At 49.3% G+C, this 54,894-nt stretch carries 67 protein-coding genes, 2 tRNA genes and 2 pseudogenes (1 of these 71 only partly in view); 52 read left to right on the forward strand and 19 right to left on the reverse strand.

Annotated features, from left to right (window positions below; all coding sequences use genetic code 11):
* Positions 1–553: 553 nt before the first annotated feature.
* Positions 554–1,705 (reverse strand): methionine adenosyltransferase, encoded by a 1,152-nt coding sequence (gene metK, locus HPC37_RS03555; RefSeq protein WP_208121852.1) that lies wholly within the window; start codon positions 1,703–1,705, stop codon positions 554–556.
* Positions 1,706–1,915: 210 nt separating this feature from the next.
* On the opposite strand from metK, the gene HPC37_RS10890 reads away from it, so the two are divergent.
* The 7 genes from HPC37_RS10890 to serA all read left to right on the forward strand — a co-directional run bounded on the left by HPC37_RS10890 (position 1,916) and on the right by serA (position 8,510).
* Entirely contained in the window at positions 1,916–2,074 is a 159-nt protein-coding gene (locus tag HPC37_RS10890; RefSeq protein ID WP_235961362.1) for a hypothetical protein, read from the forward strand.
* Positions 2,071–3,843, forward strand: coding sequence for a biosynthetic arginine decarboxylase (gene speA, locus HPC37_RS03560; RefSeq protein WP_345789998.1), 1,773 nt, complete (start codon positions 2,071–2,073; stop codon positions 3,841–3,843). The genes HPC37_RS10890 and speA overlap by 4 nt, the downstream gene beginning before the upstream one ends.
* Complete coding sequence (gene speB, locus HPC37_RS03565) at positions 3,843–4,757, forward strand: agmatinase (RefSeq protein ID WP_208121853.1); 915 nt, start codon at positions 3,843–3,845, stop codon at positions 4,755–4,757. The genes speA and speB overlap by 1 nt, the downstream gene beginning before the upstream one ends.
* A gap of 3 nt (positions 4,758–4,760) precedes the next feature.
* Positions 4,761–5,366: an RdgB/HAM1 family non-canonical purine NTP pyrophosphatase gene (rdgB, locus tag HPC37_RS03570; protein ID WP_208121854.1), complete on the forward strand. Its 606-nt coding sequence runs from the start codon at positions 4,761–4,763 to the stop codon at positions 5,364–5,366.
* Positions 5,366–6,520 (forward strand): radical SAM family heme chaperone HemW, encoded by a 1,155-nt coding sequence (gene hemW / locus HPC37_RS03575; RefSeq protein ID WP_208121855.1) that lies wholly within the window; start codon positions 5,366–5,368, stop codon positions 6,518–6,520. Before rdgB ends, hemW begins: the two co-directional genes overlap by 1 nt.
* Before the next feature lie 85 nt (positions 6,521–6,605).
* The gene (gene rpiA, locus HPC37_RS03580) at positions 6,606–7,268 is read left to right on the forward strand and encodes a ribose-5-phosphate isomerase RpiA (RefSeq protein WP_208121856.1); all 663 of its coding nucleotides are present in this window, start codon (positions 6,606–6,608) and stop codon (positions 7,266–7,268) included.
* Between the two features lie 9 nt (positions 7,269–7,277).
* A complete protein-coding gene (gene serA / locus HPC37_RS03585) occupies positions 7,278–8,510 on the forward strand; it encodes a phosphoglycerate dehydrogenase (protein ID WP_208121857.1) in 1,233 nt (410 codons plus the stop codon).
* 52 nt (positions 8,511–8,562) lie between these two features.
* Here the strand turns inward: serA and uxuA are convergent, their stop codons facing one another.
* From uxuA to HPC37_RS03600, 3 genes are all read right to left on the reverse strand, one after another.
* Positions 8,563–9,750, reverse strand: coding sequence for a mannonate dehydratase (gene uxuA, locus HPC37_RS03590; protein WP_208121858.1), 1,188 nt, complete (start codon positions 9,748–9,750; stop codon positions 8,563–8,565).
* A 13-nt stretch (positions 9,751–9,763) separates the two neighbouring features.
* Entirely contained in the window at positions 9,764–10,516 is a 753-nt protein-coding gene (locus HPC37_RS03595; RefSeq protein ID WP_208121859.1) for an FCD domain-containing protein, read from the reverse strand.
* A 65-nt stretch (positions 10,517–10,581) separates the two neighbouring features.
* The gene (locus HPC37_RS03600; RefSeq protein WP_208121860.1) at positions 10,582–11,562 is read right to left on the reverse strand and encodes a TRAP transporter substrate-binding protein; all 981 of its coding nucleotides are present in this window, start codon (positions 11,560–11,562) and stop codon (positions 10,582–10,584) included.
* 215 nt (positions 11,563–11,777) lie between these two features.
* Here HPC37_RS03600 and HPC37_RS03605 point away from each other — a divergent pair, with 215 nt between their 5' ends.
* The 39 genes and pseudogenes from HPC37_RS03605 to rplQ all read left to right on the forward strand — a co-directional run bounded on the left by HPC37_RS03605 (position 11,778) and on the right by rplQ (position 34,954).
* Positions 11,778–12,272, forward strand: a complete 495-nt coding sequence (locus HPC37_RS03605; RefSeq protein ID WP_208121861.1) for a TRAP transporter small permease — start codon at positions 11,778–11,780, stop codon at positions 12,270–12,272.
* Between the two features lie 9 nt (positions 12,273–12,281).
* On the forward strand, positions 12,282–13,592 hold the full coding sequence (locus tag HPC37_RS03610; protein ID WP_208121862.1) for a TRAP transporter large permease: 1,311 nt from the start codon (positions 12,282–12,284) through the stop codon (positions 13,590–13,592).
* A 17-nt stretch (positions 13,593–13,609) separates the two neighbouring features.
* A complete protein-coding gene (locus tag HPC37_RS03615) occupies positions 13,610–15,064 on the forward strand; it encodes a mannitol dehydrogenase family protein (RefSeq protein ID WP_208121863.1) in 1,455 nt (484 codons plus the stop codon).
* Between the two features lies 1 nt (position 15,065).
* The gene (uxaC, locus tag HPC37_RS03620; RefSeq protein ID WP_208121864.1) at positions 15,066–16,469 is read left to right on the forward strand and encodes a glucuronate isomerase; all 1,404 of its coding nucleotides are present in this window, start codon (positions 15,066–15,068) and stop codon (positions 16,467–16,469) included.
* 270 nt (positions 16,470–16,739) lie between these two features.
* The gene (gene rpsJ, locus HPC37_RS03625; RefSeq protein ID WP_001181005.1) at positions 16,740–17,051 is read left to right on the forward strand and encodes a 30S ribosomal protein S10; all 312 of its coding nucleotides are present in this window, start codon (positions 16,740–16,742) and stop codon (positions 17,049–17,051) included.
* Positions 17,052–17,066: 15 nt separating this feature from the next.
* The gene (gene rplC / locus HPC37_RS03630) at positions 17,067–17,702 is read left to right on the forward strand and encodes a 50S ribosomal protein L3 (RefSeq protein ID WP_208118508.1); all 636 of its coding nucleotides are present in this window, start codon (positions 17,067–17,069) and stop codon (positions 17,700–17,702) included.
* Positions 17,703–17,717: 15 nt separating this feature from the next.
* Positions 17,718–18,323 (forward strand): 50S ribosomal protein L4, encoded by a 606-nt coding sequence (gene rplD / locus HPC37_RS03635; RefSeq protein WP_208121865.1) that lies wholly within the window; start codon positions 17,718–17,720, stop codon positions 18,321–18,323.
* The gene (rplW, locus tag HPC37_RS03640; RefSeq protein WP_208121866.1) at positions 18,320–18,625 is read left to right on the forward strand and encodes a 50S ribosomal protein L23; all 306 of its coding nucleotides are present in this window, start codon (positions 18,320–18,322) and stop codon (positions 18,623–18,625) included. Before rplD ends, rplW begins: the two co-directional genes overlap by 4 nt.
* Positions 18,626–18,643: 18 nt before the next feature.
* Positions 18,644–19,465: a 50S ribosomal protein L2 gene (gene rplB / locus HPC37_RS03645; RefSeq protein ID WP_208120998.1), complete on the forward strand. Its 822-nt coding sequence runs from the start codon at positions 18,644–18,646 to the stop codon at positions 19,463–19,465.
* Positions 19,466–19,489: 24 nt separating this feature from the next.
* The gene (rpsS, locus tag HPC37_RS03650) at positions 19,490–19,762 is read left to right on the forward strand and encodes a 30S ribosomal protein S19 (RefSeq protein WP_034615154.1); all 273 of its coding nucleotides are present in this window, start codon (positions 19,490–19,492) and stop codon (positions 19,760–19,762) included.
* 11 nt (positions 19,763–19,773) lie between these two features.
* Complete coding sequence (rplV, locus tag HPC37_RS03655; RefSeq protein WP_084257848.1) at positions 19,774–20,106, forward strand: 50S ribosomal protein L22; 333 nt, start codon at positions 19,774–19,776, stop codon at positions 20,104–20,106.
* A gap of 10 nt (positions 20,107–20,116) precedes the next feature.
* Positions 20,117–20,815, forward strand: coding sequence for a 30S ribosomal protein S3 (gene rpsC, locus HPC37_RS03660; protein ID WP_208120997.1), 699 nt, complete (start codon positions 20,117–20,119; stop codon positions 20,813–20,815).
* 13 nt (positions 20,816–20,828) lie between these two features.
* Positions 20,829–21,239: a 50S ribosomal protein L16 gene (rplP, locus tag HPC37_RS03665; RefSeq protein WP_208118503.1), complete on the forward strand. Its 411-nt coding sequence runs from the start codon at positions 20,829–20,831 to the stop codon at positions 21,237–21,239.
* Positions 21,239–21,430, forward strand: coding sequence for a 50S ribosomal protein L29 (gene rpmC, locus HPC37_RS03670; RefSeq protein ID WP_208118502.1), 192 nt, complete (start codon positions 21,239–21,241; stop codon positions 21,428–21,430). The genes rplP and rpmC overlap by 1 nt, the downstream gene beginning before the upstream one ends.
* Positions 21,430–21,684: a 30S ribosomal protein S17 gene (gene rpsQ, locus HPC37_RS03675; protein ID WP_208118501.1), complete on the forward strand. Its 255-nt coding sequence runs from the start codon at positions 21,430–21,432 to the stop codon at positions 21,682–21,684. Before rpmC ends, rpsQ begins: the two co-directional genes overlap by 1 nt.
* Before the next feature lie 168 nt (positions 21,685–21,852).
* Positions 21,853–22,170 (forward strand): hypothetical protein, encoded by a 318-nt coding sequence (locus HPC37_RS03680; RefSeq protein WP_208121867.1) that lies wholly within the window; start codon positions 21,853–21,855, stop codon positions 22,168–22,170.
* 48 nt (positions 22,171–22,218) lie between these two features.
* Positions 22,219–22,467: a hypothetical protein gene (locus HPC37_RS03685; protein ID WP_208121868.1), complete on the forward strand. Its 249-nt coding sequence runs from the start codon at positions 22,219–22,221 to the stop codon at positions 22,465–22,467.
* 20 nt (positions 22,468–22,487) lie between these two features.
* The gene (locus HPC37_RS03690) at positions 22,488–23,348 is read left to right on the forward strand and encodes a hypothetical protein (RefSeq protein WP_208121869.1); all 861 of its coding nucleotides are present in this window, start codon (positions 22,488–22,490) and stop codon (positions 23,346–23,348) included.
* A 23-nt stretch (positions 23,349–23,371) separates the two neighbouring features.
* Positions 23,372–24,061 carry a hypothetical protein gene (locus HPC37_RS03695; protein ID WP_208121870.1) on the forward strand — a complete coding sequence of 230 codons (690 nt, stop codon included), beginning with the start codon at positions 23,372–23,374 and terminating at the stop codon, positions 24,059–24,061.
* A 175-nt stretch (positions 24,062–24,236) separates the two neighbouring features.
* Positions 24,237–25,169 carry an SEL1-like repeat protein gene (locus HPC37_RS03700; protein ID WP_208121871.1) on the forward strand — a complete coding sequence of 311 codons (933 nt, stop codon included), beginning with the start codon at positions 24,237–24,239 and terminating at the stop codon, positions 25,167–25,169.
* A gap of 388 nt (positions 25,170–25,557) precedes the next feature.
* On the forward strand, positions 25,558–25,800 hold the full coding sequence (locus tag HPC37_RS03705) for a hypothetical protein (RefSeq protein ID WP_208121872.1): 243 nt from the start codon (positions 25,558–25,560) through the stop codon (positions 25,798–25,800).
* 2 nt (positions 25,801–25,802) lie between these two features.
* On the forward strand, positions 25,803–26,249 hold the full coding sequence (locus tag HPC37_RS03710; protein WP_345789999.1) for a pyruvate kinase: 447 nt from the start codon (positions 25,803–25,805) through the stop codon (positions 26,247–26,249).
* 172 nt (positions 26,250–26,421) lie between these two features.
* The gene (rplN, locus tag HPC37_RS03715) at positions 26,422–26,793 is read left to right on the forward strand and encodes a 50S ribosomal protein L14 (protein ID WP_208118499.1); all 372 of its coding nucleotides are present in this window, start codon (positions 26,422–26,424) and stop codon (positions 26,791–26,793) included.
* A 10-nt stretch (positions 26,794–26,803) separates the two neighbouring features.
* Entirely contained in the window at positions 26,804–27,127 is a 324-nt protein-coding gene (gene rplX / locus HPC37_RS03720) for a 50S ribosomal protein L24 (RefSeq protein ID WP_208118498.1), read from the forward strand.
* 14 nt (positions 27,128–27,141) lie between these two features.
* The gene (gene rplE / locus HPC37_RS03725; protein ID WP_208118497.1) at positions 27,142–27,681 is read left to right on the forward strand and encodes a 50S ribosomal protein L5; all 540 of its coding nucleotides are present in this window, start codon (positions 27,142–27,144) and stop codon (positions 27,679–27,681) included.
* Positions 27,682–27,692: 11 nt separating this feature from the next.
* On the forward strand, positions 27,693–27,998 hold the full coding sequence (gene rpsN, locus HPC37_RS03730; protein WP_208120993.1) for a 30S ribosomal protein S14: 306 nt from the start codon (positions 27,693–27,695) through the stop codon (positions 27,996–27,998).
* 37 nt (positions 27,999–28,035) lie between these two features.
* Positions 28,036–28,428 carry a 30S ribosomal protein S8 gene (rpsH, locus tag HPC37_RS03735; RefSeq protein WP_208121873.1) on the forward strand — a complete coding sequence of 131 codons (393 nt, stop codon included), beginning with the start codon at positions 28,036–28,038 and terminating at the stop codon, positions 28,426–28,428.
* A 15-nt stretch (positions 28,429–28,443) separates the two neighbouring features.
* A complete protein-coding gene (gene rplF / locus HPC37_RS03740) occupies positions 28,444–28,977 on the forward strand; it encodes a 50S ribosomal protein L6 (protein WP_208121874.1) in 534 nt (177 codons plus the stop codon).
* Between the two features lie 12 nt (positions 28,978–28,989).
* On the forward strand, positions 28,990–29,343 hold the full coding sequence (gene rplR, locus HPC37_RS03745; protein ID WP_208121875.1) for a 50S ribosomal protein L18: 354 nt from the start codon (positions 28,990–28,992) through the stop codon (positions 29,341–29,343).
* A 15-nt stretch (positions 29,344–29,358) separates the two neighbouring features.
* On the forward strand, positions 29,359–29,859 hold the full coding sequence (rpsE, locus tag HPC37_RS03750; protein ID WP_208118492.1) for a 30S ribosomal protein S5: 501 nt from the start codon (positions 29,359–29,361) through the stop codon (positions 29,857–29,859).
* Between the two features lie 6 nt (positions 29,860–29,865).
* On the forward strand, positions 29,866–30,045 hold the full coding sequence (rpmD, locus tag HPC37_RS03755) for a 50S ribosomal protein L30 (protein WP_084257858.1): 180 nt from the start codon (positions 29,866–29,868) through the stop codon (positions 30,043–30,045).
* Positions 30,046–30,049: 4 nt separating this feature from the next.
* Entirely contained in the window at positions 30,050–30,484 is a 435-nt protein-coding gene (rplO, locus tag HPC37_RS03760; RefSeq protein WP_208121876.1) for a 50S ribosomal protein L15, read from the forward strand.
* Positions 30,485–30,491: 7 nt separating this feature from the next.
* Positions 30,492–31,817, forward strand: coding sequence for a preprotein translocase subunit SecY (gene secY / locus HPC37_RS03765; RefSeq protein WP_208121877.1), 1,326 nt, complete (start codon positions 30,492–30,494; stop codon positions 31,815–31,817).
* 29 nt (positions 31,818–31,846) lie between these two features.
* On the forward strand, positions 31,847–31,960 hold the full coding sequence (gene rpmJ, locus HPC37_RS03770) for a 50S ribosomal protein L36 (protein WP_208118489.1): 114 nt from the start codon (positions 31,847–31,849) through the stop codon (positions 31,958–31,960).
* Between the two features lie 137 nt (positions 31,961–32,097).
* Complete coding sequence (gene rpsM, locus HPC37_RS03775; protein ID WP_208121878.1) at positions 32,098–32,454, forward strand: 30S ribosomal protein S13; 357 nt, start codon at positions 32,098–32,100, stop codon at positions 32,452–32,454.
* 15 nt (positions 32,455–32,469) lie between these two features.
* Complete coding sequence (gene rpsK, locus HPC37_RS03780; RefSeq protein ID WP_208118487.1) at positions 32,470–32,859, forward strand: 30S ribosomal protein S11; 390 nt, start codon at positions 32,470–32,472, stop codon at positions 32,857–32,859.
* Between the two features lie 30 nt (positions 32,860–32,889).
* Positions 32,890–33,509: pseudogene (gene rpsD / locus HPC37_RS03785) on the forward strand (30S ribosomal protein S4).
* Between the two features lie 28 nt (positions 33,510–33,537).
* Positions 33,538–34,527 carry a DNA-directed RNA polymerase subunit alpha gene (locus tag HPC37_RS03790; protein ID WP_208121879.1) on the forward strand — a complete coding sequence of 330 codons (990 nt, stop codon included), beginning with the start codon at positions 33,538–33,540 and terminating at the stop codon, positions 34,525–34,527.
* Between the two features lie 40 nt (positions 34,528–34,567).
* Positions 34,568–34,954 carry a 50S ribosomal protein L17 gene (rplQ, locus tag HPC37_RS03795; RefSeq protein ID WP_208121880.1) on the forward strand — a complete coding sequence of 129 codons (387 nt, stop codon included), beginning with the start codon at positions 34,568–34,570 and terminating at the stop codon, positions 34,952–34,954.
* 89 nt (positions 34,955–35,043) lie between these two features.
* On the opposite strand, the gene folD is transcribed toward rplQ, so the two are convergent.
* Positions 35,044–35,898 (reverse strand): bifunctional methylenetetrahydrofolate dehydrogenase/methenyltetrahydrofolate cyclohydrolase FolD, encoded by an 855-nt coding sequence (gene folD, locus HPC37_RS03800; RefSeq protein ID WP_208121881.1) that lies wholly within the window; start codon positions 35,896–35,898, stop codon positions 35,044–35,046.
* Between the two features lie 150 nt (positions 35,899–36,048).
* On the opposite strand from folD, the gene HPC37_RS03805 reads away from it, so the two are divergent.
* A tRNA-Pro gene (locus tag HPC37_RS03805) sits at positions 36,049–36,125 on the forward strand.
* A gap of 24 nt (positions 36,126–36,149) precedes the next feature.
* Positions 36,150–36,226, forward strand: a tRNA-Arg gene (locus tag HPC37_RS03810).
* Between the two features lie 67 nt (positions 36,227–36,293).
* Here the strand turns inward: HPC37_RS03810 and hemG are convergent.
* From hemG to pepQ, 3 genes are read right to left on the reverse strand one after another with little or no spacing between them, the layout of a single operon-like run.
* Positions 36,294–36,821, reverse strand: a complete 528-nt coding sequence (gene hemG / locus HPC37_RS03815) for a menaquinone-dependent protoporphyrinogen IX dehydrogenase (protein ID WP_208121882.1) — start codon at positions 36,819–36,821, stop codon at positions 36,294–36,296.
* Positions 36,818–37,423 (reverse strand): YigZ family protein, encoded by a 606-nt coding sequence (locus HPC37_RS03820; protein ID WP_208121883.1) that lies wholly within the window; start codon positions 37,421–37,423, stop codon positions 36,818–36,820. Before HPC37_RS03820 ends, hemG begins: the two co-directional genes overlap by 4 nt.
* The gene (gene pepQ, locus HPC37_RS03825; protein ID WP_208121884.1) at positions 37,423–38,751 is read right to left on the reverse strand and encodes a Xaa-Pro dipeptidase; all 1,329 of its coding nucleotides are present in this window, start codon (positions 38,749–38,751) and stop codon (positions 37,423–37,425) included. Before pepQ ends, HPC37_RS03820 begins: the two co-directional genes overlap by 1 nt.
* A gap of 70 nt (positions 38,752–38,821) precedes the next feature.
* On the opposite strand from pepQ, the gene tusA reads away from it, so the two are divergent.
* Positions 38,822–39,061, forward strand: a complete 240-nt coding sequence (tusA, locus tag HPC37_RS03830) for a sulfurtransferase TusA (protein WP_208121885.1) — start codon at positions 38,822–38,824, stop codon at positions 39,059–39,061.
* Between the two features lies 1 nt (position 39,062).
* On the opposite strand, the gene HPC37_RS03835 is transcribed toward tusA, so the two are convergent.
* The 6 genes from HPC37_RS03835 to HPC37_RS03860 form a co-directional block, all read right to left on the reverse strand.
* Positions 39,063–40,241, reverse strand: a complete 1,179-nt coding sequence (locus HPC37_RS03835; RefSeq protein ID WP_208121886.1) for a XylR family transcriptional regulator — start codon at positions 40,239–40,241, stop codon at positions 39,063–39,065.
* A 109-nt stretch (positions 40,242–40,350) separates the two neighbouring features.
* Positions 40,351–41,478, reverse strand: coding sequence for a sugar ABC transporter permease (locus HPC37_RS03840; protein ID WP_208121887.1), 1,128 nt, complete (start codon positions 41,476–41,478; stop codon positions 40,351–40,353).
* Positions 41,479–41,481: 3 nt separating this feature from the next.
* Positions 41,482–42,993 (reverse strand): xylose ABC transporter ATP-binding protein, encoded by a 1,512-nt coding sequence (locus HPC37_RS03845; protein WP_208121888.1) that lies wholly within the window; start codon positions 42,991–42,993, stop codon positions 41,482–41,484.
* 57 nt (positions 42,994–43,050) lie between these two features.
* Positions 43,051–44,049, reverse strand: a complete 999-nt coding sequence (gene xylF / locus HPC37_RS03850; protein ID WP_208121889.1) for a D-xylose ABC transporter substrate-binding protein — start codon at positions 44,047–44,049, stop codon at positions 43,051–43,053.
* Positions 44,050–44,286: 237 nt separating this feature from the next.
* Positions 44,287–45,726, reverse strand: a complete 1,440-nt coding sequence (gene nhaC, locus HPC37_RS03855) for a Na+/H+ antiporter NhaC (RefSeq protein ID WP_235961364.1) — start codon at positions 45,724–45,726, stop codon at positions 44,287–44,289.
* An 11-nt stretch (positions 45,727–45,737) separates the two neighbouring features.
* Positions 45,738–46,898 carry a MalY/PatB family protein gene (locus HPC37_RS03860; protein WP_208121890.1) on the reverse strand — a complete coding sequence of 387 codons (1,161 nt, stop codon included), beginning with the start codon at positions 46,896–46,898 and terminating at the stop codon, positions 45,738–45,740.
* 219 nt (positions 46,899–47,117) lie between these two features.
* Between HPC37_RS03860 and xylA the strand changes: the two genes are divergently transcribed.
* Positions 47,118–48,437, forward strand: coding sequence for a xylose isomerase (gene xylA / locus HPC37_RS03865; protein ID WP_208121891.1), 1,320 nt, complete (start codon positions 47,118–47,120; stop codon positions 48,435–48,437).
* Between the two features lie 40 nt (positions 48,438–48,477).
* On the forward strand, positions 48,478–49,935 hold the full coding sequence (gene xylB, locus HPC37_RS03870) for a xylulokinase (RefSeq protein WP_208121892.1): 1,458 nt from the start codon (positions 48,478–48,480) through the stop codon (positions 49,933–49,935).
* Positions 49,936–49,968: 33 nt separating this feature from the next.
* On the opposite strand, the gene HPC37_RS03875 is transcribed toward xylB, so the two are convergent.
* From HPC37_RS03875 to trmL, 5 genes and pseudogenes are all read right to left on the reverse strand, one after another.
* Entirely contained in the window at positions 49,969–51,234 is a 1,266-nt protein-coding gene (locus HPC37_RS03875; RefSeq protein WP_208121893.1) for a DUF2254 domain-containing protein, read from the reverse strand.
* 68 nt (positions 51,235–51,302) lie between these two features.
* On the reverse strand, positions 51,303–52,328 hold the full coding sequence (locus HPC37_RS03880) for an ABC transporter substrate-binding protein (protein ID WP_208121894.1): 1,026 nt from the start codon (positions 52,326–52,328) through the stop codon (positions 51,303–51,305).
* An 8-nt stretch (positions 52,329–52,336) separates the two neighbouring features.
* Complete coding sequence (locus tag HPC37_RS03885; protein ID WP_208121895.1) at positions 52,337–53,116, reverse strand: ABC transporter ATP-binding protein; 780 nt, start codon at positions 53,114–53,116, stop codon at positions 52,337–52,339.
* On the reverse strand, positions 53,113–54,099 hold the full coding sequence (locus HPC37_RS03890; RefSeq protein WP_208121896.1) for a FecCD family ABC transporter permease: 987 nt from the start codon (positions 54,097–54,099) through the stop codon (positions 53,113–53,115). Before HPC37_RS03890 ends, HPC37_RS03885 begins: the two co-directional genes overlap by 4 nt.
* A gap of 80 nt (positions 54,100–54,179) precedes the next feature.
* A pseudogene (trmL, locus tag HPC37_RS03895) lies at positions 54,180–54,655 on the reverse strand (tRNA (uridine(34)/cytosine(34)/5-carboxymethylaminomethyluridine(34)-2'-O)-methyltransferase TrmL).
* Positions 54,656–54,722: 67 nt separating this feature from the next.
* On the opposite strand from trmL, the gene mutM reads away from it, so the two are divergent.
* Positions 54,723–54,894, forward strand: the 5' portion of a protein-coding gene (gene mutM / locus HPC37_RS03900; RefSeq protein ID WP_208121897.1) for a bifunctional DNA-formamidopyrimidine glycosylase/DNA-(apurinic or apyrimidinic site) lyase. 647 nt of this gene lie beyond the right edge of the window; 172 of the gene's 819 nt are visible here — the first part of the coding sequence; the start codon lies at positions 54,723–54,725; its stop codon lies beyond the right edge, outside the window.

Genomic DNA, 54,894 nt, shown 5'->3' on the forward strand with positions numbered 1-54,894 from the left:
CTTTGCTTGTCCAAAGAAAGGAAGCAAAGAAACGACATTTGCCCCTGTCCATAAGATATTCGCTTAGCGCCAAATTGCTACGGCTCGCTCGGGATCAAACCCTCACTCGCCTAGCACTTTAGGCACACGCTCAGCATCTTATTCCGGGGCGGGTGGATGTTCAAGGCTCGTTTTTCAAAAAGGTAAAGTGCGGTCACCGCACTTTTAAAGCAACGTTGAAACCGCACTTTGATCTACAAAACACTGAATGTCGTAGTTCGATCCGCCATTTTTCGCGCGGAAATGGAGCGGTTGGATGAATTTCAAGGAAGCATTTAAGCGCCTGTATTAAATGCGACGTAGAAATTCCCAACAAGCGAGATTTCCTTAAAAATGGCAACGCCCTTTCTTTCCCCGATTTTTTTGGGCGAGCAAAGAAAGGAAGTCGCCAACGGCGAAACCGTAGCGTGATGACGGAGTCATGAAAGAAAACAAGGAAAGAAAACGCGATAACGGCGTTATAAAAGAGAACAAGAAAAAACCACCCGGAGGTGGTTTTGACCGCACGTTGATTTTATAGCCCTGCGGCTTGGCGCAGTTCTGTGGCGCGGTCGGTTTTTTCCCACGGGAATTGCTCGCGGCCGAAGTGGCCGTAGGTGGCGGTTTCGCGGTAGATAGGTTGAATCAAATCCAACATCTTAATCAACCCGTATGGGCGCAGGTCAAAGAATTCCCGCACCAATTTCACCAGCAAGTCCTCACTCACTTTCGCAGTGCCGAAGGTTTGCACCATAATCGAGGTTGGCTCTGCCACACCGATGGCGTAGGACAGCTGAATTTCACAGCGATCGGCCAAGCCTGCAGCCACAATGTTTTTCGCCACATAGCGCGCTGCGTAGGCTGCTGAGCGGTCTACTTTTGAGGGGTCTTTGCCTGAGAAGGCGCCACCACCGTGGCGTGCGGCACCGCCGTAGGTATCGACAATGATTTTGCGCCCTGTGAGGCCGCAGTCACCCATCGGCCCGCCGATCACAAAGCGCCCGGTTGGGTTGATGAAATATTTGGTGTGCGCCGACAACCACTGGCTTGGCAAAATTGGTTTGATGATGGTTTCCATCACGCCTTCATAAATATCCGCTTGGCTGACGTCTTCTGCGTGCTGGGTGGAGAGCACCACCGCGTCGATGCCTTTGATTTTATTGTCTTCATACAAAAAGGTGATTTGGCTTTTGGCATCCGGGCGCAGGAACGGTAATGTGCCGTCTTTACGCACTTTTTCTTGTTGCTCCATCAAGCGGTGGGCGTAGGTGATTGGCGCGGGCATCAGCACGTCGGTTTCGTTGGTGGCGTAGCCAAACATAATGCCTTGGTCGCCGGCGCCTTGGTCTAACGGGTCTGCACGGTCAACGCCTTGGTTGATGTCAGACGATTGCTTGCCTATGCCATTGAGCACCGCGCATGAGCGCCCATCAAAGCCCATGGCAGAGGAGGTGTAGCCAATATCGCAAATCACTTGGCGGGCGATGTGTTCGATATCCACCCACGCGGAGGTGGTGATCTCCCCGCCAACCAGCGCCATGCCAGTTTTCACGTAGGTTTCACACGCCACGCGCGCTTTTGGGTCTTGCTCGATGATGGCGTCGAGCACCGCATCAGAGATTTGGTCGGCAATTTTATCAGGATGCCCAGCAGAGACGGACTCTGAGGTGAATAAGTAGTTTGACATAGTGTTTCCTTTTGGTGTGACCGCACTTTTGTTGTCCTTTTGGGCCACACGGGTAATTAATTTGGATAGATAAACATCTAGACGGCTATAATAGCAACTTTTATTACGAATGACACGCTTTTTTATGCAAAAGTGCGGTCAATTTGGCTATACTAGAACACGTTTTTTACGCTGCGCAGGCAGCCTTGAGCGCATGGGAGAATGCTTGAGATGGCAACAGTTGAAGAAAGAAAGCTAACCTTTGAACACAACAACGACTTGGTGCGGGATGTGTATAACATTGATTATTGGGGCATTGGCTATTTTGGCGTGAACGACGACGGTGAGATGTATGTCTGCCCAAATCCGCAACAAAAGAAAAGCGGGTGACTTTCACGCAGCTGATTGCCAAAGCACAGGCCGAAAAAGGCAGCACCTTGCCGACGCTGTTTTGCTTCCCGCAGATTTTGCAGCACCGCTTGTGCTCAATTAATAACGCGTTTAAAAATGCGCGCGAGAATTTTGGCTATCAAGGCGATTACTTTTTGGTGTATCCGATCAAAGTCAACCAACATCGCCGCGTGATTGAATCGTTGATCAACTCCAAGCAAACCTTGGGGCTGGAGGCGGGCTCAAAAGCCGAACTCATGGCGGTGCTGGCGCACGCGGGCGCCACCCGCACCGTGATTGTGTGCAATGGCTATAAAGACCGTGAATACATCCGCTATGCCTTAATGGGCGAAAAACTCGGGCACAAAGTCTATTTGGTGATTGAAAAAATCTCTGAAATCCAGCTGGTGCTTGAAGAGGCGAAAAAGCTCAACGTCAAGCCACGCTTAGGCGTGCGCGCACGCTTGGTGTCGCAAGGCAAAGGCAAATGGCAATCCTCAGGCGGCGATAAATCCAAGTTCGGCCTTTCAGCCACACAAGTGCTGGAACTGGTGGCTATTTTAAAACGCCACGATCAGCTCGACAGCCTGCAATTGTTGCACTTTCACCTCGGCTCGCAGCTGGGTAATATTCGTGATGTGGCCACCGGCGTGCATGAAAGCGCGCGCTTTTATGTGGAGCTGCACAAACTCGGCGTGAACATCAACTGCTTTGATGTGGGCGGCGGCTTGGGCGTGGATTACGAAGGCAACCGCACTCAATCGGAATACTCTGTCAATTACAGCCTGTCGGAATACGCCGAAACCGTGGTGTGGGGCATTGGGCAGGCGTGTGAAGAGCACGGCTTGCCGCACCCGACCATCATCACCGAATCGGGCCGTGGGGTGACAGCGCACCACGCGGTGCTGATTTCCAACGTGATTGGGGTGGAGCGCTTTAAAGATCAAATCCTCTCGCCACCGGCGGAAGACGCGCCGCGCGTGCTGCACAGCATGTGGGAGACTTGGTGCGATGTGTTTGAGTCCCGCGAGAAGCGCTCGCTGCGCAGCTGGGTGCACGAGAGCCAATTTGACTTAAGCGATGTGCACAACCAATACAACGTTGGCATTCTCAACCTCGAGCAGCGCGCGTGGGCGGAGCAGCTTTATCTCAACATTTGCCATGAAATCGGCAATATGTTTGATGAAAAACACCGCTTCCACCGCGGCGTGATCGACGAGCTGCAGGAGCGCTTTGCTGATAAGCTTTATGTCAATTTTTCACTGTTTCAATCCCTGCCGGATGCGTGGGGGATTGACCAATTGTTTCCCGTCTGCCCGCTGACCAACCTCAACCAGCCAACCGAGCGTCGCGCGCTGGTGCTGGATATCACCTGCGACAGTGACGGTATGATCAAAAGCTACATTGACGGCGACGGCATTGCCAACACTATGCCGCTGCCGTATTACGAAGAGGACGAGCCGCCATTGCTGGGCTTTTTCATGGTCGGCGCTTATCAAGAAATTTTGGGCAATATGCACAACTTGTTTGGCGACACCAGCACCATCGACGTGTTGCTCGACGACAACGGCGAGATTATGATCTCCGATTTTGACGAGGGCAACACGGTGGCGGATATGCTGGAGTATGTTTACCTCAACCCGCAAAAATTGATTAACGACTACCGTGAGCAAATCGAGCAATCCAACCTCTCCGCCGCCGAGGGCTTGAAGTTTTTGCAAGAGTTGGAAAGCGGCCTCAACGGCTACACCTACTTGGAGGAAGAGTAATGAACACCTTAAACCACGCTGAAGACATTTCTCTGGTGTCGAACAATTTTGGCTTTTTGCGCCTGCCGCTTAATTTCTCGCCTTATGAGGGCAATGCCGATTGGGTCATCACCGGCGTGCCGTTTGACCAAGCCACTTCAGGGCGCGCGGGCACTCGCTCAGGCGCGGAGGCCATTCGCCGTGCGTCGGTGAATTTGGCGTGGGAGCATTGCCGCTTCCCGTGGGATTTCGACGTGCGCGAGCGCTTGAAGATTGAAGACTGCGGCGATTTGGTTTATGCCTTTGGCGACAACGCCGATTTTGTGCAAAAGCTCGAACAGCACGCCAGCCAACTGTTAACGTGCGGTAAAAAATGCTTAACTTTCGGCGGCGACCACTTCATCACCTTGCCGCTGCTGCGTGCCCACGCCAAGCACTTTGGCAAGCTGGCGTTGCTCCATTTTGACGCGCACACCGACACCTACGACAACGGCAGTGATTACGACCACGGTACGATGTTCTACCATGCGCCGAAAGAGGGCTTGATTGATGCCGCACGCTCGATTCAAATTGGCATCCGCACCGAGTTTGACCGCACTTTGCCGTTCACCGTGCTCGATGCGCCAACAGCGAATGACATGAGCGCGGCGGAGATTGTGGCCAAAATCAAACAAACTGTGGGGGACATGCCCGTTTATCTCACGTTTGATATCGACTGCCTTGACCCGGCCTACGCTCCTGGCACGGGCACGCCGGTGATTGGCGGCATGACGCCGGATAAAATCTTGAAAATTTTGCGCCAATTGCAAGGTGTGAACATTGTTGGCATGGACATTGTAGAAGTTTCGCCTGCCTTTGATCAATCGCAAATCACAGCATTAGCGGGCGCCACGCTGGCGCTGGAGATGCTCTATTTGCAAGCCAGCCAAGGATAACCGATGAGCAAACAAAAAGTGGTGCTCGCCACCGGCAACGCGGGCAAAGTGCGGGAAATGGCCAGCGCGATTGGCGCGCTCGGTTTTGAGGTGGTGTCACAAACCGCACTTGGGATTGAAAGTGCGGTGGAAGATGGCCTCACCTTTGTCGAAAATGCGCTGAAAAAGGCCCGCCATGCCGCCGCCCAAAGTGGCCTGCCGGCGATTGCCGATGATTCAGGCTTGGTGGTGGCTGCACTCAATGGTGCGCCAGGGCTCTATTCCGCCCGTTACGCGGGGGAAGAGGCCAGCGACAGCGACAACTGCGCCAAATTATTGCAAGCGTTGCGTGATGTCCCCGACGGCCAGCGGCAGGCGAAGTTTGTCAGCGTGATTGTCTTTTTACGCCACGCTGAAGACCCAAACCCGATTATCGCCCAAGGTGAGTGTGTCGGTGAAATCGCGCGCGCGCTGCAAGGCGACAACGGCTTTGGCTACGATCCGCTGTTTTTCTACCCATCGAAAAACCGCACTTTTGCTCAGTTGTCGTTAGATGAAAAACACGCGCTCTCCCACCGCGGCAAGGCGCTCGACAGCCTGAAAAGCCAGCTCACAGGTGTGGGCGCGTAATGCCAATAGAGCGCAGCCCTGTGAGTTTGCCGCCGCTGAGTTTGTACGTCCACATCCCGTGGTGTGTGCAAAAGTGCCCTTATTGCGATTTCAACTCCCACGGCCTGCGCGGCGAGATTCCTGAAGCGGCTTACATCGACCACTTGCTGCAGGATTTGCACGCCGACAGGCACTATGCGCAAAACCGCACTTTGCAATCCATCTTTATCGGCGGCGGCACGCCGAGCTTGTTCTCCGCTGAAGGCATTGCGCGGCTGCTTGACGGCATTCGCGCGCAGGTGCCTTTTGCCCCCGATATTGAAATCACCCTGGAGGCCAACCCCGGCACCGCCGAGGCGGAGCGCTTCAACGGCTATGCGCGCGCGGGCGTGACGCGCCTGTCGATGGGCATTCAAAGTTTTGATGACGACAAGCTCAAACGCTTGGGGCGCATTCACAACGCGCAAGAGGCCATTGCGGCGGTGGCGATGGCCAAACGCTGCGGCGTGCGCAGTTTCAACCTCGATTTAATGCACGGCCTGCCCAATCAAACCCCTGAGCAAGCACTTGATGATTTGCGCCAAGCAATTGCCCTCGCGCCACCGCACTTGTCGTGGTATCAACTCACCATCGAGCCCAACACCCAGTTTGCCTCGCGCGCGCCCACGCTGCCCGATGACGACGACTTGTGGGCGATTTTTGAGCAAGGGCATCAGCTGCTCACCGCCCACGGCTATCAGCAATACGAAACCTCGGCCTATGCCAAACCGCACTTTCAATGCCAGCATAACCTCAATTATTGGCGTTTTGGTGATTATTTAGCCATCGGCTGCGGCGCCCACGGCAAAATCACCTTTCCTGACGGTGAAATCATTCGCTTTAGCAAAACCAAGCACCCGAAAGGCTATTTGCAGGGCAATTATCTTTATCAACAAAGTGCGGTCGCGCGCGCTGACCGCACGTTTGAATTTTTTATGAACCGCTTTCGCCTGCTTGAGCCGTGCCCAAAGACCGAGTTTGAGCAGTTCACGGGCATTTCTGCAGGCGAGATTACGCCTTTGATGGCGCAGGCGCAAGCCCAAGGCTATATCACGATAAGCGAGCACCACTGGCAGCTGACACGCCACGGCGCACTGTTTTTAAACGAGCTGCTGGCCTTGTTTTTAACCGAATGATGAAAATTTTAGCACTTGAATGTTAATCTAATTTGATTGAACAATCCCGCAAAGAGGGTAAGATAACACAAGAAGGAGAGCGCAGATGAATCAGCAAGAAATGAAAATTCAAGCCGCCAAAGCGGCCATTGAGTTTGTGCCCAATGGCGGCATTGTCGGCGTGGGCAGTGGCTCGACCGTCAACTGTTTTATTGATGAGCTGGGCAAAATCGCCAACCAAATTGAAGGCGCGGTGGCCGCCTCAAAAGCCTCTGAAACGCGGCTGCGTGCGCTTGGCATTGAGGTGTTTGACGCTAACCAAGTCACCAGCCTTGACGTGTATATCGACGGTGCGGACGAAATTAATCCACAAAACATGATGATCAAAGGCGGTGGCGCGGCACTCACGCGTGAAAAAATCGTGGCGGCGCTGGCCAAGCGGTTTGTCTGCATTGTGGATCAAAGCAAGCAAGTGGATGTGCTCGGTTCAACCTTCCCGCTGCCGGTGGAGGTCATCCCGATGGCGCGCTCTTATGTGGCTCGCCAAATCGTCGCCCTCGGCGGCGCGCCGGAATACCGCGAAGGTGTGGTGACCGACAACGGCAATGTGATTTTGGATGTGCATAATTTCAAAATTATGCAACCGATGGAAATGGAAAAAACATTAAATAACCTCGCTGGCGTGGTGACAAACGGCATTTTTGCGCTGCGTGGCGCGGATGTGGTGATTGTTGGCACACCTGACGGGGCAAAAGTCATTACAGACTAAGGATACATCATGAGCGCGAAAGTCTCACTCGACAAAGATAAAATCAAAGTTTTGTTGCTAGAAGGGGTACACCAAAGTGCGGTTGACTGCCTGCACGAGGCGGGTTACACCAACATTGAATATCACAAAAAGGCGCTTGATGACGCCGATTTGATTGAAGCGATTAAAGATGCGCACTTTGTGGGCATCCGCTCGCGCACCCATTTGACCGCGGAAGTGCTTGCGCACGCCAAAAAATTGATCGCCGTAGGCTGCTTTTGCATCGGCACCAACCAGGTGGATTTAGCCGCCGCCAAAGCGCGCGGCATTCCTGTGTTCAACGCGCCTTTTTCCAACACCCGCTCGGTGGCAGAATTGGTGCTGGGGGAAATTTTATTGCTGATGCGCAACGTGCCCAAAGCCAACGCCGAAGTGCACCGCGGCGTGTGGAACAAATCAGCCACGGGCTGCCATGAAGTGCGCGGCAAAAAGCTCGGCATCATCGGCTACGGCCACATCGGCTCGCAGTTGAGTGTGCTGGCGGAATCGGTCGGGATGCAGGTGTTTTTCTACGATATCGAAAACAAACTGCCGCTGGGCAACGCGCAACAAATGGGCAGCATGACCGCACTTTTAAATCACTGCGACATCATCTCGCTGCACGTGCCTGAAAACGAAAGCACCAAAAATTTGATTGACGCGCAACGTCTCAGTGAAATGAAGCCAGGTGCGATTTTGGTCAATGCCGCCCGTGGCACCGTGGTGGACATCGACGCCTTAACCCAAGCCTTGGAGGCGAAAAAACTCTTTGGTGCGGCCATCGACGTGTTCCCAACAGAGCCGGCCTCGATTAATGACCCGTTTGAATCACCACTGCGCGCGTTTGATAACGTGATTTTGACCCCACACATCGGCGGCTCAACCTCTGAAGCGCAGGAAAATATCGGCGCTGAGGTGGCGAACAAATTGGTGAAATATTCCGACAACGGCTCAACCCTTTCTGCGGTCAACTTCCCTGAAGTGTCGTTGCCAACTCATAACCAAGCGAAACGGTTGATGCACATTCACCACAACCGCCCAGGTGTGCTGAACAAAATCAACCAAATTTTCACCCACGCGAATGTCAACATCGCCTCGCAATACCTGCAAACCGACCCTGCAATCGGCTATGTGGTGATTGATGTGGAAACCGACAACAGCCGCGACATTTTGCAACAACTGCGTGCCATTGACGGCACCATCAAAGCCCGCGTCTTGTTTTAATGTGCTAACGATAAAAAACACGCCAGCTGGCGGGTTTTTGTTGACCGCACTTTTATTTTTGATCAAAAAAGACTTTTTTCAAGCCCAGCTCCAGTCCGCGGAATTCGGCGAGGCCTTTGAGGCGGCCGATGGCTGAGTAGCCCGGATTGGTCTTTTTGTGCAGGTCGTCGAGCATTTGGTGGCCGTGGTCAGGGCGCATTGGGATAAGGCGTGTTTGACCATCACCCAAACGGCGGTACTCTTCATCAAGCAGCGCTTTAACCACGTTGAACATATCCACATCGCCTTGCAAGTGCGCCGCTTCATGGAATGACAGCGGGTTTTCTTCACGGCAGGTGGAGCGCAAATGCGCAAAATAGATGCGATCGGCAAAGCGCTTGGTCATTTCCACCAAATCGTTGTCGGAGCGCACGCCGTAGGAGCCAGTGCACATGGTGAACCCATTGGCCGGCAGCGGCTGGGTGTCAACATACCACTGCATATCCTCAATGGTGGAGACAATGCGCGGCAGGCCTAGAATTGGGCGTGGCGGGTCGTCGGGGTGCACTGCCATTTTGATACCCATTTCTTGCGCAACAGGGATAATTTCATTTAAAAAATGCGCCAAGTGCTCGCGGAATTTGTCAGGCGAAATATCTTTGTAGCGGTCAAGCTGGGCTTGAAACTCGGCCAAGGTGTAGCCCTCTTCCGCACCAGGGAGGCCTGCGATAATATTGCGGGTGAGCTGGTCAATATCGGCTTGGCTCATGTTGTCAAAATAAGTTTTGGCTTGCGCCAGCTCTTGCTCAGTGTAGCTTTCTTCGGCACCTGGGCGTTTTAAAATATGCACTTCAAAAGCGGCAAACGCAATTTGGTCAAAACGCAACGCGCGCGAGCCATCGGGCAACTCATAGGCCAAATCAGTGCGTGTCCAATCCAGCACTGGCATAAAGTTGTAGCACACGGTGTCGATACCGCACTTGGCCAAATTGCGCAGGGTTTGTTTGTAATTTTCAATCCAAGTTTGATAGTTGCCTGTTTGGGTTTTAATCTCCTCGTGCACCGGCACACTTTCCACCACCGACCAGGTGAGACCCGCGTCTTCCACTGCTTTTTTGCGCTTTTCAATTTCCTCCACGCGCCACACCTCACCGTTTTTAATATGATGAAGTGCGGTCACAATGCCCGTTGCCCCCGCTTGGCGAATATCGCTTAAGCTCACTGGATCACTGGGGCCATACCAACGCCATGTTTGTTCCATAATCTTTCTCCAATCAAATCCCCACCGCAACGGGGTTTATATTAAATAAATAACCATCAAAATTTGGGTCGTCGATGTCTGATAGCTCAAACAGTTTTTGTTTCACATTTTCAATGTGTTGCCACATCGCCCTTTTGGCGGCGACAGGGTCTTTGCGCTGAATGGCATTGATGATATTTTGGTGGTCTGCCAGCCACAGCACACGATAGTTTTGGTTGGGAATGTGCGAGTGTAGCGCCTTCCACATATGGCTGTCGGTGCGATAGCGCCAAAGGTTTTTCTGCAGCCGAATCAATGCTTCATTTTGCGTGATTTCCGCAATCGCGATATGAAAATCTTTATCAGCAATGTAGTCTTCATCACCATGCTCAAGGGTGGCGTGTTCGCGCGTTAAAATCGCTTTGAGCTTGGCAATATCCGAGCGATTAGCCTGAATGGCGGCAAACTCAGCAATGCTGCTTTCAAGCAATTGGCGAGCTTGCAACAGCTCAAATGGGCCGATGTCGCCCGCGTAATGGCTTGCGTGTGACGTTTGGCTTGGCAGCGCAACAACATAGCTGCCAGAGCCTTTACGAATTTCAATCAAGCCTTCTAGCTCAAGCATAATCATGGCCTCACGGATCACCGTGCGGCTGACATTCAATTCATCGGCAAAATCGCGCTCAGGCGGCAGGCGATCGCCAATGGCGTAAAGCCCTGAAGCCAGTTTTTGCTTAAGCATTTCACCGATTTTTTTATAAGAGCGAAACTCCTGTTTAGCTGTCATGGGTCAACCTTATGGTAACAAAGGGTTAGAATTGGTCTAACCAAATGTTACCATATTTTGCACCGTTATTTCACTGCGCGAATTTGTTCAACCAATTTAAATAGCTCAGGATTATTTTTCTCAAGCTCGGTGTACATTGGCGCAACAGCCTCTTTGAACGGTGCTTTGTCAACTTCGATGAATTCCACACCTTGTTTGACCGCACTTTCGCGTTGTTTATTTTCGGATTCCACCCACAACTCACTCATTTTTTCGGTCGCTTCTTTGGCCGCTTGTTTCACCGCTTGTTGGTCTTTTTCAGGCAGGCTGTCCCACACTTTGGTGGAGATCACCAACACATCGGGCACCATGGTGTGTTCATCTTGGCTAAAGAACTTGGCCACTTCGCTGTGACGGCTTAAGGTGTATGACGGAATGTTATTTTCAGCCGCGTCCACCACGCCTTGTTGAAGTGCGGTATAAAGTTCGCCATAGGCCAACGGAGTTGGGTTGCCGCCGAGCTCTTTCACCATGTTCACGGCGGTTGGGCTTGGTTGCACCCGCACTTTTAAGCCGTTTAAATCTTGTGGGGTTTTAATCGGTTTTTTGGCGTAAAAACTGCGTGCGCCGGCATCCAAATAGGCAATGCCGATAAAGCCGCTGTCGCGTGAGGCTTGTAGGATTTTTTCACCAATCTCACTTTTCATCACGTTGTGATATTGCTCTTTGCTGTTGAAGAGATATGGCAGGTTATACACGCCATAATCTTTCGCGAAGGCTTCTAATTCGGCAGCGTTGGATTTTGCCAAGCCAAGCACGCCTTTTTGTACCAATTCGAGCGATTCACGTTGTGAACCCAATTGTGCATCTGGGTAAACGCGGATTTTTAAATCACCCCCACTGAGCTCAGCGGTGCGTTTGGCAAAGAAATCCAATGCGGCATGCACAGGGTGAGAGCGGTTTTGATTATGACTGAGTTTTAAAGTGACACTGGCATAGACACTGCTGGCGGCAAAAGTCAACGCAAAACCCGCAAGCATGGTTTTCATCAAGTTAGAACGTTTCATACAATCCCCTTTTTTGGTTGTGAATATAAAATTGGTATGCCGATATTGCGGTTATTTTGCTTCGCACGCAAATAAATTCTGTCATTATTGTGACCATCGTCACATAAAAAATATAAATTGGCATTCCAATTTAAAAAGTGTGATCTGTGTCTATTTTCTAAATGCCCCCTTGCTCCTACAATGACGACGTGTTTCTCAACTTGAGTGGAAAAACTATGGATAGAGCTGTCAATTTTATGAACCGCTGCATGATGGTGTTTTCTGTCACGCTGTCGGTATTACTGGTGTTTTGCGTCGTCTGGCAGGTGATCTCGCGTTATGTTTTAGGGGCGCCGAGTATTGTCACAGACGAGCTGGCACGTTTTTTATTTATGTGGGTGGGGCTGATTGGCGCCGCGCACGCCACGGGGTTGAAGCAGCATTTGGCCATTGATTTATTGCTGATGAAAACCGAGGGCAGAAAGAAAGTTTTGTTAGAGTTGCTGATTTTATCCCTGATGATCTTTTTTGCGGCCTATATTCTCATTTATGGCGGTGGCGAACTGGCGTGGGATACCCATGTCAGCGGGCAAATTTCCCCTTCTTTGGCCATTGACATGGGCTTGGTTTATCTCTGCTTGCCAATATCTGGCCTGATTATGCTGTTTTATCTCACGATTGATTTTGTGCAAAAAATACGATCACTGACAACAATTGGTCAACCAATTTAAGGTGCTGTTATGGAATGGACGATTATTTTAACCCTTTTCGGCAGCTTTGCTGTTATGTTGGCACTGTCCGTGCCGATCTCTTTTGCTATCGCGATTGCGACATTGATTACCATTTCAATGAGCATGCCAAGCGACATGGCAATTACCGTTATCACCCAAAAGCTGGCCTCAGGGCTGGATAACTTTGCCTTGCTGGCGATTCCGTTTTTTATTTTAGCTGGCAACATCATGAACCGCGGCGGCATCGCGCGGCGGTTAATTGCACTGGCCAAAGTGCTTGGTGCCAAATTGCCAGGCTCGCTGTTTCACTGCAACGTGTTGGCGAACATGATGTTTGGCTCCATTTCAGGCTCTGCCGTGGCCTCCGCGGCGGCGATGGGTGGCATTATGTCCCCACTGCAAAAGAAAGACGGCTATGACCCTGAGATCTCTGCAGCGGTCAACATCACTTCCTGCCCAACGGGGCTTTTGATTCCGCCAAGCAACACCTTGATTGTGTATTCTTTAGTTTCAGGCGGCACCTCCATTTCAGCGCTATTCTTAGCCGGCTACGTTCCTGGCATCTTGATGGGGCTGGGCATTATGCTGGTGGCGGGTTTTATCGCAAAACGCCGCAATTACCCTGTTGAGGCACTGCCGCCGTGCAAAGAGGTGTTGTGGAAGTTTTTAGACGCCATGCCATCACTGTTGTTGATTGTGATTGTGATCGGCGGGATTATTGCAGGCATCTTCACCGCCACCGAGGCCTCAGCCATTGCGGTGGTTTACACCTTTATTTTGGCGGTGGTGATTTATCGTGAGGTCAAACTCAAAGAGCTGCCTGTGATTATCATGAACTCAGGCATCACCACAGCCATTGTTTTGCTGCTGATTGGCACCTCATCAGGCATGTCATGGGCGATGGCGAATGCGGATATTCCGTTTTTGATTCAAGACGCATTGAACTACATTTCCGACAGCCCAATTGTGATCATGGCGGTGATTGTTGGCATTTTGCTTGTGATTGGTACATTTATGGACATGACGCCGGCGGTGTTGATCTTCACCCCGATTTTCTTGCCGATCGCCAGCGATATTGGGGTTGACCCTGTTCATTTCGGGATTATTATGACATTTAGTCTGTGTATCGGTATTTGCACGCCGCCGGTGGGCAGCGCCTTGTTTGTCGGCTGCTCGGTGGGCGGCGTGAGCATTGACAAAGTGCTTAAACCGCTGATTCCATTTTTTATCGTGATGATTTTAACCTTGCTTTTGGTCACCTTTATCCCAGATTTGAGTTTGATTTTACCAAAAGTGCTACTTGATTATATGCCGTTGTAATGGCTTAAGGACAGATTATGAATAAGATTGAAGACATTGGGTATCCTAAATCGCAGTTGAAGAGCCGGATTTTGCATCTCGGTTTTGGGGCGTTTCACCGTGCGCATCAGGCGTTGATTGCCGATGAAGTGGCGCGCAAATCCGACAGTGATTGGGGCTATTGTGAGGTGAATCTCGTCGGTGGCGAGCAGTTGATTGCGGATTTGAAAGCGCAAGAGCTGCAATACAGCGTGCTGGAAAAAGGCCAAGACACGAATACGTTAAAGCGCATTAATGCAGTTTGCCAGGCGCTCCACCCCGAACTCGACGGGCAAAGTGCGGTGCTAGAAAAAATGGCCGACCCTGAGATTGCGATTGTGTCGATGACCATCACCGAAAAAGGCTACTGCATTGACCCGAGCACCGGCAAGTTGGATTTGAATAACTCGTATGTGAAACAGGATTTGGCGAACATCGAGCAGCCGCAATCGGCGCTCGGTTATATTGTGCGTGCGTTGATGCTGCGCCGTGAGCGTGGGATCGCGCCGTTTACGGTGATGTCGTGCGATAACGTGATGGAAAACGGCGCCAAAGCCAAAAGTGCGGTTGTGCAACTGGCGGCAAAAATCGACCCTGCGCTTTCCCAATGGATTGAGCAAAATGTGCCGTTCCCGTGCACCATGGTTGACCGCATTGTGCCGGCGGCAACCCCTGAAACACTCGAGCAAATTGCCACAATTTTGGGCCATGAAGACCCATGCGGCATCGCGTGTGAAGACTTCCTGCAATGGGTGGTGGAAGACCATTTTGTCGACAATCAACGCCCGCAGTGGGAGCTCGCTGGCGCCCAATTGGTGGATGACGTGCGCCCATTTGAGCAGATGAAATTGCGCATGCTTAACGGCGCCCATTCGTTTTTGGCCTATCTTGGCTACCTCGGCGGCTACGCACACATTTCAGACACCATGCAAGATGACAACTATCGCGCGGCGGCGCTGAAGTTAATGCTTAAAGAGCAGGCGCCGACTCTAAGCATGCCTGAGGGCACCGATTTAGACAGCTATGCGCATTTGCTGATTGCACGCTTCACCAACCCGAGTTTGAAGCACCAAACCTACCAAATTGCCACCGACGGCAGCCAAAAATTGCCACCGCGGATGCTGGAATCGATCAGCTATCATTTATCTAAAGGCTCTGATTTCTCACTATTAGCATTAGGCGTGGCGGGCTGGTGTCGCTATGTGGCGGGCGTGAATGAGCAAGGCGAGGCCTTTGAGGTGCATGACCCAATGGCGGCGCAATTTGCTGAAATTTATCAAAAGTGCGGTCTTGGCGAGGGGATGGTCGATGAATTGCTGAATTTATCCGCGATATTCCCAGGGGCATTGCAGCGCGAACCGCACTTTGTTAATGCGGTGAAAGCGGCCTACGCCATGCTGCTCGAGCGTGGCGCGAAGGCGACAGTGGCCCATTACCTGACACAAGGAGAATAACATGAAAGCGTTTATGGATGACGATTTTTTGCTCTCAAGTGCGGTGGCAAAAACCCTGTATCACGACTATGCCGCGCCGATGCCGATTTTTGACTACCACTGCCACCTTGACCCCAAATTGATCGCGCAAGATCATCAATTTGCCGACATGGCCGAGATATGGCTGGCCGGCGATCACTACAAATGGCGCGCCATGCGCACCGCGGGCATTGATGAGCAGTGCATCACCGGCAGCGCGAGCGCCTATGACAAATATTTGGCGTTTGCCAAAACGGTGCCGCTGTGCATCGGCAACCCGATTTATCACTGGACGCACCTTGAGCTCAAGCGTCCGTTTGGCATCACGAATACGCTGTTCAACCCCGACACCGCGCCGACAATTTGGCAGGAGTGCAACGCTATGCTGCAAACGCCAGAATTCAGCGCGCGCGGCATTATGCAACAGATGAACGTGGCACTGGTGGGCACCACCGATGACCCGATCGACAGCCTTGAGCATCACCAAGTGCTGGCGCAAGACCGCACTTTTGCCATTGATGTGGTGCCAAGCTGGCGGCCAGACAAAGCGGTGAAAATTGAGCTGCCGAATTTTGCTGACTACCTCACCGCCCTGGGCGAGGCGGCGGATGTGGTCATTCGCACTTTCGCTGACCTCAAAAAAGCGCTGCTAATTCGCCTTGAGCACTTTGAAAAGTGCGGTTGTAAATCTGCCGACCACGGCATGGAAATTGTCCGTTTTGCCCCTGTGCCAGAGGAAAGCGTGCTCGATCGCATTCTCACCCAGCGCTTAAATGGCGAGGCGCTGAGCGAGCTTGAAATTGCGCAATACCAAACCGCACTTTATGTTTTTTTAGGGCGCGAGTATCACAAGCGCAACTGGGTGCTGCAAATGCATATCGGCGCACTGCGCAACAACAACACGCGGATGTATAAGTTGCTGGGGCCTGACAGCGGCTTTGATTCCATTGGCGACCGCACTTTTGCTGAAAATCTCTCAAGCTTGCTCGACAGCCTTGACCAAACTAATCAGCTGCCGCGCACCATTTTGTATTGCCTCAACCCACGCGACAACGAAATGATCGCTTCCATGATCGGCAACTTCCAAGATGGCAGCTGTGCCGGCAAAATCCAATTTGGCTCGGGCTGGTGGTTCAACGACCAAAAAGACGGCATGCAGCGCCAACTCCAGCAGCTCTCGCAACTGGGCTTGCTGAGCCAATTTGTCGGCATGTTGACCGACTCGCGCAGCTTCCTCTCTTACACTCGCCATGAATACTTCCGCCGCATTCTCTGCGAGCTGATCGGCAGCTGGGTGGTCAACGGCGAAGCTCCGAACGACATCGCGCTGCTGGGCAACATGGTGCAAAATATCTGCTTTAACAACGCGAAAGGGTATTTTAAATAAGCGGCATAGGCAAAGTGCGGTGCGACCGCACTTTGCTTTTTGTGATAAAAGCCTTGCAATCAAGGCGAGGGTTGAGTATAATCCCCAAACTTCTTCGTGAAGTCATTTGGTGTAATCATTTACCAAATGGGTAAAGCGCAGGCTTTATCAACAATGTTCCCGATTGTGGAACTAAATATGGCTTAATCGCACTTCATTTTGCATTTTAAGAGGCGAAACTGAGGTGTCGGTTTTTTTATTATCTTATTTTTAAAGTGGAGCTCTGGTCTCATGCAGAACCAAAGAATCCGTATCCGTTTGAAAGCGTTTGATCATCGCCTGATCGATCAATCCACTGCGGAAATCGTAGAAACAGCAAAGCGCACAGGTGCTCAAGTACGTGGTCCAATTCCATTGCCGACCCGCAAAGAGCGTTTCACTGTATTGATTTCACCACACGTTAATAAAGACGCGCGTGATCAATACGAAATTCGCACGCACAAACGTTTGGTTGATATTGTTGAACCAACCGAAAAAACAGTTGATGCGCTTATGCGTTTGGATCTGGCTGCCGGTGTTGACGTGCAGATCAGCCTAGGTTAATAAGAGGTTATTACAATGATTGGTTTAATCGGTCGTAAAGTTGGTATGACCCGCATCTTCACTGAAGCCGGCGTGTCTATTCCAGTTACTGTCATCGAAATCGAAGCCAACCGTGTGACTCAAGTGAAAACCCTTGAAACAGATGGCTACTGCGCAGTCCAAGTTACTACTGGTGCTAAAAAAGCATCGCGTGTGACTAAACCTGAAGCAGGTCATTTCGTTAAAGCAGGTGTTGAAGCTGGCCGCGGTTTATGGGAATTCCGTACCAACGGTGATGAAGAATTCACTCTTGGTCAAGAAATTAATGTTGATGTCTTCGCAGACGTTAAAAAAGTTGATGTTACAGGTACGTCAAAAGGTAAAGGTTTTGCAGGTGCTGTGAAACGTTGGAACTTCCGTACTCAAGACGCAACGCATGGTAACTCTTTGTCTCACCGTGCTCCTGGTTCAATTGGTCAAAACCAAACACCAGGCCGTGTATTTAAAGGCAAAAAGATGGCCGGTCACTTAGGTGCTGAGCGTGTAACCGTTCAATCACTGGAAGTGGTTCGTGTCGATACCGAACGTAAATTGCTATTAGTGAAAGGTGCTGTCCCAGGTGCCACTGGTGGTGATTTAATTGTTAAACCCGCTGTTAAAGCAAAAGCATAAGTCTAGGAGATAGGAATGGAATTAGTGACTAAAGATGCACAAAGTGCATTGACTGTTTCTGAAACTACCTTCGGACGTGAGTTTAACGAAGCGTTGGTTCACCAAGTTGTTGTTGCTTATGCAGCAGGTGCTCGCCAAGGTACTCGTGCACAAAAAACTCGTGCTGAAGTAGCAGGTTCAGGTAAAAAACCATGGCGTCAAAAAGGTACAGGTCGTGCGCGTTCTGGTAACGTGAAAAGCCCTATCTGGCGTTCTGGTGGTGTGACTTTTGCGGCTAAGCCACAAGATCACAGCCAAAAAGTGAACAAAAAAATGTATCGTGGTGCAATCAAAAGCATTTTGTCTGAATTAGTTCGTCAAGACCGTTTGGTTGTGGTGGAAAAATTCGAAGTTGATGCGCCAAAAACGAAAGTTTTAGTTCAAAAATTAAAAGAGATGGCACTGGAAGATGTGCTGATCATCACAGCAGAATTAGACGAAAATCTATTCTTAGCGGCGCGTAACCTCTACAAAGTAGACGTTCGTGATGCGCAAACAATCGATCCGGTGAGCTTGATTGCTTTTGAAAAAGTGGTTGTCACTGTTGATGCTGTGAAGCAAATTGAGGAGATGTTGGCATGATTCTAGAAGAACGTTTGCTAAAAGTGCTCAAAGCACCACATGTCTCTGAAAAGGCTACTAACAATGCTGAGCAGTCAAACACTATCGTTTTCAAAGTAGCGAAAGATGCCAACAAAGTTGAAATCGCTGCTGCAGTTGAAAAACTGTTTGAAGTGAAAGTGGACTCTGTACGTACCGTTGTGGTGAAAGGTAAAACTAAACGCCATGGTGCTCGTATGGGTCGTCGTAGTGACTGGAAAAAAGCATATGTCACTTTACAAGAAGGTCAAGAATTAGATTTTCTTGACGGTGCCGCAGAGTAATCAGAGGAGTAGAAAATAATGGCTATCGTTAAATGTAAGCCGACCTCCGCTGGTCGTCGTCACGTAGTTAAAGTGGTTAACCCTGAGCTACACAAGGGTAAACCTTATGCGCCACTGTTGGATACTAAATCTAAAACAGGTGGTCGTAACAATTTTGGACGTATTACAACCCGTCACATCGGTGGTGGTCACAAACAACACTATCGTATTATTGACTTCAAACGCAATAAATTAGATGTGCCAGGCACTGTTGAGCGTCTTGAATATGATCCAAATCGCAGCGCAAACATCGCATTGGTGCTTTATAAAGACGGTGAACGTCGTTATATCCTTGCACCAAAAGGTCTTAGCGCAGGCGATCAAGTACAAGCAGGTTCACATGCGCCAATCAAAGTTGGTAATTCATTACCAATGCGTAATATCCCTGTTGGTACCACTGTACATAACGTTGAATTAAAACCTGGTAAAGGTGGTCAAATCGCTCGTTCTGCGGGTGCTTATGTACAAATTATTGCACGTGAAGGTAACTATGTCACATTGCGTCTTCGTTCAGGCGAAATGCGTAAAGTGTTATCTGAATGTCATGCAACTATCGGTGAAGTTGGTAACTCCGAGCATATGCTTCGTGTGTTAGGTAAAGCAGGTGCTAACCGCTGGAGAGGCGTTCGCCCAACAGTGCGTGGTACTGCAATGAACCCGGTAGATCACCCGCACGGTGGTGGTGAAGGTCGTAACTTTGGTAAACACCCAGTCACACCTTGGGGCGTTCAAACCAAAGGTAAGAAAACACGCCACAACAAACGTACTGATAAATATATCGTACGTCGCCGTGGTAAATAATTATTTAAATTAAGAGGATAAACCATGCCACGTTCTCTCAAGAAGGGTCCTTTTATTGACCTACACTTGCTGAAGAAGGTAGAGAAAGCGGTGGAAAGCGGGGATAAAAAACCAATTAAAACTTGGTCCCGTCGTTCAATGATCATTCCATCAATGATCGGATTGACCATCGCCGTCCATAATGGTCGTCAGCACGTTCCTGTTTTTGTGTCCGATGAAATGATCGGTCACAAATTGGGTGAATTTGCCCCGACTCGTACATACCGCGGCCACGCCGCAGATAAGAAAGCTAAGTAAGGAAGTAAAAGATGGAAACTATTGCAAAACATCGTTTCGCTCGCACTTCAGCTCAGAAAGCTCGCTTAGTTGCGGATCTTATTCGCGGTAAAAACGTTGCGCAAGCGCTTGAAATTTTGACTTACACCAACAAAAAAGCAGCTGCTTTGGTGAAAAAAGTTTTAGAATCAGCCATTGCCAACGCCGAGCATAATGACGGTGCAGATATCGATGATCTTAAAGTTGCTAAAATCTTCGTTGACGAAGGTCCTAGCATGAAACGTGTAATGCCACGTGCTAAAGGTCGCGCAGATCGTATTTTAAAACGTACAAGCCACATCACTGTGGTTGTGTCTGATAAGTAGGAGAATAGCAATGGGTCAAAAAGTACATCCTAATGGTATTCGCCTCGGTATTGTTAAACCTTGGACATCAACCTGGTTTGCGAATACACAAGATTTCGCCGACAACCTTGAAAGCGATTTCAAAGTACGTAAATTCTTGAACAAAGAATTAGCGAATGCCTCTGTTTCTCGCATTGACATCGAGCGTCCGGCTAAGAGTATTCGTGTAACTATTCACACAGCTCGTCCGGGTATCGTTATCGGTAAAAAAGGCGAAGATGTTGAAAAACTTCGTAACAAGTTAGCAGAAATCACTGGTGTTCCTGCGCAAATCAACATCACAGAAGTGAAAAAACCTGAACTTGATGCAAAATTAGTTGCAGAAAGCATTGCTTCACAATTAGAACGCCGTGTAATGTTCCGTCGCGCCATGAAACGTGCGGTACAAAGCGCAATGCGTTTAGGTGCTCAAGGCATCAAAGTGGAAGTAAGCGGTCGTTTAGGTGGTGCAGAAATTGCACGTTCTGAATGGTATCGTGAAGGTCGCGTGCCTTTGCATACATTACGTGCAGACATCGATTATAACACTGCTGAAGCAAACACAACTTACGGCGTTATCGGCGTAAAAGTGTGGATCTTCAAAGGTGAGATTCTTGGTGGAATGGCTGCAGTTATGCAATCTGAACAGCCTGAAGCGCAACCTAAAAAAGCGCGTAAAGGCCGTAAATAAGGAGATTGAATAAATGTTGCAACCAAAACGTACAAAATTCCGTAAAGTTCACAAAGGTCGTAACCGTGGATTAGCGGCAGGTACTGAAGTGAGTTTCGGTACTTATGGTTTAAAAGCAGTTGGCCGTGGCCGTTTAACTGCGCGTCAAATTGAGGCCGCTCGTCGTGCCATGACACGTGCTGTTAAACGTCAAGGTAAAATCTGGATTCGTATTTTCCCAGATAAACCAATTACTGAAAAACCATTGGAAGTCCGTATGGGTAAAGGTAAAGGTAACGTTGAGTACTGGGTAGCCTTGATCCAACCGGGTAAAGTACTATATGAAATGGATGGTGTGTCTGAAGAGATTGCACGTGAAGCGTTCGCATTAGCGGCGGCTAAACTGCCAATCAAGACAACCTTCGTAACTAAGACGGTGATGTAATGAAAGCTCAAGAACTACAAACTAAAAGTGTTGAAGAGCTGAATGCTGAATTGGTTAACTTGTTAGGTGAGCAATTCAAGTTGCGTATGCAAGCAGCCACCGGTCAGCTTCAACAAACCCATCAGTTGAAACAAGTGCGCCGTAATATCGCACGAATCAAAACTGTCTTAACACAAAAGGCGGGTGAGTAATGACTGATAAAATTCGTTCAGTACAAGGTCGTGTAATCAGTGACAAGATGGACAAATCTTTCACTATCGCAATTGAGCGCATGGTTAAACATCCACTCTATGGAAAGTTTATCCGTCGCACAACGAAACTACACGTTCACGATGAAAACAACGAAGCTAAAGCAGGCGATTGGGTAGAAATTCGCGAATGTCGCCCAATTTCTAAAACCAAATCTTGGACTTTAGTTCGTGTTGTAGAAAAAGCGATTATCTAATCCTTTTCTACCAACGTAACACAAAACCGCACTTTTAAAGTGCGGTTTTTTTATGTCTTTGACCGCACTTTTATTTTTATTGGCATCAAAACGCGAGCAGTATACTGCTCCTTAGTTGTTATTGACATAACAACTAAGGTCTTACTGAAAAAAATTATAGGTGTCAATATGTTAAAGATTACACTTCCTTCAGATTGGGTTTGTGATGGCAGAGTTCTTAAACCTAAATATCATGCAACATCCGAAAATACATGGGAATTTGATGGGCGTTATTTAAAACCTAAATATCATGCGACACCTGAAAACACGTGGGAATTTGATGGCCGTTACCTAAAACCCAAATACCATGCTACGCCATCTAACACTTGGGAGAAAGTAGGGACTGTCATTAAGCCAAGATATAATGCGACATCGCAAAATTCTTATGACATGAATGGACAGCCTATTTTGGTCGCATTTGGGCAATTAGTGTTGAGTTTGTGGTAGTGATAAAGCTATGCAATTTGCATAGCTTTTTTGTGAGAGAATAAAGAAATGAAACAAGAAAATAAATGGTTATATGGTATTGCCATTTGTACTATTGCTTTTTTAATTGTGTCAGTTATGTTTAAAACACTAGAGGCGGAGACACTGCCTATTCAGATAACGGGCACGTTATTTGGTGTTGTAGTGACGGCTATTATTACCGTATTTTTGCTCAATGGGCAATCGGCTAGCGAAGAGAAACGTGATAAAAGTTTATTAGTGTTTGAGAAAAACAAGAGGTTTATCATAACTTTTTGAATAATCTCAAGCAAATTATTATGGATGGTGAAATTACTATCGCCACTAAACAAGGTAATGCCGAAAAAACCATTGATGAGCTCAAAGATCTTTTATTTGAACTGGGTTATGTTCAGTTACATACTTCAGAAAAAAACACACATGCGATTTTTAAAAAAGTTACCGAAATTATCCAAGTATTGAACGATTTTGAGCAAGAGGGCGCCAATAAACAAAAAGTATTACCGCAATTTTATACTCGAATTGCAACTGAACTATTTGATATTGTTGCCATTTTAAAAGAAGATCTTTACAGTCAGTCTAGTAAGCCCATTGCTGCGCAAACCATCACGGAGTTGCTCGAAAGCTGCGATCTCTTTGTCGATACAAAAGAGGTTGACAGCCGTGAATTACAAAATTATTTCTGGAATGGATTGCAAGCTCAGTTGATGGAACGCGGATATGCGTTTGAGAAGAAAGACTTTTCATTTGATGTTAATCAGTATTATGCGCGTTCACGCAATCGCCATCGTTACTACGGTATACAATTCCCGATTTATCATTTGGAAAGTGGCATACCTGTATTATTCAGAATTGAGCTAGAGAATGAATTTTATTATGGCGTATTACGTCACGTTGAGAATGAGGAAAATGCGCTCATCGAAGATGCGATTTCGACGGTCAAGGCGTTTCAATCTTCACCAGCTTGGTTCGCATGGAAGTGGTTTGATCATAATAAACTTGATTTCTGGACGCTGGAATCCCCGGCGTTTGCACTGTTAAAAAACCCTCGTAAGCGCGATCGTTTAATCAAAGACATTGCGGCAGAACTGGATATGTATATTCAACAGATTCAGGCGAGCTTGCACCATAGGGAGGAATCAGAAAAAAAGCCTTCATAACGCCCAATACGATGCAGGATTTCTTGATTGGCTATTCTGGTTATAACGGTGGTGATATTGGCTCAAAACAAAATCCCGCTATTTGGTGCTGTGGCATTGAATGGGGTGGCGGGATGAGCACGCAAGAGTTGCAATCGTATATCGAGAGCAAAGAATGGCAGACGATTGGTGGGTTTGAAGAAGAAAGGGAAAATTGTACGCAACCTTACGATAGAGTGGTGTGTAAAATACTGTGTGTAATAGCAGGTGGAGAGGTCGAAAACTATGATGCGTTTGCACGCACTCATCGGGTTTGGATGAAAGGGGCAAAAACAGGTTATTTGAAAATGAATCTGTTCCCGCTCAGCTTTCAAGACACAGATCCCGCACATTGGCACAATGGTTTGACCGCACTTTTAGGGTTTCAGAATAAGGATGAATACCTCAATTGGTGTCGAGAATATCGCTTCCCAAGAATAAAATCGGATGTCTTGCGCTATCAACCCAAATTAATATTGTGTTTTGCTAAAAGTTATCACGCGGATTTTGATCGTGCATTCTCAGATAACAATCTGCCGTTTACAGAGCTTGAAATTGAACAGCTGTCTGTCCGCTGGAAACGCAATGATAATGGCACGGTGATTGTTGTTCTGCCTTTTCCGAATCGACCACGCGGCTTACAGCGCAATTGCGCTATACAAGCAATTGGTGAGTTTATTCGTACACTTATTTAGTGTTTCGTAACACAAAACCGCACTTTTAAAGTGCGGTTTTTTATGTCATGCCTTTGCGTGATATTTTCAAAATCACCGCCTTATGTTAAGCTGATGTTAATTTTTCTTTCTGTTGAACCATCGACGTGTCCCTGCGTTTGGGGCTATTCAAATGATGCCGAGAGGATAAAACACCATGAAAAAAGTTAAAGCACGATTAGCCGTTTTTTTCGCTACTGTTCTCGTCGCCCTGTCATCAATGGCGCACGCCCAGCCGCTGGCGGATTTCAACACCACGTTCAAGCAAGCCGAGCAAGGAGATGTCAACGCGCAATTTGAACTTGGCTTGATGTATTTCCACGGCAGTGGCGTTAAACAAGATTACGCGCAAGCGTTCAAATGGTTCAAAAAAGTGGCAGACAAAGGCTACACCGCAGCGCAATTTAACCTCGGCGTGATGTATGACAAAGGGCTTGGCGTAAAAGAAAACCTAGCTGAAGCCGTGAAATGGTACACCCAAGCCGCCGAGCAAGGCGATGAGTCCGCACAATATAATCTTGGGAGTTTGTATCGCGAAGGCCGTGGCGTGCAACAAGATTATCAAAAAGCGTTGGAATGGACGCAAAAAGCCGCTGACCAAGGTGTAGCCGTGGCACAATTTAACCTTGGCATGATGTATGATATGGGCCTAGGCGTGCAACAAAATTTTGCCCAAGCAGCGAAGTGGTATGCCAAAGCGGCCGAGCTAGGTGAAGCCGGCGCACAGCACAATCTTGGAGTGGCCTACTCACAGGGGCGCGGGCTTAAACAAGATTATGTCCAAGCGTTCAAGTGGTATCAAAAAGCGGCGCAACAAGGCGAGGCAGTTTCACAACTCAATCTTGGTGTGGCCTACGCACTCGGTCGTGGTGTGAAACAAGACTACAACCAATCTCTGTTTTGGTATCAAAAAGCCGCCGCCCAAGGCAATGGCGACGCGCTTTTCAATCTCGGTGTGGCCTATGAAAATGGCGAAGGCGTCAGTAGAAATCTCTCTCAAGCCAAAGCCTACTACGGGCAGGCGTGCGACACAGGCAAACAACACGGCTGTGATCGCTACCGCATGCTCAACGAACGCGGCGTGCAATAGCCGATAAAACCTCCAGCAAAAACCGCACTTTTAAAGTGCGGTTTTTTATGCCCTTGACCGCACTTTACCTTGATACCGCCCTTGACAAAAGTGTGCTGTAGCTCACACTTCATCATCTCGATATAAATTCACAATCTATCTCTATCTCATTAATATCCATATGATTTCTAAAAAATTCAAGGAGTATACTCCTTGTTGTTTACTCTTTACAGAGTAAACAAACATCTATTGCTAAATTAATTGTGAGTTATAGGAAAATTTTATATGAAAAACAAATGGTAAAACATCTTATTGGTATTGTAATGCTGGCAACAGCATCAATGGCTGTTAGTGCTGACATGACAAAAGATGAAATTAAAAAAATTATAGTTTAGATGATTATAAAAAAATGCACATATACAATGAATTTCCTTTATTACCAAATGCAGTTGAGCACTATAACCATCTTGTAGCATTAACTTTAAAAGAGGATAGAGGAAATTTAATGTATAGAGGCATACTAACTACGGTAGTACCATGCTTTGATGCTAAGCGTAATGAAAAACTTTTAACGAATAAGCAAATACGTGAAGCACAAAAAGTATGTGACTACACCATTGAAGATGTTTTTAGAATGGCGATTGAGGGATAATAGTGCTTAAGTTATGGCATATGCAAATGCATGGAGGCGAGGAGCGTAACTTTTCTAATTATGTGCCCGCCTTATTAGAACATAAGCGGTTTATTGGCTTGGGCGAGTGGAAAGATCCCTGTGGTCAGATTCGGAAATTTTGTGATGATATGCAAATTAACGATATTGTAGCGATAAAAAATGGCAAACAATTAATTGCATTAGTCCAAGTTATAGGGAAAGCTTACGAAGAACGCAATGATACATCTATGGCTAAATGGCTTGTTTATCGTCGTCCTATTCGTATATTAGATTGGGCAGATAAATCTAGAAAACTGCCAACTGGACGAATGCCTTTGCAGGCTTGCGTAGGTGATGATAAAGAAACTTCGAAAGTTATCGCAGCATGGTACGATGAGGTTAAGCGTGTTTTGGCTGATCTAGATATTCCACTCACAGATAGTCAATAATAAGTTTTTAGCGTATACAAAAGTGCGGTCAGCTTGCTCGACCGCACTTTTCATTTTAAACGCACAAAGCCCTTGCCAGGCGGGCGGGTTCTGTGGTACACTCCAGCCCCTACTGTATATAAGGGTAGGTTCGTCCCGAAAGGGTGTTTTTTTATTTTAACGGAGCACTAATATGATCCAAGAACAGACTATGCTGGATGTTGCTGATAATTCAGGGGCTCGTAGCGTAATGTGTATCAAGGTTCTAGGTGGATCGCACCGTCGTTACGCTGCTATTGGCGATATCATCAAAATTACTGTGAAAGAAGCAATTCCTCGCGGTAAAGTAAAAAAAGGTGATGTTTTAAAAGCAGTTGTGGTGCGCACCAAGAAGGGTGTTCGTCGCCCAGATGGATCAGTCATTCGCTTCGATGGTAATGCTTGCGTGGTGTTAAACAACAACACTGAGCAACCAATCGGAACACGTATCTTCGGACCTGTGACTCGTGAACTTCGTTCTGAGAAGTTTATGAAGATCATTTCTTTGGCTCCAGAAGTAGTGTAAGGAGAAGACAATGGCTGCAAAAATCCGTCAAAACGATGAAGTAATTATGATTACCGGAAGCGCTGAAAAGGGCAAAGGTAAACGTGGTAAAGTATCGAAAGTATTGCCTAACGGTAAAGTGATCGTTGAAGGTTTAAACATGGTTTCTAAACATGAGAAACCAGTTCCAGCTTTAGGTAAAGCTGGTGGTATTGTGAAAAAAGAAGCGGCGATTGACGTTTCTAACGTTGCAATCTATAACCCGTCAACTAACAAAGCTGACCGTGTAGGTTTCCGATTTGAAGATGGCAAAAAAGTGCGGTTTTTCAAATCTACTGGTGAAACAATTAAATAATATGGAGTATAGCGATGGCGAAACTGCATGATTATTACAGAGATCAAGTAGTTAACGAATTGAAAGATAAATTCGGCTACAAATCTGTCATGCAAGTCCCACGAGTCGAAAAGATTACCCTGAACATGGGTGTGGGTGAAGCGTTGACCGACAAAAAATTGTTAGATAATGCGGTTGCAGATCTAGCAGCAATCAGCGGTCAAAAACCTCTAATCACTAAAGCACGCAAATCTGTTGCAGGCTTTAAGATTCGTCAGGGATATCCAATCGGCTGTAAAGTGACCCTACGCGGTGAGCGTATGTGGGAATTTTTAGAGCGATTGATTCATATTGCTGTTCCACGTGTGCGTGACTTCCGTGGCTTAAGCCCGAAATCATTCGACGGCCGTGGAAACTACAGCATGGGTGTGCGCGAGCAAATCATCTTCCCTGAAATCGATTATGATAAAGTGGATCGTGTTCGTGGTTTGGATATTACTATCACAACCAGCGCGAAAACAGATGAAGAAGGTCAAGCACTCTTGGCTGCCTTTAACTTCCCATTCCGTAAATAAGGCAGGTTACAATGGCAAAAGTATCAATGAAACAGCGTGATCTTAAACGCGCTAAATTAGCTGAAAAATTCTATGCAAAACGTCAAGAGTTGAAAAAAATCATCTCTGATGTGAATGCTTCTGACGAAGAACGTTGGGATGCTGTGTTGAAGCTCCAAGCTTTACCACGCGATTCTAGCCCTTCTCGTCAGCGTAACCGTTGCCGTATTACTGGACGTCCGCATGGTGTATTGCGTAAGTTCGGTTTAAGCCGTATTAAAGTCCGTGAAGCCGCAATGCGCGGTGAAATCCCGGGCCTTAAGAAAGCAAGCTGGTAATAACCACTTTAAATTGGAATCATGGGAGTAAAGACACATGAGCATGCAAGATCCAATCGCAGATATGTTGACTCGTATTCGTAACGGTCAAGCTGCGAACAAAATCGCGGTCAACATGCCTTCATCCAAGCTAAAAGTGGCAATTGCCAATGTGCTTGCAGAAGAAGGCTATATTGAAAGCGTTAAAGTTTCTGACGGGGTTAAACCTGAGTTGGAAATTACATTGAAATATTTTGAAGGCAAAGGTGTTGTAGAACGTATCCAACGCATCAGCCGCCCTGGTCTGCGTATTTATAAACGCAAAGACGAGTTACCAAGTGTAATGGGTGGATTAGGTATTGCTGTTGTTTCTACATCACAAGGTGTGATGACTGATCGCGCGGCACGCAAAGCGGGCTTGGGCGGTGAGATCATCTGCTACGTAGCGTAATAGAGAGGTAGGAAGATGTCTCGAGTTGCAAAAGCACCCGTTAATATTCCTGCCGGCGTTGAGGTTAAGCTCAATGGTCAGCTATTAACGGTAAAAGGAAAGAATGGCGAGCTATCTCGCGAAATTCACAATGAAGTTGAAGTTAAACAAGAAGAAGGTGCGCTGACTTTTGCGCCGCGTAACAACGGTAAAGTCGCTAACGCACAATCTGGTACAGCACGAGCTCTTGTTAACGCAATGGTTATCGGTGTTACTGAAGGCTTCACTAAGAAGTTGAAATTGGTGGGTGTTGGTTACAGAGCCCAAGTAAAAGGCAACGCGCTTGCTTTGAACTTAGGTTTTTCACACCCGGTTGAGCACGCATTGCCAGCAGGTATCAAAGCGGAATGCCCATCTCAAACTGAAATCGTGTTGAGTGGTGCAGACAAACAGCTTATCGGCCAAGTGGCAGCAGATATTCGTGCTTATCGCCGTCCTGAGCCTTACAAAGGCAAAGGGGTACGTTATGACGATGAAGTTGTGCGTACCAAAGAGGCTAAGAAAAAATAATAAGGTAACACTATGGATAAGAAATTGGCTCGTATCCGTCGTGCAACCCGCGCACGTCATATGTTGAGAGAGCAAGGCGCAACCCGTTTAGTGGTTCACCGTACCCCTCGTCATATCTATGCGCAGGTTATTGCACCTAACGGTTCAGAAGTGCTTGCCGCTGCTTCAACTGTTGAGAAAGTAATTGGTGAGCAAGTGAAATATACCGGAAATAAAGATGCTGCCGCTGCTGTGGGCAAAGCAATTGCTGAGCGCGCTAAAGCGAAAGGCATCGAAAAAGTGTCTTTTGACCGTTCTGGTTTTAAATATCATGGCCGTGTTCAAGCATTGGCCGACGCTGCTCGTGAAGCTGGTCTACAGTTCTAATAGAGGTAATTTTAGATGGCAAACATCGAAAAACAAGCTGGTGAACTGCAAGAGAAGCTTATCGCGGTAAACCGTGTATCAAAAACTGTGAAAGGTGGTCGTATCTTTAGTTTTGCTGCGTTAACCGTAGTAGGCGATGGAAATGGTCGCGTAGGTTTTGGTTATGGTAAAGCCCGTGAAGTTCCGGCAGCGATCCAAAAAGCGATGGAAAAAGCCCGTCGTAATATGGTAAATGTAGCGATTACTGATGGTACATTACAACACCCAGTTAAAGGTGTGCACACAGGTTCTCGTGTGTTTATGCAACCAGCAAGTGAAGGTACGGGTATCATCGCCGGTGGTGCGATGCGTGCGGTACTCGAAGTTGCAGGCGTACGTAACGTATTGTCTAAAGCTTACGGTTCAACCAACCCAATTAACGTTGTCCGTGCAACGATTGATGCATTGGCAAATATGAAATCACCAGAAATGGTTGCTGCGAAACGCGGTAAAACCGTTGATGAAATCTTGGGGTAATTGATCATGGCAAAAACTATTAAAGTAACACAAACTCGTAGCTCAATCGGCCGTTTGCCGAAACACAAAGCTACGCTTCGTGGCCTTGGTCTTCGCCGTATCAATCACACTGTGGAGTTAATTGATACTCCTGCAGTTCGTGGCATGATCAACCAAGTTTCATACATGGTTAAAGTAGAGGAGTAAGAGAATGCGTTTAAATACTCTATCTCCGGCTGAAGGATCAAAGCAAAGTGCTAAACGTGTCGGCCGTGGTATCGGTTCTGGTTTAGGCAAAACTGCAGGTCGTGGTCACAAAGGACAAAAATCCCGTAACAACGGTGGTGGCGTTCGTCGTGGCTTCGAAGGTGGTCAAATGCCTTTATACCGTCGTTTACCGAAATTCGGTTTCACCTCACGCAAAGCACAAGTAACAACAGAAATTCGTTTAGACGATCTTGCGAAAGTCGACGGTGAAGTAACATTAGAATCGCTCAAAGCGGCTAATATTATTTCTAACCACATCGAATCTGTTAAAGTGATTTTAGCTGGTGAAGTGAAAAGTGCGGTTGTTGTTCGTGGTCTGCGCGCTACTAAAGGTGCAAAAGCTGCGATTGAAGCCGCTGGCGGTTCAGTTGAGGAATAAGTAGTCAATGGCAAAGCAACCAGGTTATCAAGCAAGAAGTACCCAAGGTGGTACAGGTGAACTTAAAAGAAGATTATGGTTCCTTCTCGGAGCTTTAATCGTATTTCGAATTGGTTCATTTATTCCGGTTCCTGGTATTGATGCAGCCGTATTAGCTCAATTGATCAATCAACAACAAGGTACCATCATTGACATGTTCAACATGTTCTCTGGTGGTGCTTTGAGCCGAGCTTCTGTTTTTGCGCTCGGTATTATGCCGTACATCTCGGCATCAATCATTATCCAGTTGCTTACAGCTGTTCATCCAGCGTTAGCAGAACTTAAAAAAGAAGGCGAGTCTGGCCGTCGTAAAATCAGCAAATACACCCGTTATTCAACGCTTGTATTAGCCACGATTCAAGCGATTGGTATCTCAACAGGCCTGCCAAATATGATTCCAGGTCTAGTCCCTAACTTAGGCATTGGTTTTTATGTTACTGCGGTGGTGAGCCTTGTAACAGGAACCATGTTCTTGATGTGGCTAGGTGAACAAATCACCGAGCGTGGCATTGGAAACGGAATCTCTTTGATAATTTTTGCAGGTATCGTTGCCGGCCTACCCGCTGCTATTGGGCACACCATTGAGCAAGCGCGCCAAGGTCAGATGAATGTACTGGTGTTGTTGTTGATTGCGGTTGTTGTATTTGCAGTCACCTATTTTGTTGTTTTTGTAGAACGTGGACAAAGAAGAATTGTGGTCAACTATGCCAAGCGCCAACAAGGCCGTCATATGTTAGCCGCACAAAGTTCGCATCTGCCACTGAAAGTGAACATGGCTGGGGTAATCCCGGCGATCTTCGCCTCCAGTATTATTCTCTTTCCAGCCACCGTAACACAGTGGTTTGGTCATGGAACAAATATTGAGTGGTTGTCGAATTTATCATTGCTATTGCGCCCAGGTGAGCCTTTATATTTAGTGCTCTACGCGGTGGCGATTATCTTCTTTAGCTTTTTCTACACTGCAATGCAATACAACCCAAGAGATACTGCGGACAATCTGAAAAGATCAGGTGCATTTATTCCGGGGATTCGTCCGGGTGAACAAACAGCACGCTATATTGATAAAATTATGACTCGCCTAACCTTAATTGGTGCGTTATATATCACCTTTGTTTGTTTAGTGCCTTATATCATGACTTCCGCATGGAATGTACAATTCTATTTCGGTGGTACTTCACTACTTATCGTGGTAGTTGTAATTATGGATTTCATCGCTCAGGTTCAAAGTCACCTCATGTCGACCCAATATGAATCTGCGCTGAAGAAAGCAAATCTTAAAGGTTATGGGCAATAATTGCTCATCTAAGAGATAAGGGAAAAGCAATGAAAGTTCGTGCTTCCGTAAAGAAAATGTGTCGTAACTGCAAAATTATCAAACGTAACGGTATCGTGCGTGTGATCTGCAGCGAACCTCGACACAAACAACGTCAAGGTTAATTTTATTTTCCTTGCAAAATGCGAGCTGAGCGTTTATACTGCTCAGCTCATTTCGACCAGATATGCTGTTTGAGTATCCTGAAACGGGCTTTTCAAGATCAGCATATCAATTAACTTTTATACAATAGGAGTGCATAGTGGCCCGTATTGCAGGCATTAACATTCCTGATCATAAACACGCTGTAATTGCATTAACATCCATTTACGGCATCGGTAAAACTCGCGCTAAAGCAATTTGTGAAGCGGCGAGCATTGCTGAAGATGTTAAGATCAAGGAACTGTCTGAAGAGCAGATTGATAAACTGCGTGACGAAGTTGGTAAATTTACCGTTGAAGGTGATTTGCGTCGTGAAGTAACCTTAAACATCAAACGTCTTTTAGACTTAGGATGTTACCGTGGTTTACGTCATCGTCGTAGTTTGCCAGTACATGGTCAACGTACTAAGACTAACGCGCGTACCCGTAAGGGTCCTCGCAAGCCGATCAAGAAATAGTCGGGGTAAATGATAATGGCTAAAACACCAATTCGTACACGTAAACGTGTAAAAAAACAAGTCGTTGATGGCGTGGCTCATATTCACGCATCTTTCAATAACACAATCGTTACCATTACAGATCGTCAAGGCAACGCGCTCGCTTGGGCAACAGCAGGTGGTTCTGGTTTCCGTGGTTCACGCAAATCAACTCCGTTTGCCGCACAAGTTGCAGCAGAACGTTGTGCCGAAATGGTTAAAGAATTCGGTCTGAAAAATTTGGAAGTTATGGTAAAAGGACCAGGTCCTGGTCGTGAGTCTACAATTCGTGCGTTGAATGCTGCGGGTTTCCGCATCACCAACATCACTGACGTGACTCCGATTCCTCATAACGGTTGTCGTCCACCGAAAAAACGTCGCGTTTAACCGTCGTTTAAGGATTGTTGGAGAAAGAAAATGGCAAGATATTTGGGTCCTAAGCTCAAGCTTAGCCGTCGTGAAGGTACTGATTTATTCCTTAAATCAGGTGTCCGCGCGATTGAGTCAAAATGTAAACTTGATACCGCACCAGGTCAACACGGCGCCCGTCGTGGTCGTTTGTCTGACTATGGTACGCAATTACGTGAAAAACAAAAGTTCGCCGTATGTATGGCATCTTAGAACGTCAATTCCGTAATTACTACAAAGAAGCAAACCGTCTGAAAGGTAATACCGGTGAAAACCTATTAACATTACTTGAAGGCCGTTTAGATAATGTTGTTTATCGCATGGGATTTGCCGCAACACGTGCAGAAGCACGTCAGCTGGTGAGCCACAAAGCGATCGTTGTTAATGGTCGTGTGGTTAACATTCCATCATTCCAAGTTTCTGTTGAAGATGTGATTAGCGTGCGTGAAAAAGCGAAAAAACAAGCACGTATCAAAGCATCATTAGAATTAGCAGAGCAAAGAGAAAAACCAACATGGTTAGAAGTTGATGCTGCTAAAATGGAAGGCGTGTACAAACGTATTCCAGAACGTACTGATTTATCAGCAGACATTAACGAACATCTGATCGTTGAGCTTTATTCTAAATAATAGAGCTTGAGAGCAAAGAGAGGATAAAATGCAGGGTTCTGTGACAGACTTTTTAAAGCCACATTTAGTTGACATCGAGCAAATCAGCCCGACGCACGCTAAAGTGACCTTAGAACCGTTAGAACGTGGTTTCGGCCACACATTGGGTAATGCTCTACGTCGAATCTTACTTTCATCTATGCCAGGTTGTGGTGTAACTGAAGTGGAAATCGATGGTGTTTTACACGAATACAGCAGCAAAGAAGGCGTACAAGAAGACATCCTTGAAGTGCTTCTTAACCTCAAAGGACTAGCGGTTAAAGTGCAGAATAAAGATGAAGTTTTTCTGACACTGAGCAAATCTGGAATTGGACCTGTTGTTGCTGGTGACATCACCCATGATGGCGATGTTGAGATCGTAAATCCTGATCATGTTATTTGCCATTTAACAGATGCCAACGCCTCTGTTAATATGCGCATTCGTGTGCAACGTGGGCGCGGTTACGTGCCTGCCTCTGCACGCAAACATAATCAAGAAGAAGACCGTCCAATCGGCCGCTTGTTGGTTGACGCGTGCTACAGCCCAGTAGATCGCATCGCCTACAACGTGGAAGCTGCTCGTGTTGAACAGCGCACTGACTTAGACAAGCTAGTGATCGAAATGGAAACCAACGGTACTATCGATCCTGAAGAGGCTATCCGTCGCGCTGCCACCATTTTGGCAGAGCAACTTGATGCATTCGTTGATTTGCGTGATATTCGTCAACCTGAAATCAAAGAAGAAAAACCAGAGTTCGACCCTGTTCTTCTGCGTCCAGTGGACGATTTAGAGTTGACAGTTCGTTCTGCTAACTGTTTGAAAGCAGAAACAATTCACTATATCGGCGATTTAGTCCAACGCACTGAAGTTGAGCTATTAAAAACACCTAATCTTGGTAAGAAATCCCTTACAGAGATCAAAGATGTGTTAGCACAACGTGGGCTATCTCTCGGTATGCGCCTTGAAAATTGGCCGCCAGCAAGTATTGCTGAAGACTAATTTTGGTATTGGTTAAGACTTTTCGAAAGAAGGATAACGTATGCGCCATCGTAAGAGTGGTCGTCAACTAAACCGTAACAGCAGTCATCGCCAAGCGATGTTCCGTAATATGGCAAGTTCATTAGTTCGTCATGAAATTATCAAGACAACTTTGCCTAAAGCTAAAGAATTACGTCGTGTAGTTGAGCCGTTAATTACTTTAGCGAAAGCAGACAGCGTTGCAAACCGCCGTTTAGCTTTTGCTCGTACTCGTGACAACGAAATCGTTGCGAAATTATTTAATGAATTAGGTCCACGTTTTTCTAACCGTGCAGGTGGTTACACCCGCATCTTAAAATGTGGTTTCCGTGCAGGTGACAACGCCCCAATGGCTTACATTGAGCTCGTTGACCGCCCAGAAGTCGCTGAAGAAGCCGCTGCGGAATAATAATTCAATTGATATAAAAAAGCCCACCTCGGTGGGCTTTTATTTTTGATAGGCTACGTAAAACCGCACTTTAAAGTGCGGTTTTTAGCCTAGTTATCGTGATAATGCTCACAGGCATAAAGCGTGTTGCTCATGAGCATTGCGACTGTCATTGGGCCGACGCCACCCGGGACGGGGGTGATGTGGCTGGCGTGGGCTTTGGCGGCGTCGAAGTCGACATCACCGACGAGGCCCTGTTCTGTGCGGTTGATGCCAACGTCAATCACCACGGCGCCAGGTTTTATCCACTCACCTGGGATAAAGTGCGGTTTGCCCACGGCGACGACTAAAATCTCTGCTTGTTTGACTAACTCTGGCAGGTTTTTCGTGAAGCGGTGGGCGACGGTGACGGTGCAGCCAGCGAGCAGGAGCTCCAACGCCATCGGGCGGCCGACGATATTGGAGGCGCCCACCACCACGGCGTGTTGGCCGTGCAGGTCGATATTCAAGGTTTTCAACAGCGTGATGATGCCATAAGGCGTGCAGGCGCGCAGCAGTGGGATGCGCTGGCACAAGCGGCCGACGTTGTAAGGATGGAAACCGTCTACGTCTTTGTCTGGGCGAATGCGCTCGATCACCTTGGTGCTGTCGATGTGGCGTGGCAGTGGCAATTGCACTAAAATACCGTCGATGCTGCCATCGTCATTGAGCTCATCAATCAGCGCCAGCAGCGTGGCCTCGTCAGTGTCTTGTGGCAAATCATAGGATTTTGAATAAATCCCCAGCTCATCACAAGTGCGGCGTTTGCTGCCCACATACACCTGCGAGGCGGGGTCGGCGCCGACTAAAATCACCGCCAAGCCTGGCGCGCGTTTGCCTTGGGCTGTGCGTTGTTGAATTTTTTCAGCGATATCGTGTTTGATTTGTTTGGCAACCGCGCTGCCAGAGATGATTTCAGCGGTCATGGCCTTCCTCTTTATGCAATCGTTTTGCGTATTTTGTCAGAAAAGTGCGGTTTTGATAAGCCTAAAAGCATTAAATTTAATCACTCGAGCGAAAAAAAGCAAAAAGCGGTTGACGAAAATTTCAAGCCTTTTATAATAGCACTCCTACGTCGGCGAGTAGCGCAGCTTGGTAGCGCAACTGGTTTGGGACCAGTGGGTCGTAGGTTCAAATCCTATCTCGCCGACCATTTCTCTGATATCCAACGTGCAAGGCGCCCTTAGCTCAGCTGGATAGAGCAACGGCCTTCTAAGCCGTAGGTCACTGGTTCGAATCCAGTAGGGCGTGCCAATTATCTCCTCTCTTTTTTATTTCCTATTTTCATATAGCATCACGCCATTGGTAATGCTTTTGCAGCTTATAATTTTTCGCTAAACGCCTGCGCAAAATCGCGTACGCTGTCCCAGTCGGTGTATTCCACCTCTTTGCGGGTGTCGGTTTCGCCGCCAGTTAGGCGCATGATCAGCTGAATCATCACGCGGTCAAAAGTGCGGTAGCGCGGGTAGTAGAGGGCGCCGGCAAATACGGCAGCCAAGTGCGGTTGCCAGTCGATGCGAGCGAGGAATTTGCGGGTGTAAACGTTGGTTTCAGGCGTGTTTTTATCCGCTTTGCGTGCGGTGAGATTGACGCTGAAAAACGCGCTCGGGATGCGATTGAGCAGTTCATAATGGCGATTCACAAATTTGGCCAAAGTGCGGTCAAAATGGCCGTAGCGGATAGATGCGCCGATGATCACGCCGTCGTACCGGCGCAGGTCGCAATCAATCGCCTCGGCCAGTGGCATAAGCTTGGTTTGGTGACCCGCACTGTGCAAGTGCTCGGCGAGGGTGTTGGCGATTTTTAACGTTTGCCCGTCACGGGTTGTATAGATCAGTAAAATTGTCATAGGTTCTCCAGTTGCAAACTGCCACGGCTGCGGTCGGTTAATTGCTGTGCAAACGCATCGGCAGTGAGCGGGTCAAGTAGCAATTCAAACTGCACGTAGGCGCCAAAGGTTTGGCTATCAATCAACGCATCAAATTGTTTAATCAGCTGCTGCACCAGTGGCATTTGGTCGTATTGGCAGCGCAGTTGCGCGCGTTGGCGCAGAATTTTCTCTTCAGTGGTCAGCAGGCTCAACGCTTGTTGCACGCCACTGCCATAGGCGCGCACCAGCCCGCCGGTGCCAAGCAACACGCCGCCGAAATAACGTACCACCACGGCACTAATTTCCCCTACGTTGGCGCCTTGTAGCGCGCTGAGCATCGGCTTGCCCGCCGTGCCTGAGGGCTCACCGTCGTCTGAAAAGCCAAATTGTTGGCTATCGCTCGGGCTGCCCGCCACGGCCGCCCAGCACCAGTGGCGTGCGTTGGGGTGCAGCGCTTTAATCTCCGCCCAAAAGGCGCGCGCCTGCTCAAGCCCATCGGTGTGGGCGAGATAGGTGATAAAGCGGCTTTTTTTGATCTCTTCACTGAACTCAACACGCTCAGCGGGGATGGCATAGCGCATTAACAGCCCTCAGCGAAGCGCGCGAAGGTCTCGGCGGTGATGTTTTCAGCCCCGTGCTCGGTGATAATCACGTTATCTTCCGTGCGGATGCCGCCATAGGGCAAGAAGCGGTCGATTTTCTCCCAATTGAATTGTTTGCTGAGGGCACTTTCACGCCACGGTTGGAGCAGCATTGGGATAAAATAAATGCCAGGCTCAACGGTGAGCACCATATTGCGTTCTAAATTGCGGGTGCAGCGCAGGCTTGGGTAAATCTCTGGAGGCGCTTTGTGGGTGCCGCGTGGCGTTTGCTGAAAGCCGGCTACATCATGCACCTGCAGCCCCAAAAAGTGCCCCAAGCCGTGCGGGAAAAACGCGCGCGTGATGCCTTGCTCGAAAATATCAACACTCGGCAAGCGCACCAAGTCAAAATCGTGCAGCAATTCAGCGACCATTTGGTGCATTTGAGTGTGGTAATACAAATAGTTATAGCCGCTGCGCAACTCACTGATAATCTTAAGCTTATTGTTATCCATCACGGCAATCAGCTCTGCAAATTCATCGCTTGGGTCCGCGCTATAAGTGCGGCTGATGTCGCTGGCATAGCCTTGGTAGGTCGCACCTGCATCAATCATCATGCTCAACCGCACTTTGGCGCGCTGCAGATCAAGCTCGGTGTAGTGCAGCACGGCGGCGTGCTCGTTGACGGCAATAATATTGCCATAAGGCACGTTGTCGTCGCGCTGGCCACTGGCGTGAAGATAGGCCAGATTAATCTCAAATTCGCTTTTGCCTTGCATAAAGGCCTCGCGCGCGGCAATGTGCCCCCGCACCGCAGGCGCTTGCGCACGGCGCATGCATTCTAGCTCAAACTCCGTTTTGATGCTGCGCTGATAATGCAGCAGGTTTAACGCCTTTTGCAAATTGATGTGAGTGAACCCTAACGTGCTAGCGAGCGCCGTGTTCTCGCCCAAATAGAGCGCGTTTTGGCCACAAATCAGGTGCGGGATGTCATCAAGGCGGCGCACCACTGTCCAGTCAAATTCTGCGCACCAAAATGCCTCAGGCAGCGGCGCCACGCTGTGCCAATAATCCTCTGGCTGATAAAAGTACAAGTGCGGTTTATCTTGACCGTTGAGTGATACCCAACATTCGGGCGTACTGAGCGGCACCACATAGCGAAACAGTGGATTGACCTTGAACGCCACGGGGTGATCGTCTAAAAAGTAGTGCTGCAAACTGCCTGAATGCAGCCACACGCGCTCCACTCGACAGGTGTCGCACAGCTGGGAAAACAGCTGTTGCACCGCGCTGATGTGGCGTTTGAAAAGTGCGGTTAAATCAGGCATAAGCAAACCTCAATAGCAAAAAGTGACATTTCGCGCTATTATAGCGCAAAATCGATGAAAATGATGAGTTATGTGCCAATTTAGCGAAGATACCACCCTCGACACCCAAGGCCTGCGCTGCCCAGAACCCGTGATGCTGGTGCGCAAAACGATTCGCAGCATGCAGCCAGGCGAGGTGCTGTTGGTGATTGCCGACGACCCGGCCACCACGCGCGATATGCCCAGTTTTTGCCAATTTATGGACCACACCTTGTTGCGCGCCGAGTGTGACAGCAAGCCCTACCGTTACTGGATTAAAAAGGGCGGTTGAGTCAAAAGCTGTCGTGCGCGCGGGCGCGGAAATTGTTGGGCGTGGTGTGGTAAATTTTCTTGAAAACAGAATAAAAGTACTGAATTGACGGGTAGCCGCACATTTCAGCAATCTCATTAATGCTGATGTCGGTGGCGCTGAGCAGGTGACAGGCGCGCTGGATTTTTTCGTCATGAATGACTTGGTGAACGGTTTTGCCAAGGGTGTCTTTAAAACGGCCTTCAAGGTTGGATCGCGAGGTTTTGACATAATCAAGCACCTGTTCAACCTTGATGCCCAAGCAGGCGTTGAGGCGGATGTAGTGCATCGCTTTCATCACCAGCGGGTCACGAATCGAGCGGTAGTCGGTCGAGTTGCGCTCGGCCACCCGCAGCGGCGGGACAATCACACGTTGGCTGTGAATCGGCAAATTCAAAAGCCGCTTGTGCAGCAATTTTGCCGCTTGATAGCCCATCCGCTTGGTGCCCTGCACCACAGAGCTTAGCGAAATGCGCGAGAAATATTGAATCAACTCCTCATTATCAATCCCGATGATGCACAGCTCCTCTGGCACAGAAATCTGCAAATGCTCGCAGGTTTGCAACAAATGGCGTGCGCGCGCGTCTGTCACGGCAATGATGCCAGTGTGTTTGGGCAGTGATAAAATCCAGTGATTGAGCTCTTGTTGCGAATTTTGCCACTTGTCGTGCTTGGTTTCATGGCCGAGATAAATTTCAGGGGTAAACTGGTTGGCCGCCATCAGCTGCTCAAAGGCGTAACGCCGCTCGGCAGACCAATGTTTAGGCTGCGCACTCGGCGTGCCATAAAAGGCAAAATGGCACAAGCCTTTGTCGCGCAGGTGCGTAAAGGCCATCTCCACCAAGGCAAAGTTGTCGGTGGCCACGTAGGGAATCTCGCTCGGGTAGTCCTCATCGCGGTGATAAGAGCCGCCCACCGCCACAATCGGCAGCGCGGTGTGAGAGAGCTTGTCGACTAAATCGGGGTCATCAAAATCGGCGATGATGCCGTCAATATTATCGAGATTGAGCTGGCAGTCGTGGTGGAGGAAGTCGTCTTTTAAAAACACATCCCACGAGCATTGCGAGGCTTGCATATATTCCCCAATGCCCTCCATCACCTCACGGTCATAGACTTTGTTGGCATTAAATAGCAGCGCAATACGATAAAACCCGCTCGTCATGTTCACCTCGTAAGCTCAATGTCTTGCTTAAATATAAAGTAAAATGACGGCTTTTCAAAGTCTAAAAACACAAAGTGCGGTCAGCTGACCGCACTTTTGCCTTGAAAATTTAGGCCTTTTTCTTGCTGATGGAATCGACCCACACGGCGAGCAGTAAGATGCCGCCTTTGACGATGTATTGCCAGAAGGTTGGCACGTCGAGCATGCTCATGCCGTTATCGAGTGAGGCGATGATTAGGGCACCAATAATCACGCCCCACACGCTGCCCACACCGCCGGCGAGACTCGCACCACCAATAACACAAGCGGCGATGGCGTCAAGCTCCGCATTTTGCCCCGCCGATGGGGAGCCGGCGCCAAGGCGTGCGCTCAACACGAGACCTGCAATGGCGACCATTACGCCGTTGATGGCGAAAATGGCGAGTTTGATTTTTTCGACTTTGATCCCAGAGAGGCGAGCGGCGTCAATATTGCCGCCGATGGCGTAGATGTAGCGCCCAAAGGCGGTTTTGCGGGAAATAAAATAACCGATGACCGCCAGCACTGCCAGCAGTAACACTGGGATTGGGATGCCGCGGTAGTCGTTTAGCAGATAAATTGCGCCCAAGAGCACAATTGCCAGCACCGCACTTTTGCCGATAAACACGCCCGCAGCGGGGTTAGGCAGTGCCAGTTTTTGCCGTGCTAGGCGTTGTTTTTGCCCCCACACCACAAAGGCCGCCACGGCAATGGCACCGAGGATAAAGCCCAGCTCGGAGCCAAGATAGCCCTGCCCGATTTGTGTCATCGCGCTTGAGGTTGGCGACACCGTGGTGCCGTTGGTCATGCCGATTAACATGCCACGAAATGCCAACAAACCTGCGAGGGTGACGATAAACGACGGCACGCGTTGATAGGCCACCCACCAGCCGTTCCACACCCCGAACAAAAAGCCCAAGGCCAAGGTGGCGATGATGGTCGCCGGCAACGGCCAGCCCCACCACACATTGGTGATGGCTGCAAAGCCGCCTAATAACCCCATCAATGAGCCCACGGAGAGGTCAATCTCCGCGCTGATGATCACAAACAGCATGCCGATGGCCAAAATGCCAGTGATGGAGGTTTGTCGCAAGAGGTTGGAAATATTGCGCGCACTTAAGTAGGCGCCATCGGTGGCGGCGGAGAAAAACAGCATAATCACCACAATAGCGATCAGCATAATATACACTTGCAAATTAATTGCTTTGAGCTTTTTCATGTCCTACTCCTTAAGTGCGGTTTCCATCACCTGCTCTTGGGTGAGATTGTCGTTGATCAAATCCCCTTTGATTTTGCCTTGGTGCATCACCAATACACGATCGCTGATGCCGAGCACCTCAGGCAACTCGCTGGAGATGACAATAATCCCCACGCCTTGTTTAGCAAGATGATTGATTAATTTATAAATTTCGTATTTCGCGCCCACATCAATGCCGCGGGTTGGTTCGTCTAAAATTAAAATTTGTGGGTTGAGCAACAAGGCTTTGGCCAAAATGGCTTTTTGCTGATTGCCGCCCGAAAGCCGGCCGATGGCCAAATCAGGCGAGGAGGTTTTCACTTTCAGTTCTGCGATGGAATGATTGATCACCTGCTCCTCTTGGCCCTCATTAATCACACCGTGGCGGCAAAAGTGCGGTAGGGCTGAGAGCGTGATATTTTTGTTCACGCCCATAATCGGAATGATGCCATGACGTTTGCGATCTTCTGGCACCATGAAAATGTTGTTGCGAATGGCCGCCGCGCAGTCTTTGTGTTTGACTTTTTGCCCATGCAGATAAAAATCCCCTTGGAATTTGCCTAAATACGCGCCAAACAAGCACTGCACCACCTCAGTTCGCCCAGAACCCACCAAGCCTGCAATGCCGAGAATTTCGCCCTTATGCAGAGCAAATGAGGCGTTGTCGACCCGTTTGATGTGGGTGTTGATAGGATGCCATGCACTTAAGTTGTCCACCCGCAAGATTTCCTCGCCGATGGTGTGGGGCTCGTGCGGATAGAGCGAGGTGATTTCACGCCCCACCATCATGGTGATGATGTCGTCTTCGCTCATCTCGCAGGCCAGCCGCGTGCCGATATGCTGCCCGTCACGAATCACGCAAATATGATCGGAAATGGCTTTGACTTCATTGAGTTTATGAGAGATATAAATGCAGGCGATATTGTGATCGCGCAGGTTTTTGATCAACGCCAGCAACACCGCGGTTTCTTTTTCTGTCAGTGAGGCGGTGGGCTCGTCTAAAATCAGCAAGCGCACGTTTTTATTCAGCGCTTTGGCAATCTCCACCAATTGCTGTTGCCCCAAGCCGAGCTCGCCGACAAGGGTGTTTGGGTCTAAATCCAGCTGCACTTTAGCGAGCATTTTTTGGCAGCGCTGATACATCTCGTTTTCATCGGTGATGCCCAGCTGAGTAATCTCGTTGCCCAAAAAAATGTTATCCATAATCGACATGGTTTTCACCAGCGCCAGCTCTTGGTGAATAATTGCAATGCCGCGCACTTCGGTGTCTTTGATGGTTTTGGATTTCAACTGCTCGCCAGCAAAGGTGATATCACCTTCGTAATCGCCATAGGGATAAATGCCGCACAGTACCTTCATCAAGGTAGATTTGCCCGAGCCATTTTCACCACACAGTGACAGCACTTCACCGGCGGCGAGGGAAATAGACACATCATCAAGGGCTTTAACATCACCGAAGCGTTTGGTGATGTGCTGCATGTTTAATAAAGTCTCCATAGTTGCTCCTTGCATGACCGCACTTTGAATAAAAAGGGGGCAATAGCCCCCTGCGTTTTATTTATAAATGCTGTCTTTGCTGTGGAAGCCGTCTTTGACGATGGTGTCATCAATGTTGTCTTTGGTCACCACAACTGGCTCAAGCAAATAGGCTGGCACCTCTTTGAAGCCGTTGTTAAGCTCAGCATTGTGCTCAATCGGTTCGTTTTTAGCCAGTTTCACGGAGATTTCCGCGGCTTTGTCTGCCAATTTGGTGATCGGTTTATACACGGTCATGGTTTGGGTGCCGTCTACAATGCGTTTGATCGCCGCTAAATCGGCATCTTGGCCAGAGATGGCAACTTTGCCAGACAACCCTTGCGCACTGAGTGCTTGAATCGCACCGCCAGCGGTGGCGTCATTGGAGGCCACCACGGCATCAATTTTATTGTTGTTGGCGGTCAGGGCGTTTTCCATGATTTGCAGGGCTTTTTCAGGCAGCCAAGAATCCACCCATTGGTCGCCAACCACTTTCACATCGCCTTTGTCGATGGCTGGCTGCAACACGGTCATTTGGCCTTTGCGGAAGAGCTTGGCGTTGTTATCCACAGGCGAGCCACCCATTAAGAAATAATTGCCTTTTGGTTTGGCGTTTAAAAGTGCGGTCGCTTGCATTTCACCGACTTTTTCATTATCAAACGAAACATAAAAATCCAAATCGGCGTTGTTGATCAAGCGGTCATAAGCCAGCACTTTGATGCCTTCGCGTTTGGCTTCTGCAATCACGTTGCCCAGCACATCGCCGTTGTGCGGGATAATCACCAGCACGTCCACGCCGCGGTTAATCATATTTTCAATTTGAGAGATTTGTGCAGCATCATCGCCATTAGCGGATTGCACAAACACTTTCGCGCCAAGGTCTTCAGCCTTTTTGCTGAAAATTGAACTGTCTTTTTGCCACCGCTCAAGGCGTAAATCGTCAATCGACATACCAATGGTTAAGGCTTTCGCCCCCGCAATGCCGCTGGCCAGGCCAAATGCTAATGCGGCGGATAATAAAGAATATTTCAGTTTCATAGAACACCTCTCATGGTTATTAATGACAGTGATAACAAATGACAATGACACTATTTTCTATTTGCAAATGAAAAACAATTCAGATATTTTATTTTGATATTACGTTTTATGTTTTTCGTGATTAACCTCACACTCTTTTTTAATTTAATTTTAAAAAATAAACGCAACTTGGAAATATTAACAAAAGAAAAAGCCTTTTTATCCGTGGATAAAAAGGCTTTTTTAGTGATTTAATTGCTAGGCTTGCGCCATCATCGCTTTTTGTTGTTCGGCGTTGATGCGGGTGATGCCGATGCCGGTGGCAGCCCAAATCATGGCGAAGATCACTGCAATCCAGCTGACAATCGCCCACGGCACGTATTCCAAGGTTGGCACGCCTAAGGTGCCGGCCATGTAGGCGCCGGCGGCTGTCCATGGCAGCAGTGGCTCAAACAGTGAGCCTGAGTCTTCTACCGTACGGCCGAGCACTTTCGGGTGAATGCCGCGCTCGATGTAGGCTTCGCGCAACATTTCAGCGGGCATAATGATGGAGATTTGGCCGTTACAGGTCACGGCAATCATGGTGATACCGCACAAAATGGTGGTGAACACCAGCGAGAAGGTGGAGCGGACCAGTTTCAGCATGCTTTGCAACAGCACGTCTAAGGCGTTGCTGATGGAAATCGCCCCAACGAAAGAGAGCGCACAAAAACAGATTAACAAGGTGCTCATCATCGAGTTCATGCCGCCGCGGTTGAGCAAGCGGCTGATGTCGGAGGTGACTTGCAAATTATCGTTGTGAATCATCGACACATTAAAGCCGTTGAGCGCACTTTCAATCACATCATGCACCGAAAACGACTGGAAGATGATGGCTAAAATAATGGCAACCAAGGCGGAGAAGAGCATCACAGGGATGGTCGGTTTTTTGGTGATCGAGCCCCACAAAATAATCACAACGGGGATGAGCAAGAACAAATTGAAGTTGTAGATGGTTTCTAGGTTGCTGATCATCAACTGCACTTTTTCAGGGGTGGCGACCTCGCTGACATCAATGCTCAGGCCGTAGGCGATATACACCACCACCGCAACCAAATACGACGGCACGGTTGTCCACCACAGGTTATAAATATGCTCGTACAAGTTCACCCCAGTGGCAGCTGAGGCGAGGTTGGTGGTGTCTGACAGTGGTGAGAGTTTATCCCCAAAGTACGCACCTGAAATAATCGCGCCGGCGGTGGCGGCTAAATTGGCATCCAACCCCACGGCCACGCCCATAAACGCCACGCCAACGGTGCCGGCGCTGCCCCATGAGGTGCCAGTGCAGACAGAGACCACCGAGGTGAGTAAAAGTGCGGTGATGTAGAGGTATTTCGGGTCAATAACTTTTAGCCCGTAGTAGATCATCAGCGGGATGGTGCCACTGGCCAGCCATGCGCCAATCAGCAGCCCCACGCAAATCAAAATCAGCAGCGCGGGCATGGTTTTGGCAATTTTGTTGGCGATGGATTTTAAAATATCATCATAGCTGTAGCCCACGCGCAACGCCAACACACCCGCGAGCACGGTGGAGACAATCAAAATTGGCTCAGGTGGCAAATCAAAAAAGGCATACCCCAGCCCAATTAAAATGAGCATAGAGAGAATGGGCATCAACGCCTCGGTCAGCGTTGGCATTCGCGGTGTGTTGTCGGTCATATCTCGCTCCTTTATGCGATCAAAGCGGCTTTTATTTGAGAAAGCACGCGCTCAAGTTCTGCCCTTGGCAGGGCCAAGTTCATTCTGAAAAAGTGCTTACAATCGTGCCCAAAATCATCCCCCCAGGAAAATTCCACCCGCGCTTTTTCACGCATGAGGGTTTTAAACTCGCGCAAGCTCAAGCCCATGGCAGAAAAATCCACCCAGCATAAATAGGTGCCTTGGCCGTGGCTGATGTGCAGTTGCGGCAGGTGTTGTTGAAAATAGCGGGCAACCAAAGTGCGGTTTTCGGCGATGTAATCCACCAAGGCATCCACCCACGCATCGCACTCCTGATAGGCACGATAGAGTGCCTGCACGCTGAAATAACTCGGGTTGTGAAAGCCCAATTGTTTTAATACCGCTTCCAACCGCACTTTTATCGCCTCGTTTTCAATCACCACGTTGGCGATTTCAAGGCCGGCTAAATTAAAGGTTTTGGCCGGGCTGGTGCAAACCATACTGTGGGCGGCGGCGTATTCACTGACCCGGGCATACACCTGATGGCGCGCGCCAAAGCAAAAATCGGCGTGCACTTCATCGCTGATGACAAACACGTCGTATTGCTCTGCCAGCTGGGCGATGCGCGCAAGTTGCTCGGCTGTCCACACCAGCCCTGTTGGGTTGTGCGGTGAGATGAGAATAAAGGTGTTGACTTGCGCAAAGCAGCGCTCAAGGGCGGCATCATCGATGTGATAGCTGTGGTTAGCATACACTAACGGGCATTCCACCACGCGGCGTTGGTTGAGCGTGATGGTGTTGAAAATTGGCGAGTAAGACGGCGTGAAAATCCCCACGGCGTCGTCAGGCGCAGTTAAAAAGCGCAAATAGAGCGACACAGCCTGGATAATACGCGGGCAAAACACAATCTGGCTTGACCGCACTTTGTAGTTGTAGCGCCGTGCCAGCCAGTTGGCCACCACGGTGAAATAATCGTCACCTAGCTCCGTGTAGCCATAAATGCCGTTGTTGGCTTGCGCCACAGCCGCCACTACCGCCGGCGGCGCGGCAAAGTCCATATCCGCTACCGACAGCGGCGTGATATCCGCGCCAAATCGCGCCAGTGCGCTGTCCCATTTGGCACTGAAGGTGTTGTGGCGTGGGATAATCGTATCAAAGTGCGGTTTGTGCATAATCTGTCCTTAACAGGGTTGTGAATAAATAGTCGATAATTCTGACCCCGTCGTCAATTTATAAAATTTACTATTTCCATTATGATATTTCTTTTTTGTGATCACGCTCATAAAAAACAATAATCGAAATATGAAAATAAAATAACGTAATTGAGAACGGCGCGGTTTAATTTTATCTTAAAACTGGATTTAATTTTTCACTGATAAAAGGAACATTGTATGGCTGAATTTTTTGAAAAAATTGACCGCGTGAAATACGAAGGCGTGAATACCACCAATCCTTTTGCGTATCGCTATTATGATGCCGACAAAGTGGTGCTGGGCAAAACCATGGCCGAGCATTTGCGCATGGCGGTGTGCTACTGGCACACTTTTTGCTGGAACGGCACCGATATGTTTGGCGCCGGCTCCTTGCAACGCCCATGGCAAAAAGAGCCAACCGCACTTGAGGCCGCCAAGCAAAAAGCCGACATCGCGTTTGAATTCATCTCAAAATTGGGCCTGCCGTTTTACTGCTTCCATGATATCGACATCGCGCCTGAAGGCAACTCGTTTAAAGACTATGTCCACAATTTTAATACCATTGTCGACATTTTAGGTGAAAAACAAGCCGAGACAGGCATCAAGCTGCTGTGGGGCACTGCCAACTGCTTTAGCAACCCGCGTTATATGTCGGGCGCGGCGAGCAACCCAAACCCAGAGGTGTTTGCCTGTGCGGCCACGCAGGTGGCCAACGCGATGGGCGCGACCAAAAAACTTGGCGGCGCTAACTATGTGCTATGGGGCGGGCGTGAAGGCTATGAAACGCTGCTCAACACCGATTTAAAACGCGAGCGTGAGCAACTCGGGCGCTTTATGCAGCTGGTGGTAGAGCACAAATACAAAATTGGCTTTGACGGCACTTTGTTGATTGAGCCAAAACCGCAAGAGCCAACCAAGCACCAATACGACTACGACGTGGCGACTGTCTACGGCTTTTTGAAACAATTTGGATTGGAAGACGAAATTAAAGTCAACATTGAGGCCAACCACGCCACCCTCGCCGGCCACACCTTCCAGCATGAAATTGCCACCGCGACCGCACTTGGCATTTTTGGCTCGATTGACGCCAACCGCGGCGATGCGCAATCAGGCTGGGATACCGACCAATTCCCAAACAGTGTGGAAGAAAACGCACTGGCACTGTATGAAATCTTAAAAGCGGGCGGTTTTACCACCGGTGGCTTTAACTTTGACGCCAAAATCCGCCGCCAAAGCACCTGCCGTTACGATCTCTTCCATGCCCACATCGGTGGTGTGGACGTGTTAGCGCACGCGTTGTTGGTAGCGGCGAAAATGATCGAAGACGATCAACTGCAAGCACTGAAAGACGAGCGCTACAACGGCTGGAACGGTGAGCTTGGCCAAGCGATTTTAAACGGCGAGCGCAGCTTACAAGAGTTAGCCAACTGGGTTGAGCAAAACGACCTCAATCCGCAGCCGGTTTCTGGCCGCCAAGAGCGGTTGGAAAACATTGTCAACAGCTATATCTACAAATAACCCAAGGGCGCTTGCGCCCTTTTTGGCCTGAGGAGGGAGTATGTATATCGGGATTGACCTTGGCACCTCGGGGGTGAAAGCGGTTTTGCTCGATGAGAACCAACGCATCGTTGCCTCCAGCAGCGCGCCGTTGCGTGTCTCGCGCCCACAGCCACTGCACTCGGAGCAAAACCCGCAAGAGTGGTGGCAGGCGGTGAATGATTGCATGGCAAAGCTTGCCTGCCAGCAGGATTTGCACCGCGTGCAAGCCATTGGCTTGACCGGCCAAATGCACGGCGCGGTGATGCTCGATGGCAACAACCAAGTGCTGCACCCAGCGATTTTGTGGAACGACGGTCGCAGCTTTGACGAGTGCCAAGCACTGGAAAGTGCGGTTAGCCACTCGCGCGAGATCACAGGCAACTTGATGATGCCAGGGTTCACCGCGCCCAAAATTGCCTGGATGGCCAAGCATCAGCCTGAGATTTTCGCCCGCATTGCCAAAGTGCTGCTGCCGAAAGATTACCTGCGCTTTTTGATGACAGGCGAGTTTGCCAGTGATATGTCAGACGCCGCGGGCACCATGTGGCTCAACGTGGGCGAGCGCGACTGGAGTGAGGCCATGCTCTCGGCCTGCCAATTAACCAAGGCGCATATGCCTGCATTGTTTGAAGGCAACCAAATCACCGGCACCTTGCGCCCAGCGCTGGCGGAACAATGGCAGATGAACAGCGTGCCCGTGGTGGCCGGCGGCGGTGACAATGCCGCGGGTGCCATCGGCGTGGGGCTGCACAAAACGGGGCAGGCGATGCTCTCCCTTGGCACCTCGGGGGTTTATTTTATCGTCAGCGATCACTATCTCAGCAACCCTGAAAGTGCGGTTCACAGCTTTTGCCACGCGCTGCCTCACCGCTGGCATTTGATGTCGGTGATGCTCAGTGCCGCCTCGGCGATTGACTGGGCGAAGGGCGCATTGGGCATTGATGACATTGAGCACTTTTTCGCCTTAGCCGAGCAAAGTGACAACGCCGACGGCGTGCTATTTTTACCGTACCTTTCAGGCGAGCGCACTCCGCATAATGACCCTTATGCCAAAGGCGCTTTTTGGGGCATGACCCACAACACCAGCCAAGGTGATTTGGCCCGCGCGGTGGTGGAGGGCGTGAGCTTTGCCCTGGCTGATGGCATTGATGCGGTGCACGCCAGCGGTATTCAGGCCGACACCATCACCTTGATTGGTGGCGGCAGCAAGAGCCATTTTTGGCGCCAATTGCTCAGTGATGTCAGTGGCTACACCTTTGAATATCGCACTGGCGGCGACGTGGGGCCGGCGCTGGGGGCGGCGAAGTTGGCACAAATGGCCTGCCACCCAGATAAGCCAATTGAGCAACTGTGCCCACCGCTGCCATTGGAACACACCTACACCCCGCAAAGTGCGGTCAACGCGCGCTATCAAGCCCAGCGTGCGCGCTTTAGGCTGTTGTATCAAAAGCTTAAAGGGATGGAAACTCTAGCCTAAAATAAAACCGCACTTTAAACGTGCGGTTTGTGTTTAAGCGCAGCGGATGCTTTGGTTGAACAGCTTGTCGTGAATTTGTTGCACTTGCTCGATTTCGCTGTCGAGGTTGAGGCCGTGTTTGGCGTAATCAAGGTCGATTTGCGCCTGCAGCCGCGCGGCGTGGCGCATGCGCGTTTCTTTGGCGTGCATTGAGATGGTGTGCAAGATTTTTTGCATGCGGATATGCACCTCCATAATGCTGGCACCATCGCGCGAAATCGGGCTAAAGGGCTGAGAGATCAAATCCGTTTCATCGAGTTTCACGATGCTCAACTTGTCGTATTCCAGCTCTTCTTCCTCAGTTTTGGCATCAAGCAGCAAGCGCATTAACACCGTGAGCACTTTGATTGCGGTGCCGGGGTCGTTGACCGCAGGGGAGAGCGCACGCTGCGCCACTTCACTGAGTACAATCATGCCAAATTTCGGGTCTTGCGCATAGCTGCGGTCGTCTTCCACCACAAAAGCCGAGCAGAGGCTCTCTTGCGCCTCGTCGATTTTTTTGCTGACATAGGCCATCGCCATGCCGTTGAAAACCAACGCGCCTGGGCGCACGGCGATGTCAATTTCGCACTCGTGCTTGCTGGCAAAGGTTTGCAATTTGCCCATGTTGATGTGGGTTAAATAGCCGCTAAACCCCGCGTAAATGGCGTGTTTGTACCGCACTTTGTCAATGCCTTTGGCGCCCATGTTGGGGCGTTTGCGGTAGTTGATCAACGTCTGCTCGGTGGCCAGCTCAATTTTATCGAGCGTGTTGTTCAACCGCCCAAGTTGCGAGAGGGTTTTCACCCAGTTGATTAGGGTGTAAATCAAATACAACAGCACCCCGATTGTCCCGACAAACAGCACAAAGCGCCCCGGCTGGCCATAATAGCCAATGCCAAGTGCGGTTTTGGCGATCACGGCATAGACAAAGGCAGAGATAAAACTGGCAATCGCCACGCGGGTGTTGTCGTCGCCCATCACCAATTCCGTGGCGCGCGGGGTGGCACCGTTGGAGGCCGAGGCAAACGCCGAGACCATGATAGACAATGAAAAGGTGCTCACCGCCAACATACTCGAGGCGATGATGCCAAGCAGTGAATCGAGGGTGTCGGTTTCAATGTTAATGCTGAAATTGTCAGGGAAAAACCGATTTGCCCCCGCGGCGGCAAACGCAAACACCACCGCCACCATAGCGCCGAGCACCGGCGTGACCCACAACGCGTTGCTCGGCTTTTTGAGCCATAACAGCGCATCAAAGAAAGTATCTTTTAACGTCATAACTTACTCATGTTAATGTGTTTGCGCCATTATAAAAGGTTTTGGCTCAAGATCCAGCCCACATCGCGTTATTCTTTGCTTGGGTGCTGGCCGGCCAACATGCGGTCAAGCATATTGTCTGTCAGCTCAAAGTGGAAGAACTGCTGATAAAACGCTTTGGTTTTGGCGCGCACATCCAGCTCTTCAAACACGCTTGGGTGGAGCACTTTGGCCGCCCACAACACTTGCAGCGCCTCTTCGGTGCTGTAGCGATCCCACGGGAAGACACCCAACGGGTTGGCATACACACGGCCGTTTTTCACCGCGTTAATGCTTTTCCACACCTCATCGCTCATCACTTTGGCCACGCCTTCGCCTTTCGGGTCGTTGCCCACGATGATCACATCCGGGTTGACGCGTACGATCTCTTCCATGGTGACATCCGCCATGTTGGCTTGATCCGGCAGGGCGTTTTTGCCGCCAGCGGTGGTGATCCAATCGCCAATCATCGATTTGCCGCCGTCAACGCGCAGCAAGTTGTTGCCTGCCACAATATGCAGCACGGTTGGGCGGTCTTTGTCACTAATCGTGCTGACTTTGTCGCTCACATACTGAATGTTGTCATCGAGCACTTTGATGTACTCTTTCGCCACTTTTTGCGCTTTTTCACCCAGCACGTCGGCGGTAATTTGCACGCTTTTGCGCAGCCCGTCAAAGTCTTGGAACATTACTAACACCGCTGGGATGCCGGCTTGTTTGACTTGTTCGGCCATCGGTTGGCTGGAGGTGAGCACCACTTGCGGCTGCACGCTCAACAGGGATTCCAACTGCACGTCTTTGCCGTTGGTCAGCGCCGGCACTTTGGCAATCGGCGGATAGACTAAATTAAACCACGGGTTGGCTTGGATAAAATTGGTGGTGGCCACCAGGGTGTTTTGCCCACCTAAGGTGAGCACCACTTGGTTGTTGGCATGCCACAAATCGGCCACGCGTTCAATGGTGTCTGGCAGCTCGACTTTGTTGCCTTTCATGTCTTCCACCACTTTCGCTTGCAGCGAAAACGGCAAGCAGGCCAGTGCGAGGGTGAGCGGCAGTGCCCATTTACGTAAATTCATATTGACTCCTAAAGTTGTTGAATGGCGCAGATTTTGCGCCCGAGTTCCGCCACCTCAAGAATGTGCAGTGGCGTTTGATAAAGCGCGCTTAAGCGTGCTTGTGTGAGCATCTGCTCACATGGCCCGCAGGTCAGTTGCCCGCGGTCTAAAATCGCCACCTCGCTTTGCAGCAAAATGGCAAATTCCGGGTTGTGGGTGGTGATCACCACCGCATAGCCCTCATCAGAGAGCTGTTTAATCAATTGCAAGGTTTTGTACACATTGCCGTAATCGAGCGCCGAGGTCGGCTCGTCAAACAGCAATAATTTAGGCTCTTGCACCAAGGCTTTGGCGATGTTGACCAGCTGCTTTTCACCGCCGCTTAAGTGAACATAAACCGCACTTTGCAAATGGCCAATACCCAGGCGCTCAAGGGCTTGTTGGGCCAGGGCAAAATCTTGCTCGCTGGGCTTGGCAAACACGCCCAAATAGGGCGCGCGGCCGAGCACGACATAGTCAATCACGCGGTATTCATACGTGTGAGCGGAAAGCTGGGTGACATAGGCGACATTTTGCGCAATGGTTTGCGCTGAAAGAGCGCTCAGCAGCTCGCCGTTTAACCGCACTTTGCCTTTATTCGGGGTCAAAATGCCCGTCATGCAGTTGAGCAAAGTGGATTTGCCCGCGCCATTGCGCCCGAGCAACGTGAGCATTTGCCCCTGCGCGATAGACAAGTTGATGTTATCCAAAATGGTGCGCTCACCCAGTTGGTAGTGAATGCCTTCGAGGTTCAGTAAGGGTGTCGTCATCGCAGCACCTGTTGTTTAATCAGCACCCAGGCAAAAAACGGCGCGCCGATAAAGCCTGTTAAAATGCCCAGCGGGATTTCTTGCACATAGAGATTGCGCGCGAGCGTGTCGACAAACAGCAAAAAGCACGCCCCCAGCAGCACCGCGCTGGGCAGCACGCGCATATTGTTATCACCCACCATCAGGCGCGCGAGATGCGGGATAATCAGCCCCAGCCAGCCAATGGTGCCACACAAGCACACCGATGAGGCGGTCAGCAGCGTGGCGCACAGCACCATCACATTGCGCTCAACGCGCACATTCACGCCACTCAGTTGCGCCTCATGGCTGCCAAGCGAGAGCAAATTAATCCGCCAGCGCATCGCCAGCAGCAGCGCAAGGGTGACAAGCATAATCGGCGCGAGCACCGCCAGGTTGTGATAATTCGATTTGCTCAAGCTGCCCAACTGCCAATAGACAATATCCGCCAGCTGCGTTTCAGGGTCGGCGAGGTATTTCAAAAGGCCGAGGCCGGCGAGCATAAAGCCCGAAACAATAATGCCGGCAAGCACCAGCACAATGGTGGCGTCACGCTGCACCCAGCGCGGGATTTGCATCGTCAGCGCCACGGCAATCACGCCACCGACAAAGGCGAGCGCTTGAATGTGCAAAATCGACAGCCCAAGCAAAATCGCGATGCTCGCGCCCACACACGCGCCGCTGGATACACCCAGCAAATCAGGCGAGACCAGTGGGTTGCGAAACACGCCTTGAAAGGCCGCCCCCGCCAGCGCCAACGCGCCGCCGACTAAGATGGCTGCAAGAATGCGCGGCAAGCGCAAGTTGTAGATGATATTGCTCGCCACCGTGTTCGCGCTCGGCTCGCTGAGCGCCTGCCACAGTGCAGTGGGGCTCAAGCTATAGCGCCCGATGCAAAGTGCGGTGATGGCAAGCACAATCAGCAACATGAGCAAAAAGAGATTGAAAAGGCGTGGATTTGTCATAACACTCGTTGTTTAGCGGTTTACATAACGTTGTATCAAAAAAACGCGCGCAGCACAACCGTGAGCCCCGCACGTTTAGGCTAGATGTTCGGATTGACGGCACCGGCAAAGCCAAGCTGGCGCCAGGCTTCATAAACGGTGACGGCTACCGAGTTGGACAAATTCATGCTGCGGCTGTTGGCCACCATCGGCAGGCGGATTTTCTCACTCATCGGCAGGGTGTCTAAAATCGCTTTTGGGATGCCGCGTGTTTCTGGCCCAAACATCAAAAAATCGCCCAATTGAAACCGCACTTCGGTGTGATTTGGCCCGCCTTTGGTGGTAAGCGCAAACAGCCGCTGCGGCTTGGCTTCGCGCAAAAAGGCTTGATAAGAGGGGTATTTGTGAATTTCGGCAAATTCGTGATAATCCAGCCCTGAGCGGCGCAGTTTTTTGCGTCCCAATCAAACCCAAGCGGCTCAATCAGGTGTAGCCGAAAGCCACAATTGGCGCACAAGCGGATGATATTGCCCGTATTTTGCGGGATTTCGGGCTCATATAACACAATATCTAACATCATTTTTTCCAATCATTTCAAATTGGCCCTATAATACAACGAAGCCCAATGGAAACAAAACGAGATTATGCCTGAATTACCCGAAGTTGAAACCACCCGCCGCGGCATCGCCCCCTATGTTGAAGGCCAAGTGATTGAATCCATTAGCGTTCGCCAGCCAAAGTTGCGCTACCCCGTAAGCGATGAGCTGACCGCACTTTGCCATGTGCGCGTGCGCAAAATTACGCGGCGGGCAAAAT

The organism is Spirabiliibacterium mucosae (assembly GCF_014884965.1).
GTDB lineage: Bacteria > Pseudomonadota > Gammaproteobacteria > Enterobacterales > Pasteurellaceae > Spirabiliibacterium > Spirabiliibacterium mucosae.

Coding starts and splice junctions, on each gene's coding strand:
- metK (WP_208121852.1), bottom strand. CDS start 1,705: ATGTCAAACTACTTATTCACCTCAGAGTCCGTCTCTGCTGGGCATCCT.
- HPC37_RS10890 (WP_235961362.1), top strand. CDS start 1,916: ATGGCAACAGTTGAAGAAAGAAAGCTAACCTTTGAACACAACAACGAC.
- speB (WP_208121853.1), top strand. CDS start 3,843: ATGAACACCTTAAACCACGCTGAAGACATTTCTCTGGTGTCGAACAAT.
- rdgB (WP_208121854.1), top strand. CDS start 4,761: ATGAGCAAACAAAAAGTGGTGCTCGCCACCGGCAACGCGGGCAAAGTG.
- hemW (WP_208121855.1), top strand. CDS start 5,366: ATGCCAATAGAGCGCAGCCCTGTGAGTTTGCCGCCGCTGAGTTTGTAC.
- rpiA (WP_208121856.1), top strand. CDS start 6,606: ATGAATCAGCAAGAAATGAAAATTCAAGCCGCCAAAGCGGCCATTGAG.
- serA (WP_208121857.1), top strand. CDS start 7,278: ATGAGCGCGAAAGTCTCACTCGACAAAGATAAAATCAAAGTTTTGTTG.
- uxuA (WP_208121858.1), bottom strand. CDS start 9,750: ATGGAACAAACATGGCGTTGGTATGGCCCCAGTGATCCAGTGAGCTTA.
- HPC37_RS03595 (WP_208121859.1), bottom strand. CDS start 10,516: ATGACAGCTAAACAGGAGTTTCGCTCTTATAAAAAAATCGGTGAAATG.
- HPC37_RS03600 (WP_208121860.1), bottom strand. CDS start 11,562: ATGAAACGTTCTAACTTGATGAAAACCATGCTTGCGGGTTTTGCGTTG.
- HPC37_RS03605 (WP_208121861.1), top strand. CDS start 11,778: ATGGATAGAGCTGTCAATTTTATGAACCGCTGCATGATGGTGTTTTCT.
- HPC37_RS03610 (WP_208121862.1), top strand. CDS start 12,282: ATGGAATGGACGATTATTTTAACCCTTTTCGGCAGCTTTGCTGTTATG.
- HPC37_RS03615 (WP_208121863.1), top strand. CDS start 13,610: ATGAATAAGATTGAAGACATTGGGTATCCTAAATCGCAGTTGAAGAGC.
- uxaC (WP_208121864.1), top strand. CDS start 15,066: ATGAAAGCGTTTATGGATGACGATTTTTTGCTCTCAAGTGCGGTGGCA.
- rpsJ (WP_001181005.1), top strand. CDS start 16,740: ATGCAGAACCAAAGAATCCGTATCCGTTTGAAAGCGTTTGATCATCGC.
- rplC (WP_208118508.1), top strand. CDS start 17,067: ATGATTGGTTTAATCGGTCGTAAAGTTGGTATGACCCGCATCTTCACT.
- rplD (WP_208121865.1), top strand. CDS start 17,718: ATGGAATTAGTGACTAAAGATGCACAAAGTGCATTGACTGTTTCTGAA.
- rplW (WP_208121866.1), top strand. CDS start 18,320: ATGATTCTAGAAGAACGTTTGCTAAAAGTGCTCAAAGCACCACATGTC.
- rplB (WP_208120998.1), top strand. CDS start 18,644: ATGGCTATCGTTAAATGTAAGCCGACCTCCGCTGGTCGTCGTCACGTA.
- rpsS (WP_034615154.1), top strand. CDS start 19,490: ATGCCACGTTCTCTCAAGAAGGGTCCTTTTATTGACCTACACTTGCTG.
- rplV (WP_084257848.1), top strand. CDS start 19,774: ATGGAAACTATTGCAAAACATCGTTTCGCTCGCACTTCAGCTCAGAAA.
- rpsC (WP_208120997.1), top strand. CDS start 20,117: ATGGGTCAAAAAGTACATCCTAATGGTATTCGCCTCGGTATTGTTAAA.
- rplP (WP_208118503.1), top strand. CDS start 20,829: ATGTTGCAACCAAAACGTACAAAATTCCGTAAAGTTCACAAAGGTCGT.
- rpmC (WP_208118502.1), top strand. CDS start 21,239: ATGAAAGCTCAAGAACTACAAACTAAAAGTGTTGAAGAGCTGAATGCT.
- rpsQ (WP_208118501.1), top strand. CDS start 21,430: ATGACTGATAAAATTCGTTCAGTACAAGGTCGTGTAATCAGTGACAAG.
- HPC37_RS03680 (WP_208121867.1), top strand. CDS start 21,853: ATGTTAAAGATTACACTTCCTTCAGATTGGGTTTGTGATGGCAGAGTT.
- HPC37_RS03685 (WP_208121868.1), top strand. CDS start 22,219: ATGAAACAAGAAAATAAATGGTTATATGGTATTGCCATTTGTACTATT.
- HPC37_RS03690 (WP_208121869.1), top strand. CDS start 22,488: ATGGATGGTGAAATTACTATCGCCACTAAACAAGGTAATGCCGAAAAA.
- HPC37_RS03700 (WP_208121871.1), top strand. CDS start 24,237: ATGAAAAAAGTTAAAGCACGATTAGCCGTTTTTTTCGCTACTGTTCTC.
- HPC37_RS03705 (WP_208121872.1), top strand. CDS start 25,558: ATGCACATATACAATGAATTTCCTTTATTACCAAATGCAGTTGAGCAC.
- rplN (WP_208118499.1), top strand. CDS start 26,422: ATGATCCAAGAACAGACTATGCTGGATGTTGCTGATAATTCAGGGGCT.
- rplX (WP_208118498.1), top strand. CDS start 26,804: ATGGCTGCAAAAATCCGTCAAAACGATGAAGTAATTATGATTACCGGA.
- rplE (WP_208118497.1), top strand. CDS start 27,142: ATGGCGAAACTGCATGATTATTACAGAGATCAAGTAGTTAACGAATTG.
- rpsN (WP_208120993.1), top strand. CDS start 27,693: ATGGCAAAAGTATCAATGAAACAGCGTGATCTTAAACGCGCTAAATTA.
- rpsH (WP_208121873.1), top strand. CDS start 28,036: ATGAGCATGCAAGATCCAATCGCAGATATGTTGACTCGTATTCGTAAC.
- rplF (WP_208121874.1), top strand. CDS start 28,444: ATGTCTCGAGTTGCAAAAGCACCCGTTAATATTCCTGCCGGCGTTGAG.
- rplR (WP_208121875.1), top strand. CDS start 28,990: ATGGATAAGAAATTGGCTCGTATCCGTCGTGCAACCCGCGCACGTCAT.
- rpsE (WP_208118492.1), top strand. CDS start 29,359: ATGGCAAACATCGAAAAACAAGCTGGTGAACTGCAAGAGAAGCTTATC.
- rpmD (WP_084257858.1), top strand. CDS start 29,866: ATGGCAAAAACTATTAAAGTAACACAAACTCGTAGCTCAATCGGCCGT.
- rplO (WP_208121876.1), top strand. CDS start 30,050: ATGCGTTTAAATACTCTATCTCCGGCTGAAGGATCAAAGCAAAGTGCT.
- secY (WP_208121877.1), top strand. CDS start 30,492: ATGGCAAAGCAACCAGGTTATCAAGCAAGAAGTACCCAAGGTGGTACA.
- rpmJ (WP_208118489.1), top strand. CDS start 31,847: ATGAAAGTTCGTGCTTCCGTAAAGAAAATGTGTCGTAACTGCAAAATT.
- rpsK (WP_208118487.1), top strand. CDS start 32,470: ATGGCTAAAACACCAATTCGTACACGTAAACGTGTAAAAAAACAAGTC.
- HPC37_RS03790 (WP_208121879.1), top strand. CDS start 33,538: ATGCAGGGTTCTGTGACAGACTTTTTAAAGCCACATTTAGTTGACATC.
- rplQ (WP_208121880.1), top strand. CDS start 34,568: ATGCGCCATCGTAAGAGTGGTCGTCAACTAAACCGTAACAGCAGTCAT.
- folD (WP_208121881.1), bottom strand. CDS start 35,898: ATGACCGCTGAAATCATCTCTGGCAGCGCGGTTGCCAAACAAATCAAA.
- hemG (WP_208121882.1), bottom strand. CDS start 36,821: ATGACAATTTTACTGATCTATACAACCCGTGACGGGCAAACGTTAAAA.
- HPC37_RS03820 (WP_208121883.1), bottom strand. CDS start 37,423: ATGCGCTATGCCATCCCCGCTGAGCGTGTTGAGTTCAGTGAAGAGATC.
- pepQ (WP_208121884.1), bottom strand. CDS start 38,751: ATGCCTGATTTAACCGCACTTTTCAAACGCCACATCAGCGCGGTGCAA.
- tusA (WP_208121885.1), top strand. CDS start 38,822: ATGTGCCAATTTAGCGAAGATACCACCCTCGACACCCAAGGCCTGCGC.
- HPC37_RS03835 (WP_208121886.1), bottom strand. CDS start 40,241: ATGACGAGCGGGTTTTATCGTATTGCGCTGCTATTTAATGCCAACAAA.
- HPC37_RS03840 (WP_208121887.1), bottom strand. CDS start 41,478: ATGAAAAAGCTCAAAGCAATTAATTTGCAAGTGTATATTATGCTGATC.
- HPC37_RS03845 (WP_208121888.1), bottom strand. CDS start 42,993: ATGGAGACTTTATTAAACATGCAGCACATCACCAAACGCTTCGGTGAT.
- xylF (WP_208121889.1), bottom strand. CDS start 44,049: ATGAAACTGAAATATTCTTTATTATCCGCCGCATTAGCATTTGGCCTG.
- nhaC (WP_235961364.1), bottom strand. CDS start 45,726: ATGACCGACAACACACCGCGAATGCCAACGCTGACCGAGGCGTTGATG.
- HPC37_RS03860 (WP_208121890.1), bottom strand. CDS start 46,898: ATGCACAAACCGCACTTTGATACGATTATCCCACGCCACAACACCTTC.
- xylA (WP_208121891.1), top strand. CDS start 47,118: ATGGCTGAATTTTTTGAAAAAATTGACCGCGTGAAATACGAAGGCGTG.
- xylB (WP_208121892.1), top strand. CDS start 48,478: ATGTATATCGGGATTGACCTTGGCACCTCGGGGGTGAAAGCGGTTTTG.
- HPC37_RS03875 (WP_208121893.1), bottom strand. CDS start 51,234: ATGACGTTAAAAGATACTTTCTTTGATGCGCTGTTATGGCTCAAAAAG.
- HPC37_RS03880 (WP_208121894.1), bottom strand. CDS start 52,328: ATGAATTTACGTAAATGGGCACTGCCGCTCACCCTCGCACTGGCCTGC.
- HPC37_RS03885 (WP_208121895.1), bottom strand. CDS start 53,116: ATGACGACACCCTTACTGAACCTCGAAGGCATTCACTACCAACTGGGT.
- HPC37_RS03890 (WP_208121896.1), bottom strand. CDS start 54,099: ATGACAAATCCACGCCTTTTCAATCTCTTTTTGCTCATGTTGCTGATT.